This is a genomic window from Pelomicrobium sp. G1, assembly GCF_051905455.1.
GTDB lineage: Bacteria > Pseudomonadota > Gammaproteobacteria > Burkholderiales > UBA6910 > Pelomicrobium.
In genome coordinates, this window is the sequence record NZ_JBQACR010000009.1 from 55,786 (window position 1) to 109,712 (window position 53,927).

Sequence of the window (53,927 nt, forward strand, 5' to 3'; positions counted from 1 at the left end):
GATCAAGTCCGCTTGAGGCGCGAGGGGAAGGGGCTCCACGTTCTCGTCCACGATGGTCACTTTCCAGTGGGCGGGCGTGAGGGCGGCGAGGGTGGCGAGTCCCAGGGGCGGATTGACGGCGCGCTTTCCGGGCAGCACCCGGTCCACCGCCCAGCGGAAGCTCCAGAAGCTTTCTGGGTAGCGGGGATTGATGAGCAGCAATCGCATGGGACGCAGAGGCTAGCCAAAGGGATGTGGAAGGGCAATACGGTTCGGGCCCGCAGGCGCCGGAATCTCACACTTTTTTGATCTCGATCAAAAGATCGTTACAGGAGGGAGCCGGCACGGGGCGACAGCGGATAGAATGAGACCGATTCTTGGAGTTGTTCCGTTGCCTCGCCCATGGCTAGGCTGCATCTCACCGCCGCGCCCCACCGCACCTGGTTCTTCGCCGGGGCGGTGCAGCTCATCGCCACCATGGGGTGGTGGATGGGGGAACTGGGCGCGCGCTACGGGGGCTGGTTTTCGCCCCCCGCCTGGACCATGCCGCCGGGATGGCTACACGCCTATGTCATGCTCTACGGCGTGTTCCCTTTCTTCATCTTTGGCTTTCTGATGACCGCGGTGCCCAACTGGCTGGGGGAGGGGAGCATTCCCAAGGCGTGCTATGTCCCGGCCGCCGGATTGATGCTGGCGGGGGCGCTCGCGACTTATGCCGGGACGACGGCGGGGTCCGCTTTCCTGCTCTTGGGAACGGGACTCGCCCTGGCCGGCTGGGCGCTGGCCTGGAGCGGGCTCTTCGATCTGGTGCGGCGGACGACTCGCCCCGACCGGCGCTATCCCATAGTTGTACTCACCCTGACTGCCGTCGGGTTCATCCTACATGCTTGCGTTTTCGCCTGGCTTGCCAGCGGAAAGACGTTTCTCTTCCAGCTTGCCCGCACGGGGGCAGTGTGGTTCTTCCTCCTGCCCCTGTTCTTCAACGTGAGCCACCGCATGATTCCGTTCTTCTCCAGCCGGGCGCTGCCGGATTATCCGGTCGTGCGGCCGTCCTGGAGCGTGCCCCTCTTCACCGCCGCCTCGCTGGCCCACGGGGTGCTGGAGCTCTCGGGGCTCGCGGCCTGGACTTGGATCCCGGACGGCGCCATGCTGGCGGTGGTCTTGTACCTGCTGGCGGCCTGGCAGGGCTGGCGCAGCCTCCCCGTGCCGCTGCTCTCCATGCTGCACATCGCCTTCGCCGTGCTGGCCCTGGCCATGGCGCTACACGTGCTTCAGAGCCTGGCCTGGCTCGGTGGGCGGGCGGTGCTGGGGCTCGCGCCGCTGCACCTGCTCGCCATCGGCTACTTCTCGGCCACGCTGCTCGCTATGGTGTCCCGCGTCTCCCTCGGCCATTCAGGACGGCCCCTGGTGGCGGACCGGCTCACCTTCGCCTGCTTCCTGGGCGTGCTGGCGTCCGCTGCCGTGCGGGTGGCGGCGGACCTGGCGCCCGGGGCCCCCTGGCTCATGCCAGCGGCGGCCCTGCTCTGGCTCGTCGCCTTCGGGGCGTGGGCCTGGCGCTACGTTCCGTTCTACTTTCTCCCCCGGGCGGACGGGCGGCCGGGATGAGCGTCGAATCCTTGGCCACCGCGCGGGTGCTCCACGTCCTCGGGGTTGTGCTCTGGATTGGCGGCGTCGCCATGGTGACCACCGTACTGCTGCCGGCGGTGCGGCGCCTGAAGCGGCCGGAGGAGCGCGTGGAGTTCTTCGAGCGGATCGAGCGGCGCTTCGCCGCCCAGGCCCGGGTTACCACCTTGATCACCGGCCTGAGCGGCTTTTATCTCGTGCATGCCCTGGGGGCGTGGAGCCGCTTCGGCGCGGCCGCGTTCTGGTGGATGCACGCCATGGTGGCGGTGTGGGCGCTCTTCACCCTGATGCTGTTCGTGCTGGAGCCCCTGTGGCTGCACCGGTGGTTTCTCGAGCGGGCGAAGCGCGATCCGGAGGGCACCTTCCGGCGGGTCCAGCGGCTGCACTGGGTGCTGCTGGCACTGAGCCTCGTCACCATCGCCGGCGCCGTGGCGGGAAGCCACGGGTGGCTGGTGTTCGGCTGAAGGGGGCGCTGCGCCGGGCCGCGGGCGGCCCGTCAGGCCTTTTTCAGGATTTCCATCGCCTTCTCGGCGTCTTCCAGCGAATCCACCCCCACGTAGGCGACGAACTGGGTGCCGATCACGGAGGCGGAGAATCCGTGGAGATTGATCCCCGCGTCGGCGAGCTTCTGGGTCAGCTCCGCGGCGATTCCCGGCCGGTCCTGGCCCATCACTCGAACGGAATGGAGACGCTGGGTCACGTTGAAACCCACTGTCGCGGCGGCGCGGACTTCCCTGTCGCCCTGCAGCGGCGTGACGAACACCACCGCGGTCCCGGGTTTCTCCGGAGCGCGCCGCGAGATGATGAATTGCAGGTTCGCCCCCGCTTGGCTCAGGATGGCGAGCACTCCCGCCAGCGCGCCCGGCTTGTCCGGCATGCTGGCCGCCCATACGTCGACAAGCTCGACAAGAAGATCCATGGCATTTCTCCTCCTGCGGCCTATAGCCTATTTAAATTTAGGCCACGGTCGCGCGGGAGGCAAATTCCAGGTGGGGCAGCCCCCTTGCACTTTCACCTCATTTCAGGGGTGTCCTCGTGGCATATCCGGGTTATTGATCCGGCAATCAAATGTTTTCACGCGGCATAGCGCACGGGTTCATGTTCGAAGTATTTGCGAACACGTTGCGGTGACTGCTGGAGTTTGCGCAGATGGCTGATGGCCGCCTTTTTCGGCTGAGCTTGACTGCGTGCCGGCGCGCGCCGCGTTACGCCGTCCTTGAGGTCGGCATTTAGGCATTCGTCCGGGTCAAGCTCCGGGTTGTGGCTCGGCAGGTAGAACACTTCGATCTGCTCCTCGTGGTTGGCCAGCCAGTCTTTCACCTTACGGGCACGATGCACCTTGAGGTTGTCGAGGATGGGGAACACCTTGCGGTCGGTATCCTTGACCAGCCGCCTGCCAAGTACGCCCGGTGTGCCGCCATCACCGTCGGCACCGAAAGCTCCACCTGTGCGGCAACCTCACGCAGCAGCAACCCGCGCTCCCGAAGTTTGACTGCGCGCCGACGGCGCTCGTTGAGCACCGCCAACGGCAGTTTTCGTGCGCCTGTCTTGTCCATGCCCCTTTGGCAACCACAAACCAGAAAGGTCCAAACTTCATGTTGCCGGGTCAATAATCAGCTTTGGAACTTGAGGTGGCTGCCGCATCGCGCGTGGCAGTCGCCGGCGCCGAAGCCCGGAATGATGACGCGGCCCGGCATGGAACGATTCACTGGGCATTCCGCGGCGTCGAAGCAGCGGATCCCCACGACCCGTGCCTCGGGCGCCGCCAGCAGATAATCGATATGCCAGTGCAACCGCTTGTTGCGGGACAGGTGGCGCCTTAGCCGGGCCGCCGGATGGCGCCCGGCGCTGCCCGTGTAAGCGTAGCGGCCGGCGGGAAAATCGAACGTACCCAGCCGGCCCACCCGAATCCGGGCGGGCCGGACGAGCACGATTAGGAGCTGGTAGGTCCGGCAGGACGAGTCGCGGATCAAAACGGAACGTGGTATCCCCAACCGAGGTCCCGGGTATCCAGCTTCACCCATCGCTCCTTGAGCCGCAGCTCGCCGCCTTCCACGGCCACCGTATCCACGTATTTCCCCACCGCGAACAGGCTGGTCGCGCCGCCGTCCAGATTGGTCTTGAAGACCTGGAGGGCCGAGGTGACCTTGGCGGTGCCGCCGTTCATTTCCACCTTGTACACGGTGGCGTTGCGGGTGAGGGGCGAACGGTCGCTGTTGTGCTTGGGCAGCATCTTGAGCAGGAATTCCTCGAACTCCTTCCGGTCCCGGTCCAGCCAGGTCATTTCCTTCTGGATCTCCGGGCTGTAGGCGGAGAGCCGGTAGCGGAACTCGGGATCGCACAGCGCCATGAAGCCGGCGAAGTCCTTGTCGTCCATGAGCATGCAGGTGGAGTAAATGAACTCCTCGATATGGGAGCGTTCAACGGTCATGGTTTGCCTCCTATTGAGCCTTCGGTCTTCAAGCTACCCGGGCGGTCGCCTCGTCCTTGAGCATCGGCTGGGCGGGACTGCGGCCCATGCGCCGCCCCCATTCGGCGATGTAGTGGCGCATGCCGATCTCGTCGTGGATGGTAGCGTTCTCTTCGCGCGCCTGCAGCACGTACATGGGTTGAGAGTCTCTGGCCATGGCGACGCCCTGGCCGGAGGAGGCCAGCAGGTCCTCGTGCAGGTTGCGGCCGAACGGTCCCCAGATGGTGGCGGCGTCCCGCTCCCGCTGCCGGCGCTCTTCTGGCGTGTCCCGCTTCAAGCCCAGGGCGCGGAACTCCAGGAGCACCCGGTCCGGGGCGAGGGGAATGTAGCTGTCGATGCGCAGTACCGAAGTGCGCAGGTTGAGGGTGATCGCCGGGAAGAGATCGACGAGCTTCCAGCCCTTGGGCGGCAGATGGGGCCATCCCAGGTCCGTAGAGTGACTGCTGCCGGCATAGGCACCATAGTTCACGTTCATGGAGCCCACCGTGGCGTGTCCATTGGGGTAGGCGGTGTACTTGCGCTGGAAGTAGCCGGACTTGGGGTCCAGCATGCCGGTAATACGGTTATAGATGTGCAGATAATCGTGATAGAACTCGCTGTTAGTGTCGTGAATCAGCTTGTAGTTGGTGTTGAGCGTCGCCTGGTAATACCAAAAGGTCTCCATCGGTTCGGCGGTGAGCTCAGGCAGCATGTAGTCCAGGGCTTCGCCGATAAAACTGGACAAGGGTTCGCAGTTGTCGTCCAGGTTGACCCATACGAAACCGCCATAGGCAACCTCGGTGCGCACTTCCTTGAGCGCTACGTCTGCCTTGCACACCCGGTCCTGGTAGCCCTCCTTCTCCCGGGGAATGTCGACGCAGTCCCCATGGCCGTTGAATGCCCACTGGTGGAAGATGCAGGTCAAGTACTTGGAGCTGCCGGACGGCTCGTAGACGATCAGGTTCCCCCTGTGGGGGCAGATGTTGTAGAAGGTCCGGACCTTTCCGTCTTCGCCCCGCACGATCACCAGGGGTGTGCCGCCGGGATGGCGGTAGGTGCGGAAGTCGTAGGGGTTGGGCAGCTCGCTTTCGTGGCACGCGAGATGCCACACCTTCTTGAAGATCTTCTCCTTCTCTTCCTCGAAGATCTCCTCGCTCGAATAGATGATGGGATCCACGTAATGGGTGGGGGGAAGCTTGGGTCGCTTTAGCCATTCCGAGGTGGTACGTGCCATGGGTCGCCTCCTTTGTAGTGAGAACGGAACTTAATAACCACAACAGGAGTGTGGTTAAACGCGACTCACGCATAGCCCGTGCCAGCTCGCGGCTTACGAGCTTATGGCTATGATGTAATTAAACATTTACCGTCCGGAGGCGGAAGAAAAGCGGCGAGCGTGTTTCCGCCGGAAACATCCTCGCGAAACGGTGCTGCGAATGGATAAAAGGAAGGGGGAGCGTGGGGACGGCAAGGGTCCCCCCGGATGCTTCATCCGGTCGGGGGGAACGCGGGAACCCCGCCCCCGGGAGCGCTGCGCTTCATGCAGGGGTTTTTCCATCCCTTTGCCTTGGGACATAATCAGCGCTGCCCAACCAGCCTATCCGCCGCATCGTGAAGCCTCTCGATACCCGCGCCTTCCTGATGAACCTGCCCCTGTTCCGCGAGCTGGAAGCGGAGGAGATCGAGCGCGTCGCCCAGTCCACCCAGCAGGTCCGCGCCCTGCGGGGGGAGATTCTCTTCAAGCGGGGCGATCCCTGCACCGGCATCCATGCCCTGGTGTACGGGCAGGTCAAGCTCTCGTTCACTTCCCCCCAAGGCGACGAGAAGGTAGTGGACATCATCGGGCCCGGCGAGACCTTCGGCGAGGCGCTGATGTTCATGGACAAGCCCTACATCGTCTCGGCCCAGGCGCTGGCCGATTCCCTGCTCCTGCACGTCTCGAAGGCGGCGATCTTCGAGGAGCTGGAGCGGGACCCGGCTTTCGCCCGCAGGATGCTGGCGGGCTTGAGCTGGCGCCTGCACAGGCTGGTGCGGGACGTGGAGGCCTACTCCCTGCGCTCCGGCACCCAGCGGGTCATTGGCTACCTGCTGCGGGACGAGCAGGAACAGCCCGAAGCGGGACCTTTCCGGGTCACCCTGCCGGCGAGCAAGGGGATCATCGCCTCCCGCCTGAACCTCACGCCCGAGCACTTCTCCCGCATCCTCCACGATCTCGCCGCGGCCGGGCTGATCGAGGTGGAAGGCCGCACCATCACCATCAAGGAAGTGGAGAAGCTGCGCGCCTACGACCGGTAGTCTCTTGGGGCGCGTGAAGCGAAGCGAAACGCATCGAATAACGCCGGCCACCGGCGCGCCGAGGCTCACCTTATAGTGGGAGCGATTTCGAGTCGGGCTCGGTCAATGGGAGGTTCCTGCCGAGCGGGTGATTTTGTTGTACACGTTGTATTTTCCCGAGGGCTTGTTCATCGGGATGCGCTTGACCTCCTGCAGGTGCTCGGCGTCGTACACCACCAGGGCGCCGTCGTTTTCCCACACGCTCACCAGGGCGTAGCGGCCGTCCCGGGTAAACTCCACGTGGGCGGCGGTTTTGCCGGGGGCGGGACGCAGGGTGGCGACGATTTCCAGTCGCTCCTTGTCGATCACGTGCAGCGCGTCTCGGTGCGGCCCGAAGAACACGTCGACCCAGGCGTAGCGCGTCCCCTCGTGGCTGCGCAGGAAGAAGCCCGGGCCCAGGGTCTCGATCTGCTTGACGATCTTCCAGCTCCCCATGTCGATCACGCTCACCAGGCCCTGCTTGAGATTGGGGGTGGCGAGCACCGGCCGGCCTTCCCGGGTCCAGGCGATGCCGGAGCCGAGGTGGGGCAGCCCCGGCAGGTCCAGGTCCGCGATCTTGCGGCGCACGTCCAGGTTGACCACCCGGGCACCCGACCCGTCCCGGGAGGCGCCGATGACATAAGCATAGCTCGGATCGAAGAAGAAATCGTCCAGGTAGTCGTCCAGCTCGGTGACCCGCACCGGGAACGGTTCCCGCTCGGCGAGCGCCTCGCCCATGCGGTAGTCGTGCACGTAGCCGCGGTAGACCGGAGGGGCGTTCTCGGCGTAGGGAATCTCCCAGATCTGCTTGAGGTCCTTGAGGGCGGCGACGAAGCTGCCCCGCGGCGCGGCGTCGTAGACGGCGGAGACGCGGGAGCTCACGCCTTTTCCGTCCTCCACCGGGATCACCTTGAGCAGACGGAGATCGTGTGCATCGAGGGCCACCAGCGTGTGGGGCAGGTAGTTCGCCACCATCACGTAGCGCCCGTCGCCGGAAACCGCCAGATTGCGGGTGTTGATCCCGGCGCGGACCTCCGCCACGGTGGCGAGGGCGTAGAGGTCGTACTTGGAGATCCAGCCGTCCCGGGAGGCGAAATACACGAAGCGGCCGTCGGGGGAGAACTTGGGACCGCCGTGCAGGGCGAAGCGGGTGGGAAAGCGGGCAATCGGCTCGAAGCGGTCGCCGTCCAGAATGGTGGCGTGGTGGTCCCCGGCCTCCACCACCACGAACAGGTTCAAGGGATCGGCGCCATGGACCGGGCGGGGTGGGAGCGTTTCCGGCGCGCGATGGACGACCCGCGAGGCGCGGATCTCTGTCTCGCCCCACACCGGCCGCGTCCGGGGCGGCGCGTACACGTAGTCGGCGAGGCGCGCGATTTCCTGGGCGGCGAGGGTGCCGGCGAAACCCGGCATCTGGGTCGCCGCGCGCCCCTGGGCGATGACCCGCTCGGCCTCCGCTTTCTTTAGCCGCGCGAGGTTCTCCGGCAGCAGCGCCGGTCCCATGCCTCCCAGGCGCTCGGCGCCGTGACAGGCGGCGCAGTGCCGCCGGTAGAGCTCGGCGGCGTCGTCTTCCGCACCCCGGGACGGGGCCGTGGAGAGCCCGGCGAGCGCGAAAACGGCGAAAGCAAGGGCCAGCGGCCGGTTCCTGGGAAATGGCAGTGTCATGGTTTGCGGATGTGGGGGCGGCTCAGCGGAGCGCCTGCTGCCGGGCGGTCCGGGAATAAGGCGTGACCTGAAGCCGCCCTGCACCGACCTCGACCCCGATTTCCTCGTCGGTGAGATAGCACGCCGGGTCTTCCTGCCAAGGATCGCCGGTGAGCTGCCAGGCACGCACCCGGGTGTTGCCGCCGCACACGTCCAGATAGGCGCAGGCGCCGCAGCGCCCCTTCACGGGCCGCGGACGGCGCTTGAGCCCGGCCATCAGGGGGTCCGTGGTGTCTCGCCAGATCTGGGAGAAAGGCCGCTCCCGTACGTTGCCGAGGGAATAGTCCCACCAGAATGTGTCCGGGTGCACGTTACCCAGGTTGTCTATGTTGGCAATGTGGAGTCCCGAGGCGTTGCCGCCCCATTGGGCCAGCTTGGCCCGCAGATGGCTTTCCTGCGCCGGGAAGTGGCGCCTCGCCCAGAGCAGGAGATAGACCCCGTCGGCGTCGTTGTTGCCGGTCACGAACTCGCTTTTCAGTCCCTGTTCCAGGTGCCGCCAGGCAGTGTCGAGCAGCAGGTCCATGGCCCAACGGGTGGTGACCAGGCGGGCGTCCACCGCCCGGTTCACGTTGCCTCGGCCCGCGTAATTGAGGTGGGAGAGGTAGAACTTGGGAATGCCTTCCTCTTCCATGAGCCGGAGCAGGGCCGGCAGGTCGGCGGCGTTCTCCTGGGTGAGGGTGAAGCGCAGGCCTACCTTGATCCCCCGGTCGCGGCATAGGCGCAAGGCGGACAGGGACCGGTCGAAGGCCCCCGCCATGCGCCGGAACCGGTTGTGGGTCTCGGGCATCCCGTCCAGGCTGATGCCCACGTAGTCGAAGCCCACCGCCTGCACGGCATCGATCGACCCTTGGTCGATCAGGGTGCCGTTGCTGGACAGGCCCACGTAAAAGCCGAGCGCCTTGGCGCGGTGACCGATGGCGAAGATGTCGGGCCGCAGCAGGGGTTCGCCGCCCGAGAGGATCAATACCGGTACGCCGAAGGCCTTGAGGTCATCCATGACCCGGTACACCTCGGCGGTGGAGAGTTCCCCGGGAAAATCCCGGTCCGCGGAGATGGAGTAGCAATGGCGGCAGGCCAGGTTGCAGCGGCGCACCAGGTTCCAGATCACCACCGGGCCCGGAGGCGAGGCGGGCGGGGAGAGGGGCGTCGGCCGGCGGATCTCCCGCAGGTAATGGGTCAGGCGGAACATGGGGTTTCTCGAGCGGCGTTCAAGTCGATGACGAGCATAGGCGGCCGGTAGGATGCTGATCCAGATCAAAAGCGCAGTCCCGTCTTCTTCAGGATGCGCACGCTGTAGAGCACCTCGTGTCCGCGGCAAGCGTTTCCCAAGAGTCGGGCGATGGCCTCCACCTGGCGCTCCACCTCGTCGCGTCGGCGCCCGTGGACCATGGCGAACAGGTTGTAGGGCCAGTCGGGCGGCCGCCGCGGCCGGCGATAGCAGTGGCTCACGAACTCGAGCCCGCCCACCTGGCGCCCCAGGGCGTCCACCAGGGCGTCGTCCACGTCCCACACCGTCATGCCGTTGGCCCGGTAGCCTAGGGCGTAGTGGTTGGGCACGGCGCCGATGCGGCGGATGGCGCCGCGCTGGAGCATGCGCTCGAGCCGGGCGAGCACTTCGTCCACCGGCACGCCGAGCTGGGCCGCCAGGGCGTGATAGGGCCGGGACACTAAGGGCAGCCCGGCCTGGGTGGCGAGCACCAGCCGGCGGTCCAGCGGGTCGAGGGCCATGACGGGGTTGGCCGGATCGGTCATACGTGGAGCCGCAGGCCGATAAAGTACTCGGCCTCTTTGGGAAGGTTCAGGACCGGATAGCCGGTCAGGGCTTCGATACGCTGCAGGGCCGCCGCGATCTTCTCCGGGGCGTCGGCCGCCAGCACTATCCACAGGTTGAAGCGGTGGTCTCGCTGGTAGTTGTGGGCCACTTCCGGCAGGGCGTTCACCAGGGCTGCGACCCGTTCTAGCTCCTCGGGGGGCACTGCCATGGCGGCCAGGGTGAAGGCGCCTCCCAGGCGCTCGGCGTCGAACAGGGGGCCAAAGCGGGTGAGCGTCCCATCGGCGAGCATGCGGCGCAGCCGCTCCAGCAGCTCGTCCTCGTCGGTGCCGAGGGCCTGGGCTACCTGGGCAAACGGCCGCTCGCAGAGGGGAAGGCCGGATTGTAGTCGGTTGAGGATGGCCCGGTCCAGCTCATCCATCGGTCGTCTCCAGGTCGAGCCGGGGCGCCTCCCGCTGCTTGAACCGGCGCCGGCTGAAAAGCACCTCGTGGGGATAGCGGTCCAGGTCGGACTCGGCCAGGAGCTCCACCCGCTCCAGCACCCGGTTGCGGTCGCGCCCATGGATCATGCAGAACAGGTTGTAGGGCCAGTCGGGCGGCCGCCGGGGCCGACGGTAGCACAGGGTGACAAAGTCCCACGCCAGAAGGGCGTCGACCGCCTGCGGGAGTTCCGCTTCCGGCACGTCCCAGACCACCATGGCGTTGGCCCGGTAGCCCAGCTCGTGGTGATGGACGATGACGCCGAGCCGCTGGATCACGCCCGCGGCGAGCCAGTCCCGGAGGCGGGCGAGGATCGCCTCCTCTTCGATCCCCGCGGCCTCCCCCAGGGCGGCGTAGGGCCGCTCGGTCAGGGGCAATCCCCGCTGTAGCCCCTCCACCAGGACGTGGGCGGGGCCGTCCAGGTCCACGCGCTGGGGACGTGGTGGGAGCGATCGCCGGGACAGGCATCGGCCCGGCGCGCCGTCCGCCGCCAGATCGAACCCCAGGTCGATGTGATAGTCCTCCAGCAGGGGCAGCTCAAGGAGGGGCAACTGGGCGCGAAGCTCAATCTCGTGCACCAACGCCGACAAGCGCGCTTCGTTGGGCGCGGTGGCCACGAACCACAGGTTGTAGCGGTGCTCCCGCTCGTAGTTGTGGGTGATCTCTGGATAGCCGCTCACCATCCCAGCGACGGCCTCCAGCCGGTCCTCAGGAACCGCCAGGGCCCCCAGGACGCTGGCGCCCACGGTGTTCGGGCGGAAGGTGGCGCCGATGCGGCTCACGATCCGCCGCTCCTTCAGCATGGCGAGGGTGCGCAGCACCCGCTCCGGGGAAGTCCCGAGCTCCCGGGCAAGGACGTCGAAGGGCCGAGGCACCAGCGGGAAATTCCGCTGGTAGCAATTCAAGAGGGCGAGCTCCAGATCCAGCATGGTTACATTCCGGTGACGAATGCTCGGGAGGTGAAGAAGATGCCGCTCGGCTTCCGGGCAGGGATGCGGGCGAGCTCGGCGAAGCTCGCGGTGTCGTAGACCAGCACCCGGTCGTCGTCCCGGGCCGAAATCCACACCTCTCCGCCTCGGGGTGTGAACTCCATGTGCAGCACCGCCTTGCCCGGCTTGAGCGTGCGCACGATGCGCCGGGACGGCACGTCGATCACCTGCACCGTGTCGTTGTCTGGATAGGCGAAGTTGACCCATACTTGGCGGCCCCCCGGCTGGGCCATGACGAACACCGGCTGGCCATGGACCGGGATGCGGGCCGTCTCGCGCCAGGTCTCCGTGTCCACCACCAGTACTTCATGGGCGCCTACGGCGGGAAGGAAAGCCTCCCGGCCGGCGATGGCCCAGCCTTCCAGGTGGGGCATCTTGTACACGGGAAGCCGCTGCCGGCCGCGCCCATAGCCGTCCAGCACCCGCCGCACGCCGGCCTCGGGCCGCCACAGGTCCAGCAGCGCGACGCCGTCCTCGCCGAACAATCCGGCCAGGTAGTAGCGACCGTCGGGGGTCACCAGCGCGTCGTAGGGCTCTTTTCCGATCCCGGTGTAGCGGTGCACCCGGGGCGCCGCCGGCTCGCTTAAGTCGGCGAGCCAGATTTCGCCGGTGTCGAACAGGCTGAACACGAACCGGTTGCCCGGCGCGTCTTCCAGCCCCACCACCTTAGCGCGCCTGCCGCCCCCCGTCTCGGTGGCCGGCAGATCGGCGACCTGCTCCAGGGTTTCGCTGGAGAACACCTTGACCCCGCCCGGCTCGTAGTTGGCCACAGCGACGAGGCGCCCATCCTGGGAGATGGCGCCGCCGATGCTGTTGCCCGCCTGCACCACTCGGCGCGCGATGCGCTGCTCCAGCAGATCCACCTTGGTAAGCCCGCCGTCGCGCCCGAAGACGAAAGCATGGCGCCCGTCCCGGGAATACACCACGGACGCGTGGGACAGGTCTCCCAGGCCCTCCACTACGCCGATGGCCCGACGGGCGGTGGTGTCCACGATCAGCACCCGCCCAGAGCCTCGCTCCACGATGAGGCCCAGGTCCCCGGTGCCGCGCAGCGCCGGCGCCGCGCAGCCGGCGAGGGCGAGCGCCAGGAGCCATGGGACGATTCGTGCCTTAACGTTCATCGGGCACTCCTTCGAGCAGCCTGTGGGCGAGCCACGCCGCCTCGTCCTCGGAGAGGAAGCGGGACCAGGGCGGCATGGCGGTCCCGGGGCGGCCGTGGAGGATGGCGGCGGCGAGGCCCTGGGGGTCCTTCCCGGAGAGGGCCGAGGGCAGGAGCGGCGGTCCAAGGCCGCCGCGCAGGGTGAGGCCGTGGCACGATCCGCAGTCATGGCGCAGCAGGGCCAACAGCTCCCCCTGGCGGGCGGGGGAAGGCGCCTCGCCTGCCGCGCTCACCGCGGCCCAGGCGAAGACCGCGGCGAGCAGCCTCCGGCACCAGGAAAAAAAAGCGGGGTTTCCCCCGCCGGCAGAGTGAGGAGGGACTGCCTGAACCTTAATAAACATCGTGCCGCGTGTTGTAGACATTGAACTTGCCGGTGGGCGTGATGAGTTTCGGGTCTTTGATCACTGCCTTGAGCTTGCGGGTCTTGTCGTCCACCACTACGATGGCCGACTCGTGGTTCTTGGCGCTCCACACCGAGAACCACACTTCATCGCCCGCCTTGTTGTACTCCGGCTGCAGAACCCGTTTAGCGCCCTCGCCCAGGCCGGCCCATTCGGCGATAGGCAGCACCTCGTAGCCCTTGTCCAGGTTGTCGATGTCGAATACCGCGACGCTCTGGCTGATCTTCGGATCTGGGTTGAGGGCGGTGTCCACCCACAGGTTGCGGGACTTGGGATGGGTCTTGATGAAGAGGGACCCGCCTCCCTGGCCCTTGAGCATGCGCACCACCTTCCAGGCGTACTGGGGATGCTTCTGCGGGTCGGTGCCGATGATGGCGATGTTCTCGTCCCCCAGGTGCCCGGTGGCCCACACCGGCCCGTACTTGGGATCCACGAAGTTGGCACCCCGGCCCGGGTGGGGAATCTTGCCCACTTCGATGAGGGCCACCCGCTTGCCTTCTTTGGCGTCCACCACCGCGATCTTGTTGGACTGGTTGGCCGCCACCAGGAAGTAGCGCTTGGACGCGTCCCATCCGCCGTCGTGGAGGAAGCGGGCCGCTTCGATCTCCGTGACCTGGAGATTGCGGATGTCCTTGTAGTTCACCAGCAGGATCTTGCCGGTCTCCTTCACGTTCACCACGAACTCGGGCTTGAAATGGGAGGAGACGATGGAGGCGACCCGGGGCTCCGGGTGGAACTCCTGGGTGTCCACGGTCATGCCGCGGGTGGAGACGATCTTGAGCGGCTCCAGGGTGTCCCCCTTCATGATCACGTACTGGGGCGGCCAGTAGGAGCCGGCGATGGCGTACCTGTCTTCCCAGCCCTTGTATTTGGAAGTGTCCACCGAGCGGGCCTCCAGGCCGATCTTGATCTCGGCCACGTTGTCTGGTTTTTCCATCCACAGGTCGATCATGTTGATCTTGGCGTCGCGGCCGATCACGAAGAGATAACGCCCGGAAGCCGAGAGGCGGGAAATGTGGACCGCGTATCCGGTCTTGACGATGTTGACGATCTTCTTGCTGTCGCCGTCGATCAGCGCCACCTCGCCGGTGTCCCGCAGGGTCACCGAGAACAGGTTGTCCAGGTTGAGGTTGTTCATCTTCTTTTTCGGACGCTTCTCGGGCGGCACGATGACCTTCCACGTCTGCTTCATCTCGGGCAAGCCGAACTCGGGCGGCGTGGGCGGCTCGTGCTGGAGGAAACGGGCCATGATGTCCACATCCTTGTCCGTGAGCTCGCCGCTGGTGCCCCAGTTGGGCATCCCCTGGGGGGAGCCATAATTGATGAACACCTTGAGGTACTCGGTGCCCTTGGGCAGGGTGATGTCGGGGGTGAGGGGCTTGCCGGTAGCGCCCTTGCGTAGCACCCCGTGGCAGCCGGCGCAGCGCTCGAAATAGATCTGCTTGGCGCGGGCGAACTCCTCGCTGGTAAGGGGCGGGGCCTTGGGCGTCACCACTTCCGCCGCTTCTTCGGGCTTGATCACCGTGGGGGCGCCCTTGTAGCGCAAATCCTCTTCCGGCGTGCCGGGGTGTACCGGCTGCTTCTGCTGGGCGATCCCGGTCCCGGCGTAAAGTGCCAGCGCCGCAAAGACCGCGGACGCCGCCGCGGTCAAGGTTCCCTTCGCTCCCATGGCCTGCTCTCCCTGAGTGATATGAAGAATCCGATGACGATATAAGTTAGGCGCTCGCCCGGGCGTGCGCTTTGATGTGCATCAAAGAAACCGTGTCACCGGTAGGGCTATGACGGGGGTTGGCGAAGGCGGCCGCCCTCGTGGTCACGCTCCTCGTACCCGGAAGGTTCGGGGCCGTAGGCGCCGATCATGGTCTCCATTCTCTGCACCGCTTCCCGCGCCCGGGGCAGGCGCTCGCGCCGCTTGCGCCGCTCGATGAGGGGCGGGCATTTGCGCTCGTTGTAGTACACCACCTGGCAGTCGAGGCAGTAGTGGCATTCGTTGGCGTTGATCTCGCCGGTGGGCCGGATCGCCCGCACCGGGCATTCCACCGCGCACACCTGGCAGGGCTTGCCGCATTCCCGGCGCCGCCGCAGCCACCAGTCGAAGAGGCGGAACCGGCCGGGGATCGCCAGGGCCGCCCCGAGGGGGCACAGGTACTTGCAGAAGAACTTGCGGTTGACCATCGTGATCCCGATCAAGCCGGCCGCGTAGAGCACGAAGGGCCACTCCCGCTGGAAGCGCATGCCGAAGGTGGTCTTGAACGGTTCCACTTCGGCGAAGACCGCCGCCTCCCCCATGGACTGGAGGGAGATGCCGAACAGCACGACCAGGATCACGTACTTCACCGCCCACAGGCGCTCGTGGACTACGTCGGGCAGCTCGAGCTGGGGCGCGCCCAGGCGCCGGGCGATCTTGTTGATGAGTTCCTGCAGCGCCCCGAAAGGGCACAGCCAGCCGCAGTAGACCCCGCGTCCCCACAGGAGCAGGGTCACGGCCACGAAGGACCAGAGGATGAACAGCATGGGATCGATCAGGAAGTGCTCCCAGCGGAACTCCCGCATCACCGAGTGGGCGAAGGTGAGCACGTTGATCACGGTGAGCTGGGCGAGGGCATACCAGCCGAGGAAGAACAGGGTGTAGGCGAGAAAGGCGTTGCGCACCCAGGCCGTGAGCCGCGGGCGGCGGGCGAGCCAGTCCTGGAACACCAGGATCAGGGTGAGGATCGCAAGGCTCACCGCCAGCACCGCGATCTCGAACGTCCGCTGCCGCCACATGCCGATCCACAGGGGCTCTTCCGGCGCCGCCAAAGACGCGGCGGGCGGCGCGATCGGCGCTCGGGCGGGGGCGGTTTCCTCCGACGCCGCCGGTGGCTTGGCGGGGCGCGGCACGGCGGTCGGGGACGTCTTCCGGGGCAGGGAGGGCTTGATGGGAGCGACGGCGGGAGGGGGCTCGATGGCTGCCGGCGCTTCGGGCTCGGGCGGGGGCGCGGGGGGAGACAGGCCCCGGGATTGGGCCACCGCCCGGGCGGCGCGGGTGACGGTGGCGTTTTCCACCATCACCGTGATGGTGGCGCCGGCGATGGTGTCGATGGCCACGTGGCCTTCCCGCCGGGCGCCGACCGCGATGCGATCGAACACCGATTTGCCTACATACTGGTCGACGAATCGTTTCAGGCGCTCGGGGGTGATGCCGACGGCGAGGATCGGCTCTTCGTGGTGGACGATGGCGATCCCCGTGATCCGCCCGGACCGATCGAAGCCCACCAGGGTGTTGATGGGCTTGCCGGAGTAGGCGGGAATGCGCAGGACGTCGGCGGTGAGGAAGGCGTAGCCGATCACCTCTTCCCCCTGGTAGACCGCCGCCGCCGGCGGGTCGCCCTCCAGGTTCCCGAACCGGTCCGCCTGGGGGAAGAATTCCTTGACCTGGGGATAGCGCTCGGCGATGTCCGCGGCGGCCGGCGCGGCCAAAAGGATAAGGGCGAGCCACGCGAACGCCGCCCAACCCCGCCGCCGTCGGGCGGCGAGTCGCGGCCGGCCGCAGGCGAGGTGCGAAGAGAGCGGCCGCATCGGGGGCATCGGTTTCATTCGGGCGCCGATTGAAAAAAATCATTCTAGAGATCGAGGGCCGCGGATGGTTTTGACGTGCATCAAGGAATGCGCGCTGAAGCCTGGGCGACGGCACCGCCACCGGCTTTGACTTAAATCAAGGTTCGCCGGGAGGCATGTCCTTAGAGTCCTTGTCAGGCTATGGGTCTTTCGACCCGGCCATCCTTCGACTGCACGAGCCCATGGGCATGGACCGGCCAACCGCCACCTTCGGCGTCGACGCGCCTCCCGCCGGGGGGCGCGGCGAGGTCTATCTGGTAGGGGCCGGGCCGGGCGATCCCGAGCTGCTGACGCTGCGGGCCTTGAAGCTTATGCAGCGGGCGGACGTGGTGCTCTATGATCGCCTAGTGTCCTCCGAGATCCTGGCGCTGGTGCGCCCCGGCGCAGAGCGGATTTGCGTGGGCAAGGAGCCGGGGCGCCACAGCGTGCCCCAGGCGGAGATCTGCAAGCGGCTCGTGGGCCTGGCGCGGGAAGGCAAGCGGGTGCTGCGCTTGAAGGGCGGCGATCCCCTGATCTTCGGGCGCGGCGCCGAGGAGCTGGAGGTCCTGGCGGCCCACGGCATTCCCTTCGAGATCGTCCCCGGCATCACCGCCGCCACCGGAATGGCGGCCTACGCCGGCATTCCCCTCACCCATCGGGACCACGCCCACGCTTGCGTGTTCGTCACCGGCCATCTCCAGGACGGCAGCATGGACCTGGATTGGGAGGCCCTGGCACGTCCTCGTCAGACGGTGGTGGTGTACATGGGGCTCGGCGGGCTGGCGTTCCTGTGCCGCTCCCTGGTGGCCCACGGCCTGGCGCCCGCCACGCCCGCCGCCGTGGTGGAGCGGGCCACCACCCCCGGGCAGCGGGTCGCCGTGGGAACCCTGGAGAGCCTTCCGGAACTCGCCCGCGCTGGGGGTTTCCAGCCGCCGGCGCTGGTGGTGGTGGGCGAGGTGGTGCGGCTGCACGGCGTGCTGGGATGGTTCGCGCCCCGATCCGGCGCCCTGCCGGATCCGGTTCCTTCAGCCGTGCCCACGTGAAAGATCCTGCTTCGCCCTGCGGTAGAGGCGGACCGACCCCAGCAGGTTGAGCCCCAGCCACAGGGCGGAGATCCCGAAGCCGACGCCGGCGGCGGAGGCGAGGGCGGGCCGATCCACCGCGGCGACGAGGAGTGCCAGCGCCGCGGCGTGGGCCCACACGTGGGCAAGGCACGAACCCTGGGGCGCGAGCTGCCTGGCGCTGGGAAGCGGCCGGGCGTGGCTCGCAAGCCCCTGCAGGTCGATCCAGGCGAGAAACGGCACGATCCGGTACAGCATGCCGGCGATCATCCAGAAGGCGAAGCCGAAGAGGAATGCCACCGCCGCCATGACGGCGATGGGGCGGCCGTGGGTCGCGTCGGTCGCCAGGCTCACGCCCGCGCCGAGCAGGCTTGCGCCGAGGGCCAGCATCGCCAGGCGCCAGGCGGCAGCTGTGGCACCGTCCCCACGGCGACGACCGCCCGACTGGATCTTCAAGGTCACGAGAAGGAAGGCAGCGAACGCGGTCAAGATTCCGGCACCCGCTAGCCCGTAAAAGAAGCGCCCCACCGCCGCGCCCCCGGCGAGGGCCGCCGCGGACATGGATACCAGGGCGCCCACCACCGCCGGCGCCAGGCCCCGGTGCACGAGCTTGGGGTAAGGCTTCGTCAGCCCGAACATGGGCACCACCTGGTAAGCGACCCCGGCCACCAGCAAGCCGATCCAGCCGGCGAATCCCCACGCCAGGTGAAGATCCACCAGCGCGGGCCGGGGAACGGCGGCGAAGGGGACCGGGACGACGGCCAGGGTGGCGCCCATCAGGACGGTGACCGCGAGCGAGGCCAGGGCGAAGCCCACGGTGACGCCGGTGGGCGTGGCCACCGGCGCCCGGAGGATCGCTTGCGCCGCGGCTGCGACGTAAACGCCGAGGCCCGCCAGCAGCGCCGCCGCGCCGAAGGGCGCGAGCAGGGGGACGCCGCCCAGGAAGGTCCAGGCCAGCAGGAGGGTGCCGACGGTCAATGCCCCGTGGGCCACCTCCGCCACCAGGCGCCCTCGCGCCACCGGGGCGCCCGCCGCCACGGGCAGGATCTGGAGCAGGGCGCCGGCGGCGGTCATGGTGACGAAGCCCAGGGTCATCAAATGGGTGGCGGCGAGGGCGGCGGGCGTCCAGCGGCTCGCCGCGGCCGCCGGGCCCTTCGTGGCGATGACGACGGCGGCAAGCAGGGCGAAGGTGGGCGCGGTGAGGAAGAAGCGCAGCAGAACGGACAGAGGCAGCACGCCGTCCGCGGTCCTCGGCGGCAGCATTACGCGCGAGCCCAGATTTCGATGCAAAACGTGCCCTCGTCGTTCACGCGAGTCGAGTGCTCGTAGCCATTGCGCTCCAGGATGCGGTAGAGGGGAAAGGGCTCCCGCTCGAGCAGCAGCAGCATCCGCTGTCCCGGTTTGAGCCGGCACAAGGCCTCGAGCGCCCGCTCCAGGGGCTCGGGCGGCTCGAGACCCCGGGCGTCCACGATCAGGTCGTCGTTTGCCACCCTTATGTCCCGATCTCCTGCGCTAGCGCTTCCAGGAGCTGGGCCCGCTGGCCGGCGAGGACCCGGTCGCACAGGGGGTACAACACCTGCTCCTCCTTGAGATTATGTTGTTGCATGAAGAGGAGCAGAGTCTCGAAGGCATCGCGGAAAGCCCTGGGGTCGGCATCCGCCGCCGCCCCGGCGAGGGCGGCGATGAGGGGACGCATCTGGGCGTGCTCGTGCCGCATGACCGCGGTCGGTCCGCCGGGCGCACCGGTGGCGCTTTCGTAGGCAGGAAACAGGATCGTCTCCTCCAGCCGGAAGTGCCTTTCCATGGCTTCGCTGAAGCGGCGCATCGCCTGGCGGCAGCGGTTCCAATCCCCCAGGAGCATGGCCGCCTCTCCCTCGGCGAACAGTTGATCGCAGGCCCGATGGTCGGTGGAGAACCACTCGGTGAAGGTATCCGCAGTCATGGGGGTCGGCAAACGAGCAGCGTAGCGGTCGAGGATGGGAGGCATTGTGGAGACCCGGGTAGCGGGCGCGCCTTGATGTGAATCAAGCGAGCGGTGCAGCACGCCCGCGCCGGGCGGCGCGCACCGCGAGCTCCACGGCGACGAGGAGCAGAGCCGCGGCCAGGGCGTTGTGGACCAGGGCGAGGGGCAGGGGAAAGGCGAGCTTCACCATCGCCGCGCCGAGCGCGGCCTGGAGCAGGGCCAGCAGGGCGGCTGCGGCCGCCGGGAGGCGCAGTCCCGGATAGGCTCGGGCGCCGAGGGCCACGGCACCGAGCCAGCCGAGGGTCAGGAGGGCCCCGAGGCGATGGGCCAGATGGAGGGCGGCGCCCTGGTCGCGGGGAAGGGGGGCGGGGGAGGAGGCGAACGGGTCGAAGGCGGCCAGCCCCTCGCTGGGGGAAAAGTCCCCTTCGCACCCGGGCAGGGTGGGGCAGGCGGCTGCGGCCAGCTTGACGCTGAGGAGGCCCCCGAGCCCGATCTGGACCGCGATCAGCACCACCGCGGCAACCGCGGCGAATCGCAGGCTCGGCGCGTGCCTGGGGTCGGAGACGCCGAGCCGCGGCGGATGCGCCTGGCGCGCCCGCAGCATCCAGGCGCAGGCTAGCAGCGCGAGGCCGCCCAGCAGGTTGCCGAGGGCCACCGTCGGCGCCATACCGGTGGAAGAAGAGATCCCCAGCAAGGCGAGAAAGGCGGTGAGCGCCGCCATAGCCAAGGCCAGTACCACGTCGCCATGGCGGCGCGGCTGCCGCAGGCTCGCCACCAGAATCGCGAAGACGAGGAGCAGCATGGCGCTCGCGGCGAGGCGGTGGCCCAGTCGCGCCAGAAACTGGAGCGGCGAGGAGGCGCCGCCCCTCGGGTGGGCGCCGGGCATCGACGGCGCGCCGTAGCACTCGGGCCAGGGCTCGCAGCCGAGACCCGCGGCGGCGAGCCGCAGGTAGGCGCTCGATACCACCACGAACAGCATGACCGCGCTAGCGGCCAGGGCGAGGCGCGCCAGGAGGGGCGAGGGCGGATCGGGGGGATCCATGGACTCCACGATGGGGACGGGGTTTCGCTACGCAGCTTACCTCTGGACGCCCTCCTTCGCCCCGCGAGGTGGAAATTTCTTGATGCGTATCAAGGAGCCCTCCCTCTCCGCTGCGGATCATCAAGGCCTGAAAGCGACAGGAGGAGCCCATGGCTGGAGCGCGATGGCGCAAGACCCCATGGACGACGGTGGCTGTGGCGGCTGCGATCCTCGCCCTGAGCGGTTTCGGCGCCGCCCTTTCTGACGGGGCGCGGCTGTGCAGCCCGGTCAATGACAAATGGGTTGGCGGCGGCTGGTACTCGTCCCCCGGTTTGCTGCGGGCTCTGGCCGTCGCCGATCGCTTGTGCGGCCGCTCGGAGCAGGAGCGGCGCGAAGGTTGATGGCTTCCAGCACGGAGGAAGAAAAATGGCCGAACCATCCAAAATCCAGGACCCGGAAGAGCTCAGCGACGAGCCCATCCCCTTCATGCAGCAGCTTTTGGACAACCCGTTCGCCCTGCTGTTCCTGGGAATCGCCTCGCCCATGGTGCTTTACGTGGTGTGGGGCGTGATGGAGATCCTGAGCATCCCGGTCGCCAAGTAGGCAAGCGGCGAGCGCTGCCGGTACACGGAACCGACAGAAGGGGAGTTTACGCCATGCCCACTGCCATCGACCCACCGAAGAACCGCGTCTGGTGGAAGGATCCGGTCGACAAGGTCGAGATCACCTGGATCGTGCTCGCCCTGATCTGGGGTCTCATCATGTTCTTCATGATGCCCTACTGGCATGTGTACGGAAAACAGAACCTGTCCAACGAAGCGTACCGCTCCACCCCCGAGCTCTTCAGCCGGAAGACCCAGGAGATGGTGGACAAGTACACGGTGCGCACCGAGACCGACCAGAAAATTCCCGTGGTGCACCCGCCTGCGGGCAGCGACGTCTATCTGATCGCCCGCCTGTGGCAGTGGTGGCCCCTGGTGGAGTTGGAGGCGGGCAAGAGCTACCGGCTGCACCTCATGTCCATGGACTGGCTGCACGGCTTTTCCCTGCAGCCCGAGAACATCAACATCCAGGTCCATCCCGGCTACGAGCACGTGTTGACGGTGACGCCCACCAAGGAAGGCACCTACTCCATCGTGTGCAACGAATACTGCGGGATCAACCATCACACCATGACCAGCAAGCTGTACGTGGTCAAGTAAGGGGGAGGCCATGGCGATCAACCGGATGTTTCGAACCTGCCCGAGCACAGGGCTGCAGTTCCATCAGCCGGCGGAGGCCCTGATCCGGTGGAACGCGGTGGCCGCGGTGGTGTCGCTGCTGGTGGGCGGGATCCTGGGGCTCCTGGTGGTGCTCACACGCTGGCCCGCAGTGCACCTGCTGCCGGCGGACGCCTTCTACCAGGCGCTCACCGCCCACGGCCTCAACATGCTGGTCTTCTGGATCATCTTCTTCGAGATAGCGGTCCTCTATTTCGCTGCCTCCACCCTGCTCAGGTGCCGCCTTGCCACCCCCCACATGGCGTGGCTCGGATTCTGGCTCATGGTGGCTGGCGCGCTGCTAAACAACTACGCGGTATGGCGCGGAGATTCCAGCGTCATGTTCACCTCCTATGCCCCCATGGGAGCCCACCCTACCTTCTACCTGGGCCTGATCCTGTTCGCGGTGGGGGCGCTGATCGGCTGCTTCGTGTTTCTCGGCACCCTGGCGGTGGCCAAGGCGGAGAAGACCTACGTGGGCTCGGTGCCGCTCGTGACTTTCGGCGCGTTGACCGCGTGCATCATCGCCATTTTCACCATCGCCAGCGGCGCCATCATCCTGATCCCAACCTTCCTGTGGTCGGTGGGGCTGGTGGGCTACATCGACTCCCTCATGTACCGCACGGTGTGGTGGGCGTTCGGGCACTCGTCCCAGCAGATCAACGTCTCCGCCCACGTGGCCGTGTGGTACGCCATCGCCGCCATCGTGTTTGGCGCCCGGCCCATGAACGAAAAAGTCTCCCGCGGGGCGTTTCTGCTCTACATCCTGTTCCTGCAGCTCGCCTCCGCCCACCACCTGCTGGCTGATCCGGGCCTCACGTCCAACTGGAAGATCTTCAACACCAGCTACGCGTTCTACCTGGCGGTGCTGGCCTCCATGGTCCACGGCTTCACCGTGCCCGGGGCCATCGAGCTGGCGCAGCGGGAGAAGGGCTACACCAAGGGGCTGTTCGAATGGCTGAGAAAGGCGCCGTGGGGCAACCCAGTCTTCTCCGGGATGTTCATCTCCCTGGTGGGATTCGGCTTCCTCGGCGGTATTTCTGGCGTTGTCCTGGGTACTGAGCAATTAAACTTGCTCATGCACAACACCTTCTACGTGCCGGGCCACTTCCACGCCACGGTGGTGGTGGGCACCACGCTCGCGTTCATGGCCCTCACCTATTTCCTGATCCCGGTACTTTTCCGGCGCGAGCTGGCTTTTCCCAAGCTGGCCCAGTGGCAGCCCTACGTTTTCGGCATCGGCATGAGCGTGTTCTCCCTGTTCATGATGGGCGCCGGGACCCTGGGGGTGCCCCGGCGCCACTGGGATATGACCATGGCGGGCAACCTGCTGCCCCACGAGTGGCCCGGGACTGCCTACCTGATGGTGGGCCTCATGGCCCTCGCCGGGATCCTCGCCGTCGTGGGTGGGGCCATTTACATCCTGGTGACCGTGTGGTCGGTGTTCTTCGGCAAGCGCATCGAGACCCCGGACTTCAAGCGCGTGAGCGCCCGGGAGGGCGCTGCCCCGGCGCCGCAACCGGTGGCCGTGTCGCTGACCGGCCATGGAAGCGCGGGCCATATGGCGGCCCCCGGCACCTTCGTCCTGGCGATGGTGCTGCTGGTGTCGTTCGTGCTGTACTACTTCGTCAACTGGAGGTACCTGTCCTCGGTGTGGCCGCTGAGCTGACGGACGGGAATGGCCATGCGTGACGGGGCGAGACTGTTCTTCGATCTCTTCAAGCTGCGCATCGGGCTACCGATCGGGCTCACGGCCCTGGCCGGCCTGGCGGTGACGCCGGGACCGCCCCTCGCCGGGTGGCAGGTGGCGGTGCTGGCCCTGGCGGTGGTGATGGCTTCCGCCAGCGCCGGCGCGTTCAACCAGTTCGTGGAGCGGGACATGGACGCGCGCATGGGACGCACGCGGCGCCGCCCCTTCGTCACTGGGCGGCTCCAGCACGGGCCGGCGTGGCTCGTCCTCATCGCCGCCATGGCGATCGCCGCCGTGGGCGCCGCGGCCCTGGCCCTCAATGCCTACGCCGCGCTCTACGTCTTCCTAGGCGCGTTCTTCTACGCCGTGGTGTACACCGTGTGGCTCAAGCGCCGCACCTGGCTCAACATCGTGATCGGCGGGCTGGCCGGAAGCTTCGCGGTGCTGGCGGGCTCCGCCGCGGCGGCGCCGGGGGAGCTGCCCGCGGCGCCCTTCCTGCTGGCGACGGTGCTGTTCCTGTGGACGCCGCCCCACTTCTGGAGCCTGGCGATCGCCTACCGCAGCGACTATGAGGCGGTGGGGGTACCCATGCTGCCCTGCGTGGTGGGGGACGCCCGCTGCGCCCAGATCATTTTCCGCAGCGCCATGGCCCTGGTGGCGGTGTCCCTGCTGCCGGCGTTCTTCGGTCTGGGGTGGGTCTATCTGGCCGGCGCCGCCGCGGGAGGCGCCTGGTTCCTGGCGAAAAGCGCGGCCCTCGCCCGCTCCCCCAGCCGGGCGACGGCCATGGCCAACTTCCACGCCTCCCTCCTGCAACTGGGTCTGCTCCTCGGCGCGGCGCTGCTCGACGGGGCCGTGGCAGGGTAAGGGCCATGGGGCGATCCGCGGCCCGGCTTATCCTCGCGATCGTCTTCGCCGCGCTGGTGGCGAGCGGCGGAGACGGCGCGGCGGAGACGGGCGGGACGCCCGGCCTCGACCCCCAGGAGGCGCTGCGGGCGAGCCAGGCGGCCATCGGCCGGCCCGTCGGCGATTACGCCTTCACCGACCGGCAGGGCCGGCGGGTGACCCTCTCCTCCTACCGGGGCAAGCCCCTGCTGGTGAGCTTCGTGTACACGGGTTGCTACCAGGTCTGTCCGGCCACCACCCGGTTCCTCGTCAAGGCCGTGCGGGTGGCCCAGGAGAGCCTGGGCCAGGATAGCTTCGCGGTGGTCACCATCGGCTTCAACTTGCCCTTCGACACGCCGGCGGCCATGGCCGCCTTCGCCCGGCAGCAGGGGGTGGATCTTCCCAACTGGGAGTTCCTGAGCCCCGACGCGGAGACCCTTGAGGCCCTGACCCGGGACTTCGGTTTCCGCTACGTGCAGACGCCCAAGGGCTTCGATCACCTGCTCCAGGCGACGGTGGTGGACCAGGACGGCCGCATCTACGCCCAGGTGTACGGGGACGCGTTCGACATTCCCCAGCTCGTCGAGCCCCTCAGGCACCTCCTCACCGACGGGCCGCGGGCGCCGGCGACCCTCTCCGAGCTGGTGGAGCGGGTGCGGCTCCTGTGCACGATCTACGATCCGGCGTCCGGCACCTACCGCTTGAACTACCAGATCTTCTACGAGCTCTTCGGCGCCCTGTTCGCTACTGCGCTCACCATCGGGTTCATCGTGCACGAGCGGCGCCGGGGCCGCGGCTCCCGGCCGCCGCAGGCTTGACCCACATCAAACGCTCCGCGGCCCCCCGCGGGTAAGCTTTCCAGCATGTTGAGATACGTGCAGCGCGCCGGTCAGTGGGCGTTCCTCCAGGCGGAGCGGGTGTTCAACGCCGCCTTCGGCGACCGCTTGAACCCGCTCTATTACCTCGGGGCCATCAGCTACTTCATGTTCTGGGTGGTGGTGGCGAGCGGCCTTTACGTCTACGCCTTCTTCCAGACCGGCGTGAGCGAGGCCTACCTTTCGGTCCAGTCCCTGAGCGAGGAGCAGTGGTACCTGGGCGGCATCATGCGCTCGATCCACCGCTACGCCTCCGACGCCATGGTGCTCACCATGCTGCTGCACATGCTGCGGCATTTCCTTTTCGACCGCTACCGCAGCTTCCGCTGGTTTTCCTGGGTGAGCGGCGTGATCGTCCTGTGGCTGGTCTACGCCTCCGGGGTGAACGGCTACATGCTGCCCTGGGACCGGCTCGCCCAGTTCGTGGTGACCGCCACCGCCGAGTGGTTCGACTGGCTACCCATCTTCAGGGGCAGCCTGATCCGAAACTTCATCTTTCCCGAGGGAGTCAACGACCGGCTGTTCAGCCTGCTCTCCTTCATCCACATCGGCCTTCCCCTCGCAGTGCTGTTCCTGCTGTGGGTGCACGTGCAGCGGGTGCCTCGGGCCAAGACCAACCCGCCACGGCCCATCGCCGTCACCCTGGTGGTGGCGCTGGTGGCCCTTTCCCTGGTGAAGCCGGTCGAGAGCCAGGCGCCGGCCAACCTTGCCACCGCCATCACCGAGATCGACCTCGACTGGTTCTACCTGGCCGTCTACCCCTTGATCTACCGCTGGTCGCCGGGGGAGGTGTGGCTGCTCGTCGGCGGCGCCACCCTGCTGTTCCTGCTGCTGCCGTGGCTGCCCCCCAAGCGGGGCCGCGGGCCCAAGGAGGGCTATCACGTCATGGTGCATCCCGACAACCGCATCATCCCGGTGCGGGAGGGGGAGAGCCTGCTGGACGCGGCGCTGCGGGAAGGGATGCCGGTGCCCTTCGACTGCCGCAGCGGCGGCTGCGGGCAGTGCAAAGGCACGATCCTGTACGGCGCGGTGGATCACGGCGCCTATCAGCCGTCGGCGTTGACCGAGGAGGAGCGGCGCCTAGGGAAGGCCCTGTTCTGCTGCGCCACGCCGCTCTCCGACCTGGAGATCGAGTACCAGCCGGTGGAGGTGCCGGGCGGGATCGCGCCCCGGGTCTACACCGCCCGGGTGCACAAGCTGCGGCGGCTCGCCGAGGACGTGATGCAGGTGTTCCTCAAGCTGGAAGGAGGGGAGAGAATCCGGTACTACCCGGGGCAGTACATCAACATCCTGCTGCCGGACGGGGAGAAGCGCTCCTTCTCTTTCGCCACCGCGCCCCACGAAGCGGAAAACCTGATCGAGCTGCACATCCGCTGGATCCCCGGCGGCAAGTACACCACCCACGTGTTCACCGAGATGAGGGAGGGAGAGGTGGTGCGCTTCGAGGGGCCCCTGGGCGCCTTTTTCCTGCGGGAGGACTCGGACAAGCCCATCATCTTCGTCGCCGGCGCCACCGGCTTCGCGCCGGTGAAGGCGATGCTGGAGCACGCTTTCCACGTGGGGCTCAAGCGGAAGATGATCCTGTACTGGGGCACCCGGCGCCTGCAGGACATGTACATGAAAGAGTTGCCGGAGCGCTGGGAGCGGGAGCACCCCAACTTCAAGTTCGTGCCCGTGCTCTCGGCCCCCGAACCCGAAGACCAGTGGCAGGGCCGCACCGGGCTCGTGCACGAGGCGATCCTGGAGGACTTTCCCAACCTGGCCGGCCACCAGATCTACGCCTGCGGTTCGGTGGCCATGGTGGAGGCGGCGCACCCGGCGTTCATCGCCCGGGGGCTGCACCCCGACGACTGCTTCTCCGACGCGTTCCGCACCAGCGCCCACCTGCGGGGCGAAGGGGCCGAGCTGGTCAAGCTGGGAGGCGCCGCGTGAACCTCTTGCGCTACGCGGCCCAGGGGCTGCTCTACGTGCCCTTCATGGCCGTGGTCGGTTACTTCTCCACCGACCCGCCGTATCGCCACCTGGAGCCGGATCAAGCTCTGGTGCGCCTGTCCATCCGTCATGCCGGCGAGCGCAGGGAGGAATGCCGCGAGCGCACGCCGGAGGAGCTGGCGAAGCTCCCGCCCAACATGCGGGCCCCCTTGGTCTGCCCGCGGGAGCGGGTGCCCGTCACGGTGGAGCTGGAGATGGACGGCGAGCTCCTGCTGCGCACCACGGCGCCGCCTTCGGGCCTGGCCAAGGATCTCGCCTCCATTGTCTACTGGCGGCAACCGGTGGCGGCCGGCCCTCACCGCTTCGTCGCGCGGCTGAACGACCGGCGCACCGAGGGCTTTAGCCACGTGGCCGAGGCCACGATGACCCTCGAGCCCGGGGACGCGCTGGTGATCGATTTCCAGGCGGAGCAGGGCGGGTTCCTGTTCCACTCCCGTTCAAGCCCGCGCTGAAATGGTGGACGAAAGCCCGCTCCGCCATGAGGCTCGTTCCGGCTCGAGCCTGCGCCTGGCCCTGCTCGCCGGGCTGCAGACCCTCGAGGCCCTGTTCGACCGCGCCTTCACCCCCGCCCATAACCCCTGGCGCCACCTGGGGGCACTCGCCTTTTTCTTCTTCTGGGTAGTGGTGGTCTCCGGCGTCTATCTCTACGCGTCCAGCGAAAGCGGAGTGGAGCGCGCCTATCGCTCGGTGGAGCGTTTGACCCGGGAGCGGTGGTACCTGGGCGGAGTGGCCCGCAGCCTCCACCGCTATGGGTCCGACGCCTTCATGATCGCGATGCTGCTGCATCTGGCGAAGGAATGGATCGCCGGACGCTATCACGGCTTCCGCTGGTTTTCCTGGGTGACGGGAGTGCCACTGCTCCCCCTCGCCCTGGCCTCCGGCGTGATCGGCTTCTGGCTGGTGTGGGACCGGCTCGCGCAGTTCGCGGCCCTGGCCACCGCCGAGTGGCTGGACGTGCTGCCGCTCTTCTCGGAGCCCCTGGCGCGCAACTTCCTCACCCCCGGCGACGTGACCGACCGTTTCTTCACCCTGGCCATGTTCCTCCACCTGGGGCTGCCCCTCGCCCTGCTGCTCCTCGCCTGGATCCACGTCCAGCGCATCAGCCGCCCGGTCGTGCATCCCCCCCGGCCGCTGGCCCTGGGCACCCTCGCTGCGCTGATCGCCCTTGCCCTCCTCAAGCCGGTCACGAGCCACGCGCCGGCGGATCTGGCCATCGTTCCCGCGGAGCTTAGGTTCGACTGGTTCTACCTCTTTCCTTTCCCGGCCGTTTACGCCTGGTCGCCGGCCGGGGTTTGGATCCTCGGCGGCGCGATCGCGCTGCTCCTCCTGTTGCTGCCCCTGCTGCCCCATCCCCCGCGCTCGCCGGTGGCCCAGGTGAGCCTCGCCAACTGCAACGGCTGCGGGCGCTGCCACGAGGATTGCCCGTACGCCGCAGTGGTGCTGCGGCCCCGCAGCGACGGGCGCCGGGCGCCGCGGGAGGCGGTGGTGCTGCCGGAGCTGTGCGCCGGGTGCGGCATCTGCGCCGGAGCGTGCCCCTCCTCCACACCGTTTCGCAGCGCCGCCCCCCTCGTGACCGGCATCGACATGCCCCAGCTTCCCATCGGGGCGTTGCGGGCGCGGCTCGAGCGCGCGGTGGCGGCCCTGGAAGGGCGGCCCAAGATCGTGGTCTTCGGCTGCGATTGGGGCACCGATGTGGAGCGGCTGCGCGGGCCTGGCATTGCTGCCTTCCGCCTGCTGTGTACCGGGATGCTGCCCCCGTCCTTCATCGAATACGCCCTGCGGGGCGGCGCCGACGGCGTGCTGGTGACCGGCTGCCGCGAGGGGGACTGCGCCTTCCGGCTGGGCAACCGGTGGACCGAGGAGCGGCTCCGCGGACAGCGGGAACCCCATCTGCGCCGCAACGTTCCCGCCGAGCGGTTGCGGGTGTTCTGGGCCGGCCCCCGGGACTTCCACCGGCTGGCGGACGAGCTCGAGCGCTTCCGTGCCCATGTCGCGGCCCTTCGGGCGCCGCCCAGGGCCGCGGAGCGGGGGCTCGACCACCGGAGAGACGGGGCTTTGCTCCCATGAGAGCGCTGGCTCAGGCCGCGGTTCGCCGGCTGCCATCTTCGGTGCGTGCCGCGGGAGGGCGATACGCGCTCCCGATTCCCACGGGGGCGCGGCGCATCCTGGCGATGGTCTGGCTCGGGCTCGGGCTCGTGTCGCTCATCCTCTCGGGGCTCTTCTCGGTGCTGCTGGTGCTCTCGCGGGCTCCCTACGTGAAGGACGTCTTCCCTCTGGTGGACTTTTTCCACGTGGCCCTGGTGGTCCACGTGGACCTCTCGGTGCTGGTGTGGTTCATCGCCTTCGCCGGCGTGTTCTGGACCCTGAACAGCACGCCCCGGTGGCTGCCCCTGGGCTGGGTCGCTTTCGTCTTCGCCGTCGCCGGAACGCTCTTCATGTCGGCAGCCCCGTTCCTCGCCCGCGAGCCCGCGGTGATGAGCAACTACGTTCCGGTGCTGGACGGCCCCCTGTTCCTCGCCGGGCTTTCGGTGTTCGGCCTCGGCTTCGCGCTGCTCACCGTGCGCAGCATGGCTGCCGTGCCGCCGGTGGGAAAGCGTCCCGACGGCGCCGCGGCCCTGCGTTTCGGCTTGAATGCCTCGGTGGTGTCGGCGGCGGTGGCCCTGCTCGCCTTCGCCTGGTCATACTTTCTCGTCCCGGCCGGGCTCGAGGGCAAGGCCTATTACGAGCTCCTGTTCTGGAGCGGCGGGCACGTGCTCCAGTTCACCTACACGCTTCTGATGTTTGTCGCGTGGTTGTGGCTCGCCGGCGCCGCGGGCGCCCGGGTACCCCTCACGCCCCGTGTGGTCCTGCTCCTGTTCGGGGTCGGCCTGGTCTCGGTGTTCGGCACGCCCCTGATCCATCTCGCCCACGACATCACGTCGGTGGAATATCACCGCTGGCACACCTGGCTCATGGGATTCGGCGGCGGGCTGGCGATCCTGCCCTTCGCCCTGGCCATGGCGCTCGCCCTGGGGAGCGCGCCTCCCGCGGGCGCCGAAGAGCGCCCGCTGCGGGCGGCCCTCCTCGTCTCCCTGGTCCTCTTCGGAACGGGGGGCGCGATCGGTCTCGCCATCGAGGGCAGCAACGTCAAGATCCCGGCCCATTACCACGGCTGCATCGTGGGGGTGACCCTGGCGTTCATGGGGATCACCTACCATCTGCTGCCGCGGCTGGGCTTCGCCGCGCCCAGGCCGGTGCTCGCCACCTGGCAGTGCTACCTCTACGGCGGGGGCCAGCTCCTCCACATCCTGGGGCTGCTCTGGTCCGGAGGCTACGGGGTGCAGCGGAAGATGGCGGGAAGCGCCGAGGTGCTGGAAGGCTTCGGCCGCACGGCGGGCATGGGCCTCATGGGGTTGGGCGGGCTCGTCGCCGTCGCCGGCGGGCTGCTGTTCATCCTGGTGGTGCTGCTGGCGGTGACCTCCAGGCCGCGCCATCGCCCGCTCACGGGCCGGAGAGGGTGTTGATGAGCCAGAAGGTGAACACGGCTAGGGGCAGGATGATGGCGAAATAAACGAGGCTCCGATTCTCGAACCGGGCGCCGCGGGCGCGCTCGAGGCGATCCAGGATCCAGTCGGCGAGGAAGTACAGCCCGATGGCGACGACGGTGAAGTAGACGATTTCCATGGGGGCCCGGCGGCCTGAAGCAGGGGCCCATTTAAACACGGCCGCCCCGGCGGGGACTTGATGGAAATCAAGGACCCGCTCGCCGGCGTCAGCCTTCGTGCCGGGCCGCTTTGCGGCCCCACAGCCAGACGTAATGGACGCCGGAGAGCACGGTGAACAGGGCCACCAGGGCGAACAGGGGCGCGTGCGCGGGCTCCGCCTCCACGTAGCCGGCGACGTCCGCGAGCAGCAGGAGCAGCAGGGCGAACTGGAAGAAGGTGCAGGTCTTCCCCAAGACGGTGGGCTGCATGTGGTAGGAGCCGATCGCCAGGCGGTAGCTCACCGCGCCCACCACGAGCACAAAGTCCCGGCCCAGCATCAGGGCCGCGAGCCACAGGGGCAGCACCTGGATCCAGGCGAGCCCCAGCACGGTGGCAAAGATCAGCAGCTTGTCGGCCATGGGGTCCAGCACCGCCCCGATGGAGGTGCGCTGGTCGAAGCGGCGCGCCACGAAGCCGTCCAGGGCGTCGCTCGCCGCCGCGACCACGAACGCCCAGAAGGCGAGGGCGTGGTTCCCCTGCAGCAGGAAATAGGCGAGAGCCGGCACCAGGCACAGCCGGAGCAGGGTGATGGCGTTGGCCGCGTTCATGCAAACCGGAGACGAAAAGGGCTCACCCGGATTTTAAGGAACCTGGGCGCGAGCCGCACGGCCCTTGCCATGGTAGACTCGCGGAGAAACTCTCCGCCGTCATGCTCGATCTGGAGCGCGTCTTCGCCGAGGACGGGCCCCTCGCCCGCCGCATTCCCCACTATCGTGCCCGGCCCCAGCAACTGGAGATGGCGAGCGTCATCGCCCGAGCCATTGAGGAGCGCCGGATCCTGGTGGCGGAGGCGGGCACCGGCACGGGTAAGACCTTCGCCTACCTGGTGCCCGCTCTAATCCGCGGCGGCAAGGTGATCCTTTCCACTGGAACCAAAACGCTCCAGGACCAGCTCTACCACCGGGACCTGCCCACGGTGCGGGCCGCCCTGGGGCTTCCGGTGACCGTGGCCCTGCTCAAGGGACGCGCCAACTACGTGTGCCAGCACCATCTGCAGCGCAGCCTAGCGGAAGCTCGCTTCGCCAGCCGGGAAGCGGCGGCCCACCTCGAGCGGGTGCGCCAATTCGCGGCCGTTTCCGGGACCGGGGACCGGGCGGAGCTACCCGATGTGCCCGAGGACTCCCCCGTGTGGCCAGCGGTCACGTCCACCCGGGACAACTGCCTGGGGACCGGCTGCCCGTATTACGACCGCTGTTTCCTCATGCGGGCCCGGCGCGCAGCGCTGGCGGCGGACGTGGTGGTGGTGAACCACCACCTCTTTTTCGCCGACCTGGTGCTGCGGGACGTGGGCGTCGCGGAGCTCCTGCCCGCGTGTAACACGGTGGTGTTCGACGAGGCTCACCAGCTCCCGGAGACCGCCACCCTTTTCTTCGGCGAAAGCGTAGGAAGCGGTCAATTGATCGAGCTGGCCCGGGACGCCCGGGCGGAAGGCGCGGCGGCGGCCCGGGACTTCCAGCGCCTGCCCGAGGCGGCCCAGGCCCTGGACAAGGCCGCCCGGGATCTTCGCCTGGCGGTGGGCGAGGCCCCCGGCCGGTGGCCCGCCCGCCAGGCCATGGAGCGGCCCGGGTTTGGCCCCGCGCTGGACGCAGTGGCCGAGGCCCTCGCACGGCTCGAGCGCCTGCTGGAATCCCAGGTGGCCCGGGCCGAGGGCCTGGCCCATTGCCATGAGCGGGCGGCGCGACTCTCGGCCCTCCTCGTCCGCTGGCGGTCGGAGGAGGCGGACGAGTCGGTGCGCTGGGTGGAGGCCTTTCATCAGGCGCTGCAGCTTCACCGCACGCCCCTTTCGGTGGCCTCCGTCTTCAGCCGGCAGATCGCGAGCCCGCCCCGGGCGTGGATCTTCACCTCGGCCACCTTGTCCGTTGCCGGCCGCTTCGACCATTACTGCCGGGAGCTGGGGCTCGACGGGGCGGCCACGGCGAGCTGGGAAAGCCCCTTCGATTACCCGAACCACGCCCTCCTATACCTGCCCGAGGGACTGCCGGAGCCGGCCCATTCGGACCACACCGAGGCGGTGACCCGGGCGGCGCTGCCGGTGCTCAAAGCGAGCCGGGGACGGGCGTTTCTCCTGTTCACCTCCCTCAAGGCCATGCAGCGGGCCCACGGGCTGCTCAAGGAAGCCCTGGCGCGGGAGGGCCTGGACTATCCCGTGCTGCTCCAGGGGGAGGGATCCCGCTCGGCCATGCTGGATCGTTTCCGCAACGCGAACCACGCCATCCTGCTCGGGAGCCAGTCGTTCTGGGAGGGCGTGGACGTGCCAGGGGAGCAGTTGTCCGTGGTGGTGATCGACAAGCTGCCCTTCGCGCCGCCCGACGATCCCGTGTTCGCCGCCCGGCTCGAGCATTTGCGGGCGGCGGGGGGCGACCCGTTCAACGACTATCAGCTCCCGGAGGCGGTGATCACCCTGAAGCAGGGCGCGGGACGCCTCATCCGCAGCGAGACCGACCGGGGGGTGCTCATGATCTGCGATCCGAGGCTCCTCACCCGCTCCTACGGCCGCCGCATCCTGGCGAGCCTGCCCCCCATGGGACGCACCCGCCGCCTCGAGGAGGTGCTGGCCTTCCTCACCTCCCCGGGCCATACTCGTAGAGAATGAAAGCCGATGAGGAGACGCCGATGGAACAGCTTCCGGAAAACGTCCAGACCCTGCTCAAGGACCTGCGCGTCTATCTCGCCAACAGCAACGACCCGTGGGAATCCCGGCGGGCCCTCATGTACCGCATCAACGAGGTGATCGGCGGTGGGGAATCGGAGGTGTTCGTGGCCAACGTGCGGGAGCTGTCCCGCATCGGCGCGAGCTACGCCGAGATGATGCAGACCTTTCAGCGCCTCTTGACGTCCTACCCAGCTGGCGGCGCCACCGCTGACCTTTTCGCCCGGGCGTTCGCTCCCAACCCTTTTGCCGCCGCCCCGTTGAACGAGTTCCTGCGCCAGCTCACCGAGCTCTTCAACGCCCAGTCGGCGGCGCTGCGGGGAGGGGAGACGGGGAAGAAAGGCTAGCCCGGATGGACACGGATTTTCACGGACAAAGGCGGCGTTACCCGCTCATCCTTGGTTGATTCCGAGACGGGTGTCAGCCTGCTGCCGTCCGCGCGACCTGCTGCGGCGCCCGTCCAACGGGGATGGCGCGCAGATCGTGGGTGTCCGAGCCGGTGATGGTCACTTCCACCAGGTCTCCCGGTTTGAGCCCAGACGCTCCCTCCACCCGCACGACGCCGTCGATCTCCGGCGCATCGCCGGGGCCGCGGCCCAGGGCGTGGCGCGGGGTCACCTGGTCGATCAGGACAGGCATCCTGGCGCCCACCTTGCGGGCCAGCCGCTTGCGGCTCACCCGCGCCTGGACCTCCATGAGACGCGAGCGCCGCGCTTCTTTCACCTCTTCCGGCACGGGATCGGGCAGGGCGTTGGCGGCGGCGCCCTCCACCGGCGAGTAGGCGAAGCAGCCCACCCGGTCCAGCTCGGCTTCTTCCAGGAACCGGAGCAGCGCCTCAAACTCCGCCTCCGTCTCCCCCGGAAAGCCCACGATGAAGGTGCTGCGGATCGTGAGCCCCGGCACCTGGGTCCGCCAGGCGCGGATGCGCTGGAGGTTGTCCTCGCCGCTGGCGGGGCGCTTCATGAGCTTCAAGATGCGCGGGCTCGCGTGCTGGAACGGCACGTCCAGGTACGGCAGGACCTTGCCTTCCGCCATCAGGGGGAGCACCTCGTCCACATGGGGATAGGGATAGACGTAGTGTAGCCGGACCCAGACCCCCAGCCCGGAGAGAGCCCGAACGAGGTCGGCGAAGCGGGTCTTCACCGGCCGGCCGTTCCAGAAGCCGGTGCGGTACCTCACGTCCACCCCGTAGGCGCTCGTGTCCTGGGCGATGACCAGCAGCTCCTTCACGCCCGATTCCACCAGCGCCTCCGCCTCCCGCATCACCTCGCCGACGGGCCTGCTCACCAGGTCGCCCCGCAGGGACGGAATGATGCAGAAGGTGCAGCGGTGGTTGCACCCCTCCGAAATCTTGAGATACGCGTAATGGCGGGGCGTGAGCCGCAGTCCCTGGGGCGGCACCAGATCGAGGAAGGGATCGTGGGGCTTGGGGAGATGGCGATGCACCGCCGCCATCACTTCGTCCAGGGCCTCAGGGCCGGTCACCGCCAGCACCCGGGGGTGGGTTCGTTGCACCAGCGTCCCCTTGGCGCCCAGGCAGCCGGTCACGATCACCCGCCCGTTCTCTGCCAAGGCTTCGCCGATGGCCGCCAGGGATTCCTCCACCGCGGCTTCGATGAAGCCGCAGGTGTTGACCACCACCAGGTCCGCGCCGTCGTAAGTGGGCGCGATGTCGTACCCCTCCGCGCGCAGTTGGGTCAAGATGCGCTCGGAATCCACCAGGGCCTTGGGACAGCCCAGGGAGACGAAACCGACCCGGGGCGCGCGGCGGCGAAGGCGGCGGGCAGGAGACATCGTGCTGCGAGCCAGGGGACGGCGCTTTAAGGGTTCTTCTTGCCCTGCTCCGTGGATTCACCCGCGCTCGAGGTGTCAGGCGCGGATGACGGCTTGGACTCGGGCTCGCTGGGCGTTTGGAAGCCGGGGAATGGGAAGCCGCCGAAGAGGTTGCGGGTCTGCTTCTGCAACTGCTGCTGCATTTCGAGGAACAGGTTGGCGCTTTGCTCCAGATAATTGGAGAGCAATCCCTGGATGGCGGGACCCTGGATCTTGAGGAACTGGGCCCAGGCGTCGGAGTTGAAAAGGGGATTCTCCCCGTACATGGCCTTGGATTGCTCCTGCAGCCGCTTCTGCATGTCGATGAAGGTCTGGATGTTCTTTTCCAGGTAACTGCCCATCATCCCCTGCATCGCATGGCCGTAGAAGCGGATGATCTGGGACAGCATGTCCCGGGAGAACATGGGCACGCCCCCGCTTTCCTCCTCCAGGATGATCTGCAGCAGGATGCTGCGCGTCAAATCCTCGTTGGTCTTGGCGTCCACCACCCGGAATTCCACGTGGTCCAGAACGAGCTGCTTGACGTCGGCCAGGGTGATGTAGCTGCTGGCCGCCGTGTCGTACAGGCGGCGATTCGGGTACTTCTTGATGAGACGGACCCCTTCGCTCATGGCGGCACCCGCAACAAAAGACAAATCAATATATTACAGAAAGCCTGCTATAAATACAGCAAGCCCGCGGACGCTCGGAACCGCCCGGGAGAACCGGGGCCGGGCAGCCTTTTTGCTGCACTGCGCAATAATCCTTGACAGCAGCCTTTCCAGCAGCCTACAATGGAATTGTGCAATGCAGCAACAAGGTTTTTTCGAGCATCCGCCGAAGGAGCGATGGAGGTTATCATGGTCAAGATTCCTGAGCAGTTTTCCGATCTGGGCAAAGGCAACGTGGAAGCGGCCCTGAAGTTCGCCAAGCTGTCCATGGACAGCGCCGAGAAGCTGGTCCGCCTGCAATTGGAGGCGGCTCGCGCCGCGATGGAAGAGTACGCGAAAACCGCCCGCGCCCTGGCCGAGGCCAAGGACGTGCAGAGCGCGGCGAGCCTCAGGCTCAAGATCGCCGAGTCGAACATCGAGAACGCGCTCAAGTACGCCCGCAGCGTCTACGAAGTGGCCTCCCAAGCCCAGGGCGAGCTGGCGAAGCTGTTCGAGCAGCAGATGCAGAGCGTGGGCAAGGAAATGCAGGGCGCCCTGGAAAAAGCCAGCGCGGGCGCGCCGCCGGGCAGCGAGATCGCGGTCACGGCCCTCAAGACCACCATCGCCGCCGCTCAAACCGCCCTGGATACCATGACCAAGGCGGCCAAGCAGATGGCAGAACTGGCGGACGCCGGCGTCAAGGCCGCCACCGCCGCCACCGGCGAGGCGGTCAAGAAAGCGACCGGCAGCGCCAAGAAGGACTGAAACGGCTCCTCCTCCTCCTTTATCCTGGGGACTCTCTCCTCAGATAAAGGAACTGACGCCCCGGTGGGCAACCACCGGGGCTTTTTTTTGGATGGCGAAAGGAGAGACCGCGGGCGTGGAGAACGCCCGTTTCCCTCAGTACATGTGCTGTCCGCCGTTGATGGCGAAGTTGGCCCCCGTCACGTAGGCTGCTTCGTCCGAAGCGAGGTAGGCCACCAGGCCGGCCACTTCCTCCGGCTTGCCCAGGCGTCCCACCGGGATCTGGGGCAGGATCTTGCTCTCCAGCACATCTTGGGGGATCGCCAGGACCATCTTGGTACCGATATAGCCCGGCGAGATGGTGTTGACCGTCACCCCCTTTTTCGCCACTTCCAGGGCTAGCGCCTTGGTGAAGCCGTGCATGCCGGCCTTGGCGGCCGAGTAATTGGTCTGGCCGAAGGCGCCCTTCTGGCCGTTCACCGAGGAGATGTTGATGATGCGGCCCCAGCCCCGCTCCACCATGCCGTCGCACACCTGCTTGGTCATGTTGAAGCAGGAATCCAGGTTGGTGCGGATCACCGCATCCCAATCGGCCTTGGTCATCTTCCTGAAGGTCATGTCCCGGGTGATGCCGGCGTTGTTGACCAGGATGTCCACCGGCCCCACGTCTTTCTGCACCTGCTGCATGGCGGCCGCGCACGACTCGTAGTCCGCCACGTCCACCCCCACGGTGTAGAACGTGTAGCCCTTGGCCTTCATTTCGGCGGTCCATTCGGCCACTTTCTTGTTGCCCGGAGAGTGGGTGGCGACCACCTTGCAGCCCTGGTCGGCAAGCCGCATGCAGATGTATTCGCCCAGCCCGCCCATCCCGCCGGTGACCACTGCGACTCTTTGTGCCATGGTATGTCCTCCTGTGGTTGCTCCGGTACTGCGAGAAATCGGCTTGGGACGACCTCGCTCATTCGAACCGCGCTTTGACGTAGCTCCCGGGCGCCGGCTCGATGGGGGGATAAGCTGCGCTGCCGACTCCCGCGGGCGCCAGCACCGTGGGGCCGCTGCGCCGCTTGATCCAGCGGATCCAGTGCTTCCACCAGCTTCCGGGCACGGAGCGGGCGCCTTCCAGCCAGCCCTCGGGAGTGGCCGCCCGGAACTTGTTGATCCAGTAGTTGCGCCGGTTCTTCGACGCCGGGTTCACCACCCCAGCGATGTGGCCGCTCGCCGTCAGGATGAAGTCAATTTTGCCAGAAAGCAGCCGCGCGCTGGCATAGGCGGCGCGCCACGGCACGATGTGGTCCTCCTTGGCCGCCAGGAAGTAGGTAGGAACGCGTATCTTTCCCAGGTCTACGGGCACGCCGCAGAGGGTGAGGGCGCCTGGTGTCTTCAGCTCGTTCTGCAGGTACATGTGGCGCACGTACCAGCAATAGAGGGCCCCCGGCAGGTTGGCCCCGTCGCTATTCCAATAGAGGAGGTCGAAGGGGGGCGGCGTCTCCCCCAGCAGGTAGTTGTGGACCACGTAGTGCCAGATGAGATCCTGGGGACGCAGGCTGGCGAAGGCGGCGGCCAGCTCCGCGCCCCGCATGACCCCGCCTTCCCGGTACTCGGCTTCCTTCCTCGCCACGTAGGCTTCGTCGATGTACACCGAGATCTCCCCCGGGTCCTCGAAGTCCAGCATGGTGGTGAGGAAGGTGGCGCACTTCACCCGCTCGTCCCCCCGGGCGGCCAGCACCGCCAGGGCGGTGGCGAGCAGCGTGCCGCCGACGCAAAAGCCCAGCAGGTTCATCTGGGGCGCGCCGGCCACGGCGCCCACCACTTCCATGGCCTGGAACACGGCCCGCTCCAGGTAGTCCTCCCAGGTGAGATGTCCCAGCTCGGGGGGGATGTTGCGCCAGGAGATGAGAAACACCGTGAGCCCGTTTTCCACCGCGAAGCGCACGAAGGAATCCTCGGGTTGTAGGTCCAGGATGTAGTACTTGTTGATGAAGGGGGGCACGATGAGCAGGGGCAGGGCGTGCACCCGGGGCGTCGACGGTGCGTACTGGATGAGCTGCATGACCTCGTTCTGGTAGATCACTCCGCCCGGCGTGATGGCCAGGTTGCGGCCCACCTCGAAGGCCGATTCGTCGGTCATGGAGAGGCGCCCTTTCTCCAGGTCCGCGAGGAGATTCCTCAGGCCCCGCAGCAGGCTCTCCCCTTCGGTTTCCACGGCCCGCTTCAAGGCTTCCGGATTGGTGGCGGGGAAGTTGGCGGGGGAGAGGGCCTCGATCCACTGGCGGGTGAAGAACTGCACCTTGCGCTTGGCTACCTCATCCAGGGGAAGCTGGGCCGCGGCGGCGTTCAACCATTCCGCGTTGAGCAGGTAGGCGCGCCGCAAATAGTCGAAAAGGGGTTCCCGGCGCCATTCTGGGCTGCGGAAGCGCCGGTCGGGCTTGGCTTCTTCTTTGTCGCTTTCGGCGCCCAGTTGCCCCGCCAGCAGGCGCATCCACAGCGCCAGGTGGCGCTGGCCGTAGCGGTTTTGCAGGTCGAGCCACCGTTCCAGCTCGTGGGCGAGCCCGGCCGTCACGGCGCTCAGGATCTCCCCGCCGGCCAGGGGCGGGCGGTGGAGGGCCTTGAGCAAAACGGCGGGATCCAGCGCCACCTTCAGCGCCGGGGAAGCCTCCGGGACGGGAGCGCCAGCACCCTTTGCGGCCTGCGCCTGGGGTTCGTTCTTGCGGGGGGCGGGGCCTTTCGCTGGTCGGCCCGCGTCCATCGTCCCTCCGGAAGAAGAGGCCGGCGCAGCGGGCCCAGCCGAATGATCGGGCGCAGCCATGGGGTGAATGTGCGGTGAAAGCGCGGGGACGCAGCCCCAGCTATTCTTGGCGCCGCCTCTTTAGCCTGTCAATGGGCGTGGCCGCCCACCAGCGCCCCGACTGCCCAGATCGATCCCACGCCCAGGGCGATCAGCAGCACCTGGATGGCGCCGGCCTTGAGCGCCGGCGTACGGTGCAGGTCCGGGATCAGGTCCGCCACCGCTACGTAGATCATGCTGGCGGCGGCAAACCCGAGGAGCGGCGGCACCAGCTCCCGCATGCTCTCCAGCCCCGCGTAGCCGATCAGCGCCCCCAGGAGCATGGCCATGCTGGAGAGCAGGTTGAAGAGCAGGGCCTTGGCCTTGCTGAAACCGGAATGGAGCAGGACCAGGAAGTCGCCGGCTTCCTGGGGAATCTCGTGGGCGATGATGGCCAGCGCCGTGACGATGCCCAGGTGCAGGTTGGTGAGGAAGGCGGCGGCGATCAGCATCCCGTCGACGAAGTTATGGATGGTGTCGCCGATGAGGATGAGGATGCCGCTGCGGATGCGGGCCCCGGGCAGGAGCGCCGGGTCGTGGCCGTCCGAATGGTGGGTGTGGTGGTGGCGCCACAGCACCAGCTTCTCCAGCACGAAGAACACCACGATGCCGAGGAGCACGATGCCGCTCGTCTGCTCGATGCTCCTGCCATGGGCCATGGCTTCCGGCAGCATCTCCAGGAACGCTGCGCCGAGGAGCGCCCCGATGGCGTAGCTCACCAGCCAGGGAATCCAGGCGGCGCGGGCGGCGAGGGTGAGGGCTCCCGCCACCAGCACGCTCAAGAGGCCGCCCGTGAGGCTGGCGGCGATGATCCAGGCAAAAGGGGACATGGAAAGGACGCAGCGGCGAAACGGCGCATTATAGCCGCACCGCAGGCTCAATCGGTGAGCCACACCAGCGCCACCGTGCGCCCGGTGACCCGGTCTCGCCGGTAGGAATAGAAGCGTTGCGGTTGGCTGAAGGTGCAGTCCTCCTCCCCGTAGACCGCCCGCACCCCGCAGCCGTCCAGGCGCTGGCGGGCGAGCAGCGGCAGGTTGGCGAGCCACTTGCCGTTGTCCCGGGGCAGGAAGGCGAAGGCGGCCCGGGTCTCGTGGCGCAGGAACGCCTGCCGTACCTCGTCGCCCACCTCGAAGCTGTCGGGGCCGATGCAGGGCCCCAGCCAGGCCAGGAGCCGGGCGGGATCCGCCTCCATCGCCTCCACCGTGCGCTCGATCACGCCGGAGGCCAATCCCCGCCATCCGGCGTGGGCGATGCCTACCACGGTGGCATCCCGGTCGCATAGGAGGACCGGCAGGCAGTCGGCCACCTGCACCGCGCACACCACGCCGGGCGTGCGGGTCACGGCGGCATCGGCCTCTTTCTCCTCGGGCGTGCCGCGGGCTGCGGCCGGGTCGAGGCGGGCGACCGTGGCGCCGTGGACCTGCTTGAGCCAGCGGGGCTCGGCGGGCAGCCACCGCCGCAGCCGGCGCCGGTTCTCCGCGACGCACCGGGGGTCGTCCCCCACGTGCTCGCTCAGGTTGAGGGACGCGTAGGGGCCGCGGCTCACGCCCCCGGTGCGGGTAGTCGCGAGCGCCCGCACCCGGTCCGGCGCGGGCCAGTCGGGTAGGATGGGCTGAAGCGAATCGTCCGTCATGGTGAGCGCCGCAGCCTCTCCAGCAAGGCCGCCATGTCGGCGGGCAGCGGCGACTCCAGCTCCAGCTCGCGCCCGCCGGCCGGGTGGGGGACGACCAGCCGGGCAGCGTGGAGGGCCTGCCGCGGGAAAGCGGCGAGGAGGGCCGCGGCGGGGCCCTTGGGCGTCCCCCGGTACACGGGATCGCCCACCAGGGGATGGCCGATGGAATGGAGATGGACCCGGATCTGATGGGTGCGACCGGTTTCCAGGCGGCACAGGATCAGGGTGCATCCGGGAAGCCGTTCCAGGGCCCGGACGTGGGTGAGGGCGGGCTTGCCCGGCTCCACCACAGCCATGCGGGTGCGGTGCACCGGATGGCGGCCGATGGGCGCTTCGATCGTACGGCTGCCTGGTAGGGTCCCCAGGGCGAGGGCCAGGTACTCCCGCCGGATGCGGCGCTCGGCCAGGGCCCGCTGGAGGTGGGCGTGAGCCGCCAGGGTCTTCGCCACCACCAGCAGCCCGCTGGTCTCCTTGTCCAGGCGATGGACGATGCCCGCTCGGGGAAGCCCAGCCAGGGCGGGGGCGTGGTGGAGCAGGGCGTTGAGCAGGGTGCCCCCCCAGTTTCCGCTGCCGGGGTGGACCACCAGGCCGGCGGGCTTGTCGATGACGATGATCTCCTCGTCCTCGTAGACGATGGCGAGGGGCCGTCCCTCGGGGGCGTAGGCCGCCTCCCAGGGATCCGGCTGGAGCGCCACTTCCACCGTCTCTCCACCCCATACCCGGTCCTTGGCCGCCCGGGGCGTCCCGTTCACCCGCACGGCGCCGTCGCGGATCCAACGGGTCAAGCGGCTCCGGGAATATTCCGGCAGGAGCCGGGCGAGGGCCTGGTCGAGGCGCAAGCCGGCGCAGTTCTCTCCCACCCGCAGGCGCCGCAGGGGCGGGGAGGGCGCTGCGCTATAATCCGCCGGAGAAAGCGAGGAATCCGCCATGGCCGATAGTGTACTTGCAAGCCGCGCCCGCCGATCCCGGCGGGCTTGCGCCCGTGGAATTGCGGCCGCCGCGCTGCTTGCCCTCCTTTCGGGTTGCGGGCTCTTGCCCGCGGAAGGGGACCCCACCGAGGGCTGGTCCGCGAGCCGGCTCTATTCCGAGGCGAAGGAGGAGCTCAACAGCGGCAATTACCAGAACGCCGTCAAACTGTACGAGAAGCTGGAAGCGCGCTATCCCTACGGCCGCTACGCCTTGCAGGCCCAGTTGGAGATCGCCTACGCCTATTACAAGGACGGGGAGACGGCCTCCGCCATCAACGCCGCCGACCGCTTCATCAAGCTGCACCCCAACCACCCGAACGTGGACTACGCCTATTACCTCAAGGGATTGGTCAACTTCCAGTCGGACCTGGGCATTTTCTCCGCCCTGGGGGGCGACGACTTCAGCGACCGGGATCCCAAGGCGGCGCGGGAGGCCTTCGAGGCCTTCCGGGAGCTGGTGACGCGCTTTCCCGAAAGCCGCTACGCCGCCGACGCCCGGGCGCGCATGAACTACCTGGTGAACGCCCTGGCCTCCCACGAGATGCACGTAGCCCGCTATTACCTACGCCGGGGAGCCTACGTTGCAGCGGCCAACCGGGCGAAGTACGTGCTGGAGAACTATCCCCAGGCCCCGGCCCTGGAGGAGGCGCTAGCCATCATGGTGCGCGCCTACGACGCCTTGGGGATGCCCAAGCTGCGGGACGACGCGCGCCGGGTGCTGGAGCAGAATTTCCCCGGCAGCGTCTACCTGGCGGGCGGCCCGTCGCGCAAGCCCTGGTGGAAGCTCTGGTGAGATCAGCGGGCGAACTTGCGCACCACTTCCATCAGCTCGGCGATGGCCGCTTCCCCGTCTCCTGAGCGGATGGCGGTCTTCACGCACCCCTGGGTGTGGTCCTCCAGGAGCTGCATCGCCACAGCATCCAGCGCCGAGCGCAGCGCGGAGATCTGGATGAGGATGTCCACGCAGTAGCGGTCCTCCTCGATCATCCGCGCCACGCCCCGCACCTGGCCTTCGATCCGGTTGAGGCGCTTCATCAGGGCCTCCTTGCGGGGCTGCACCACCCGCTTCGGCGGGTGGGGAGGCTCGGATCGGCTACGCGGCGGCGACCTCATATCCCGCCCCCTCGATCGCCGCGCGCAGCGCCTCGTCGTTGGTGCGCATCGGGTCGTACTCGACCCGGGCCTCGCCTTTTTCCAGGGACACCTCGGCGCTCCCGACGCCGTCGATCCCCTCGAGCACGCTTTTCACGCTCTTCACGCAACCCTGGCAGCTCATGCCTTTCACTTTCAGGGTGACCGTTTGCATGGTTTTCTCCCTTTATCGAAAAAAACGCTAACCGGTGATGGAGGACGTGGGCACCGGCCGGCTGGCTTCCCTTGATCCGCGGCTTCGCTCCTCGGGGCCGGCGCCGGGCCGCCAGCGCCGGAGCAGCAGGGCGTTGCTCACCACCGACACGGAACTCATGGCCATGGCGGCGCCCGCGATCACCGGGTTGAGGAGCCCCAGGGCCGCCAGGGGGATGCCCAGCACGTTGTAGAAAAAGGCGAAGAACAGGTTCTGGCGGATCTTGGCCAGGGTCGCGCGGGAGAGGGAGAGGGCGTCCGCCACCCCATTCAGGTCGTTGCGCATGAGGGTGATGTCGGCGGTCTCCATGGCGACATCGGTGCCGGCCCCCATGGCGAAGCTCACGTCTGCGGCGGCGAGGGCCGGCGCGTCGTTGATGCCGTCGCCCACCATACCCACCGTTTCGCCCGCTTCCTTGAGGCGCAGCACCTCGATCCGCTTCTCCTCCGGCGAGAGGCCGGCGTGGAACCGGTCGATGCCCGCCTGCCGGGCCACGGCCCGGGCGGTGGCCTGGTTGTCCCCGGTGAGCATCACCACCTGGATTCCCATGGCCTTGAGCCGCGCCACGGCCCGAGGGGAGGTGGGACGCAGCCGGTCGGCGACGGCGATGGCGCCGAGAAGCCGCCCGTCCCAAGCCACTGCCACCACGCTCTTGCCCTCGGCTTCCAGGGGCGCCACCAGGGCCTCGTCCACCTTCACCCCCTGGCTTTCCAAGTGGGCGAGGGAGCCCAGCATCGCGGGCTTCCCCGCGACGCGCCCGCCCACGCCCCGGCCGGGCACCGCGGTGAAGTCGGCGAGGGGGAGCGGCGCGACCCCCGCTTCCTTCGCCCGCTCCGCGATGGCCCGGGCGAGGGGGTGCTCGGAGGCCTGCTCCAGGGCTGCCGCCACGGCGAGGAGCTCGCTCTTGGCGACCCCTGGCAGGGGGACCAGGTCGGTGACCGCCGGGCGCCCTTCGGTGAGGGTGCCGGTCTTGTCCACCACCAGGGTGGTGATGCGCTCGGCCCGCTCTAGGGCGGCGGCGTTCTTCACCAGCACGCCCGCCTGGGCGCCCCGGCCGGTGCCCACCATGATGGCGGTGGGAGTGGCGAGCCCCAGAGCACAGGGACAGGCGATCACCAGCACCGCCACGGCGTTGATCAGGGCGCCGGCGAAGTCGCCGCTCCCGACCCACCAGCCGGCCAGGGTCAGGGCGGCGATAATCACCACGATGGGGACGAAGATGCCGGAGATGCGGTCCGCCAGGCGCTGGATGGGCGCCTTGGAGCCTTGGGCTTCCTCCACCATGCGCACGATGGCAGCAAGCTGGGTCTCGGCCCCAACGCCGGTGGCGCGCAGCCGCAGGAACCCCTGCTGGTTCACGGTGCCGGCGTAGACCGGGCTGCCCGGCTGCTTGTTGACGGGCAGGCTCTCGCCGGTCAGCATGGATTCGTCCACGCTGGACGCGCCTTCCATCACCACCCCATCCACCGGGAAGCGCTCCCCGGGCCGCACCAGGAACACGTCTCCGGGCTTGAGGCTGGCGGCGTCCACTTCCAGGACCCGGCCGTCCCGCTCCACCCGGGCGGTCTTGGGCTGTAGCCGCATCAGCGCCTCGATGGCGGCCGAGGTCTTGCCCTTGGCGCGGGCTTCCAGGAGCTTGCCCAGCATCACCAGAGTGATGATGGCGGCGCTCGCTTCGAAATACACGTGCTGGCCCAGGGAGAAGGCGGTCACCACCGCGCTGAAGAAATAGGCGGCCGAGGTGCCCAGGGCGATGAGCACGTCCATGTTGGCCCCGCCTCCCCGCAGGGCGTGCCAGGCGCCTATGTAGAAACGGCGGCCGATCCAGAACTGCACCGGCGTGGCGAGCAGCCACTGGAGGGATCGCGGCAGAAGCTCCTCGTGGACGCCGCTCGCCATCTGCACCATCTGGGCGAGGAGCGGCGCGGTGAGGGCGGCGGAGATCCAGAAGCGCCTGAGCTCCCGGCGATAAGCCTGCTCGCGCTCGGCTTTCTCCCGGGCGCGGGTCTCCTCGGTGAGCTCGGCGGCGCCGTAGCCGGCGCGCTCCACCGCCGCGATCAGCGCGGGCACGTCGGCTAGGGCGGGCGAGTAGGTGACCCGCGCCCGCTCGGCGGCGAAGTTGACCGTCGCCTGCACCCCGGGCAGGCGGTTCAGCACCTTTTCGATGCGGGCGGCGCAAGCCGCGCAGGTCATGCCGGAGAGCTTGAGCTCCACGGTACGGGCGGGCACCTGGTAGCCCGCCCGCTCGATGGCTTCCTCGAGGGCTTCGGGTGGGATCAGTGCCGGGTCGAACTCCACCCGCGCCTTCTCCGCGTTGAAGTTGACCGCGGCCTGCACCCCGGGTAGGCGGTTCAGCACCTTCTCGATCCGGGCGGCGCAGGCCGCGCAGGTCATGCCCGCGACGGGAAGCTCCAGCGATTTGCGGTACGGCGCGTTCAAGGGTATTCCTCCCTGCCTGGCCCGGGCGGCCTCCGGCGAGCGCAGTCATCTTATACCCCACCAGGGTATAAGTCAACGGCGGGGCGTGCTTCAATCCCGCAGCTCGGGCCGGTTGCGGAACTGCTCCAGGGCCTCGGGGTTGGCGAGCGCCTCCAGGTTCTTCACCGGCCGGCCGTGCACCACGTTGCGCACGGCGAGCTCCACGATCTTGCCCGATTTGGTGCGGGGGATGTCGGTCACCTGCACGATCCTGGCGGGGACGTGGCGGGGCGTGGTGTTTTCCCGGATCTGGCGCTTGATTATGTCGATGAGCGCCTGATCCAGGGTGAGGCCCTCCTTGAGGCGCACGAACAGCACTACCCGCACATCGGTAGGGTGATCGGGCGGCCAGTCCTGGCCGATCACCAGGCTCTCTACCACCTCGGGCAACTGCTCCACCTGGCGATAGATCTCGGCGGTGCCGATGCGTACGCCCCCCGGGTTGAGCACCGCGTCCGAGCGCCCGTAGATGACGACCCCGTCATGCTCCGTGAGGGCCGCGTAATCCCCGTGGTGCCACACGCCGGGAAAGCGCTCGAAGTAGGCGGCGCGGTACTTGACCCCATCAGGGTCGTTCCAGAAGCCGACCGGCATGGAGGGGAAGGGGGCGGTGCACACCAGCTCCCCTTTCTCGCCCGGGGGAAGCGGGCGGCCTTCCTCGTCGAACACCTCCACCTTCATGCCGAGGCCCCGGCACTGGATCTCTCCGCGCCACACCGGCAGCAGGGGGCAGCCCAGGACGAAGCAGGAGACGATATCGGTGCCGCCGGAGATGGAAGAAAGGAGCAGGTCCTTTTTCACCTTGTCGTACACGTAATCGAAGGACTCGGGCAGAAGCGGCGAGCCGGTGGAGAGGATCGTTTTGAGAGAGGCGAGGCGATGGGTCTCTATGGGCGTTAGCCCAGCCTTTTTCACCGCGTCGAGGTACTTGGCGGAGGTGCCGAACACGGTGATGTCCTCGGCGTCGATGTAATCGAACAAAGCGGTGGGGCCAGGATGAAAGGGGGAGCCGTCGTAGAGCATGAGCGTCGCTTCCGAGGCCAGGCCCGAGGCGAGCCAGTTCCACATCATCCAGCCGCAGGTGGTGAAATAAAAAAGCCGGTCGCCGGGCTTGAGGTCGGTGTGTAGCTGGTGCTCCTTCAGGTGCTGGAGCAGAGTGCCGCCGGCGCCGTGGACGATGCACTTGGGCACGCCGGTGGTGCCGGAAGAGTAGAGGATGTAGAGGGGGTGGTGGAAGGGCAGGCGGGCGAATGGGATATCCTGGGGCGAATACGGGGCGATAAACTCGGCGAGGTGGATTCCCTTGGGCACCCGGCCCGCGTCCGGGCGCTCGCTCATGTAGGGCACCACCACCACCCGCTCTACGCTGGGCAACCGCGGGACGAACTCCGCCGCCCGAGCGAGGGAATCGAAGGCTTTCCCGCCGTAGTGATAGCCGTCGGCGGTGAAGAGCACCTTGGGCTCGATCTGGCCGAAGCGGTCCAGCACCCCTTGCACGCCGAAGTCTGGGGAGCAGGAAGACCACACGGCCCCCAGGCTCGCGGCCGCGAGCATGGCGATCACCGTCTCGGGCAGGTTGGGCAAGAAGCCCGCGACCCGGTCGCCGGGGCGCACCCCCGCGGCGGCGAGGGCTTGTGCCAGGCGCGAGACCTCGTCGTAGAGCTTGGCGTGGGTGAGGCGGCGCCTGCGCCCCGCCTCGTCCCGGAAGACGAGGGCCAGCGCCTCGTCCCGTCGGCGCAAGCAGTTTTCGGCGAAGTTAAGCCGCGCGTCCGGAAAGAAGCGGGCTCCGGGCATTTTGTCCCCGTCCACCAGCACCCGCTCGCCCCGGGTTTCAGCGACGACGCCGCAGAAATCCCACACCGAGACCCAGAACCGCTCAGGCTGTTCGATGGACCACCGATAGAAGCCCCCGTAGTCCTGGGCCTCCACGCCCCATCGGGCGCCCACGTGGGCCATGAAGGCAGTCAGGTTGGCTCTAGCGATGCGTTGCGGCGATGGGGTCCAGAGGGGTCGTTCCACACTCCACCTCCAAGGGCTTTGAGCTCCGAGGGCTGAATCCAGCCGCTCTCGTCATCCGTACTAAGAAAATTGTATGCCAAAGGACGAGCCTGCAGCGCTGCCGGCCGCAAGCGGGCATTATCTTAACTATATATACTGCTGGCGAAGGCCGGGCCCGATTCGGCCTTCGTCGACGGGAGAAGCTATGGTCCGATCCCGCCAAAAGGCTTCTACGGCGCTCGATGCCGAGGACACGCCCGCCCGGTTGCTCGCGCGCTGTGCGCTGCGGGACGAGAGGGCTCTGGAGCGGCTTTATCGCTTGACCTCGCCTCGGCTGTTTGCCCTGGCGCTGCGCATGCTCAGGCGCCGGGATTGGGCCGAAGACGTCCTCCAGGACTGTTTCCTAGCGGTATGGCGCCATGCCGCGGATTATCGGCCGGAGCGAGGCGAGGCCCTCGCCTGGATGGCTGCGATTTTGCGTAACCGGGCGCTGGATTGGCTGCGGCGGGTCGATCCAGAGACTCCCTTGGAAGGTGAAGCGTTCTCGGAGCTGGCCGTGGAGGACGAGCATGCGGATCCGCCGGATCGAATGCTTTCCTCCACCGCGGCACGGGTGCTGCAGGAGTGCCTGGCGCGGCTCCAATCGCGCCAACGCCAGGCGATTGCCCTCGCCTACTACCAGGGCCTAACCCATGAAGAGCTGGCACAGCACATGGGCGAGCCCCTGGGCACGGTCAAGACATGGATCCGGCGAGGTCTCGAGCAGTTGCGCAGGTGCCTGGGGCGATGAGATACGACAATCCACGGTTGAGGCAGCTGCTGGCGGGCGAATATGTGCTCGGCACCCTTCGGGGTCGCGCTCGGCGGCGCTTCGAACACCTGCTGCTCGACGACCCGGCACTGCGCCGGCTCGTGGAGGATTGGGAAATGAAACTCAACACGCTGGCTGAATCGGTGCCTCCGGTCAAACCTCCCGAGCGGGTATGGCGGGCGATCCGAGCCCGCATCGCCCCAGCACGGCCAGCGCCTGAAGCCTGGTGGAACCGGCTAGTGCTGTGGCGCGCCTTCGCAGCGGCCGCGGCCTTGGTTGCCGTGATGCTGGGCATCCAGCTCGGGCGGGAGCCGGCGGTAGAGCCCGCCCGTCCTGCGGTGGCGGTGTTGACCGGCGCCCAGAATCAGCCTGCCTGGCTCGTGATCCTGGGGGCCCAGCCCGGCGCAGCCCCTTCCCTGCGCTTTACCGCGCTTCAGCCCCAGGCCCTGAGCCCCGATCGGTCTTTCGAACTATGGCTGATTCCCCAGGGCGAGGGGGCCCCTGTCTCGGCGGGCCTGCTCCCGCCCAGTGGCAGCGGAGCGCTGGCCCTTTCTCCGGCTGCCCAACGCGCTCTTTACCAGGCCAAGGCCGTGGCGGTCAGCCTGGAGCCGAAAGGAGGGTCTCCCACTGGAGCGCCCACGGGTCCGGTGCTCTATCAGGCGACCCTGATGGCCATGGAGTGAATCTGTAATCGCGCTTCTTGCGTATTAGCCAGTGCGGGATGTCCCGTACGATGCAATCTAAAAAGGAGCGCCATCATGAAAACTCGTTTCCGCCGTTCGTTCTTGGTCTTCGGTCTGGTGGCCGTGTTGACCGCCTGTACCGCGGCCCAGAGCGCCGCGACCGGGAAGTCCGGGAAGTCTCTCTACGAGCGTCTTGGCGGCAAGCCCGCGATTCAGGCGGTGGTGGATGACTTCATCGGCAATGTGGCCGCCGATGCCCGCATCAACGGCTTTTTTGCCAACGCCGATATTCCCCGGCTGAAGAGAATGCTCGTGGACCAAATCTGCGAAGCTAGCGGTGGGCCTTGTAAATACACGGGTAAGAGTATGAAGGAAGCCCATGCCGGGATGGGAATCACGGAGGCCCATTTCAACGCCTTGGTGGAGGATCTGGTCAAAAGCCTCGACAAGTTCCGCGTCCCCGAGAAAGAGAAAAACGAGCTCCTGGCGGCTTTGGCGGCGATGAAACCGGACATCGTCGGTAAATAAAGCTCCGAGCCCTCGCTTCCCTGCCAGGGGCAGAAAGACCGCGCCGGATCAAGGCATAGAGATCTTCTTTACAACCTCATCCCCCCGCAGACCCGCGTTTTCTCTGGCCGTCGCGGGGGTTTTGGGAGGAAGGCCTAAATGCGCAAGGCTCTATTTCTATTTTGTGGATGGCTATCGTCAAGTCTGTTTTTTGCGGACGTGGCGTTCCCCAACGAGTCGCGGCGGGACGGAGAGCTTGAACTGCCCGTCGGCTACCGAGCCTGGCCTGTGAAGCTGCTCGCTGTGGAGCGACCCGACCTTAAACAAGTGCGGGACATCTATATCAATAGCCAGGGAAGCCGTTCCACCCGGCCTTTCCCCTATGGCACGGTGCTCGTGATGGAGCTTTATTCGGTGCGGGTGGGATCGGATGGAAAACCCGTACGGGACGCCGCTGGCAAACTCGAAAAGGGCGCCTTGACCAAGATCTTCGTCATGGGCAAGGGTTTTGGCTGGGGCGAGCAAGTGCCGCCCGAGCTGCGTACGGGGGAGTGGGTCTATGCGAACTATGAGCCGGACGGAAGACCCGCGGCAGGAGATTTGAGTGCCTGTCGCAGCTGCCACGCTCGCTTCAAGGATAGGGATTTCGTCGCTCGTGCCGATGAATACGAGGCAAGGCGCAACGCCCGCTGACGGTATAGGGCAAGATTTACGCGCGTCGGGAGAATCGTCGAGGCTACTGGGGTTTGAGTTGGGGAAAGAGAATCACGTCCCGGATGCTGGGGCGATCGGTGAAGAGCATCACTAGGCGGTCGACCCCGATGCCCTCGCCCGCCGTGGGCGGAAGCCCATATTCCAGGGCGCGGATATAGTCGGCGTCGAAGTGCATGGCCTCCAGGTCCCCCGCCGCCTTGGCCCGCGCCTGGGCGAGAAAGCGCTCGGCCTGGTCTTCCGGATCGTTCAGCTCCGAGAAGCCGTTGGCGATCTCGCGGCCCGCGATGTAGAGCTCGAAGCGCTCGGCCACCTCCGGGTTGGCGTCGCTGCGGCGGGCGAGCGGCGAGACCTCCGCGGGATAGTCCAGGATGAAGGTGGGCTCGAACAGCAGGCGCTCGGTGGTTTCCTCGAACAGGCTGAGCTGCAGCCCTTCGAGGCCGTCCTGGGGCTTGTAGGGCGCCTGGAGCCGTTCGAGCTCCTTGACGAGGAAGGCCCGGTCGGCGAGCCGGGCATCGGTGTACTCGGGGTGGAACGCCTGGATCGCCTCCAGGATGGTGTAGCGGGCGAAGGGCCTGGCGAGATCGATTTCCCGGCCCTCGTAGGTGAGCCGCGTGGTTCCCAGCACCTGGAGCGCCACCTCCCGCAGCATCTCCTCGGTGAAGCCCATGAGGAAGCGGTAGTCCTGGTAGGCCTCGTAGAACTCCAGCATGGTGAACTCGGGGTTGTGGCGGGTGGAGATCCCCTCGTTACGGAAGTTGCGGTTGATCTCGTACACCTTCTCGAACCCTCCCACCACCAGCCGCTTGAGGTAGAGCTCGGGGGCGACGCGCAGGTAGAGCTCCATGTCCAGGGCGTTGTGGTGGGTCACGAAGGGGCGGGCCGCGGCCCCGCCGGGGATCGGGTGCATCATGGGCGTTTCCACTTCCAGGTAGCCCCGGGCGTTCAGGAACTCCCGCAGGGCCTGGACCACCCGGGTGCGGGTGACGAACACCTGCCGCGCTTCCGGGTTGGTGATCAGGTCCAGGTAGCGCTGCCGGTACCTCTGTTCCTGGTCGGCGAGACCGTGGAACTTTTCCGGCAGCGGGCGCAGCGCCTTGGCGAGGAGCCTGAGCTCCTGCGCCTTCACCGTGAGCTCCCCGGTCTTGGTCTTGAAGAGGGTACCCCGTGCCCCCAGGATGTCCCCCAGGTCCCAGTGCTTGAACGCTTCCAGTTGCTCGGCGCCCACATCGTTGACGGTGACGTAGATCTGGATCCGGCCGCTCATGTCCTGGAGCGTGGCGAAGGCCGCTTTGCCCATGAGGCGCTTCAACATCATGCGGCCCGCCACTGCCACCTGGACGGCCTGGGGCTCCAGCGCCTCGTTGCTCATCGCGCCGTACTTTCCGTGGAGATCGGCGGCCAGGGCGTCGCGGCGGAAATCGTTGGGAAAGGCCGGGCCCCGGCGGCGCAGCTCGGCGAGCTTGGCCCGGCGCTCGGCGATGATCTGGTTTTCTTCCAGCGGCATGGTTTCGGAAGTGTTGCCGGTCATGGGAGGTGTCCGGTCAGAAAAAGGTCGTCACCCGAAAGCCGAGGGCGCGCGCCGCCTCGGCCTGATTTCTGTCGGAAGTCGCGAAACCGGAGGCGCCCAGGGACTCGGCCAGGGAAAGGTGCAGCACGTCTAGGGTTCGCAGCGGCGTATTCGCGACGCGACCGAGCAGATGGAAGGCATCCGCCACGGAAGCGTCGCTGACGGGATAAAGGACGATGGCGCCATCCTGGATGTCGGTGCGTATTTCCTCCAGGGCGCGCTTTTCCAAGCGCCGGTCGATATGTCCTGCGCGGCGCCGCCGCGCCAGGCCGCAGCGCATCTCCACCAGCGTCAGGCGGCTGGCGGCCACCGGCGCGTGGGCGATGAAGAAGGCGTCGAAAGGCGCGCTCTGGGGCTCTGCGATATAGCGCTTCATGAGCGCGCTGGTGTCCACATAGATCATCGACCGCTTTCTTCGCGATCTTGGCCGATGACGGCCTCGCTCGGCACCTGCTGCATGCGTTGGCCGGCCCGAAATTTCGCGAGCGAGCGCACCTTGCGCTTCGGGGTTGCGGGCAGAATGCGAACGATCGGTTTCCCGCGACGAACGACCAGGACTTCGTCGTGGTCAGCGAACAACCGTTCGGGATGACTCAGAGCTTCCCGGGCCTCGCGGACGGTGAGCGTTTTCATGCGTTCCTCCCGAGGAGTTTGATTGTGACACAAAAGCCAAAACGTGTCGCAAGGCTCCCCCCGTTCGCGCGCTGCGCAATAAGCCCGGGAGTGGGCCTTCCGGATCCGGCCAGGACCTGCCAGTCACACCCCCTGCTTGAGGCTCGCGGTGATGAATTCGTCCAGGTCCCCGTCCAGCACCGCCTGGGTGTTGCCGATCTCCACGCCGGTGCGCAAGTCCTTGATGCGGGACTGGTCGAGGACATAGGAGCGGATCTGGTGGCCCCAGCCGATGTCGGTCTTGGATTCCTCCAGCTTCTGCCGCTCCGCCTCCCGCTTACGCAGCTCCAGCTCGTAGAGCCGGGCCTTCAGCATGGCCATGGCCTCGGCCCGGTTGCGGTGCTGGGAGCGGTCGTTCTGGCACTGGACCACAATGCCGGTGGGGAGATGGGTGATGCGCACCGCCGAGTCGGTGCGGTTCACGTGCTGGCCGCCGGCGCCGCTCGCCCGGTAGGTGTCGATGCGCAGGTCCGCCGGGTTGATCTCCACCTGGATGGAGTCGTCCACCTCCGGGTAGACGAAGACGCTGGCGAAGGAGGTGTGCCGCCGGGCGTTGGCGTCGAAAGGGGACTTTCTCACCAGACGGTGCACTCCCGTCTCGGTGCGCAGCCACCCGTAGGCGTAGTCGCCTGTCACCTTCAGGGTGGCGCTCTTGATGCCCGCTACCTCCCCCGGCGATTCCTCCAGCACTTCCACGTCGAAGCCCTTGCGCTCGCAGTACTTGAGGTACATGCGCTCCAGCATCTGGGCCCAGTCCTGGGCCTCCGTGCCGCCGGAACCGGCCTGGATGTCGATGAAGCAGTTGTTCGGATCCATGGGGTTGGAGAACATGCGGTGAAATTCCATCTCCGCCACCTGCTTCTCCAGGCGCTTCGCGTCGGCGGCGACCGCGGCGAGGGTTGCCT

At 67.6% G+C, this 53,927-nt stretch carries 56 protein-coding genes and 2 pseudogenes (2 of these 58 only partly in view); 22 read left to right on the top strand and 36 right to left on the bottom strand.

Features of this window, described 5'->3' with window-relative positions; all coding sequences use genetic code 11:
* Positions 1–207: the start of a radical SAM protein gene (locus ACTFO6_RS10140; protein ID WP_439934345.1), read on the bottom strand. It extends 1,653 nt beyond the left edge of the window; 207 of the gene's 1,860 nt are visible here — the first part of the coding sequence; its start codon is at positions 205–207; its stop codon lies beyond the left edge, outside the window.
* Positions 208–381: 174 nt separating this feature from the next.
* Between ACTFO6_RS10140 and ACTFO6_RS10145 the strand changes: the two genes are divergently transcribed.
* Both ACTFO6_RS10145 and ACTFO6_RS10150 read left to right on the top strand, forming a co-directional pair.
* Entirely contained in the window at positions 382–1,584 is a 1,203-nt protein-coding gene (locus ACTFO6_RS10145) for an NnrS family protein (protein WP_439934346.1), read from the top strand.
* Positions 1,581–2,066, top strand: coding sequence for a hypothetical protein (locus ACTFO6_RS10150; protein WP_439934347.1), 486 nt, complete (start codon positions 1,581–1,583; stop codon positions 2,064–2,066). Before ACTFO6_RS10145 ends, ACTFO6_RS10150 begins: the two co-directional genes overlap by 4 nt.
* A gap of 32 nt (positions 2,067–2,098) precedes the next feature.
* On the opposite strand, the gene ACTFO6_RS10155 is transcribed toward ACTFO6_RS10150, so the two are convergent.
* From ACTFO6_RS10155 to ACTFO6_RS10175, 5 genes and pseudogenes are all read right to left on the bottom strand, one after another.
* Positions 2,099–2,521, bottom strand: coding sequence for an ACT domain-containing protein (locus tag ACTFO6_RS10155; protein WP_439934348.1), 423 nt, complete (start codon positions 2,519–2,521; stop codon positions 2,099–2,101).
* A gap of 155 nt (positions 2,522–2,676) precedes the next feature.
* Positions 2,677–2,997, bottom strand: a pseudogene (locus tag ACTFO6_RS10160) (transposase); the annotation flags it as partial.
* Positions 2,998–3,215: 218 nt separating this feature from the next.
* The gene (locus ACTFO6_RS10165) at positions 3,216–3,575 is read right to left on the bottom strand and encodes a GIY-YIG nuclease family protein (RefSeq protein ID WP_439934349.1); all 360 of its coding nucleotides are present in this window, start codon (positions 3,573–3,575) and stop codon (positions 3,216–3,218) included.
* Positions 3,572–4,033 carry an aromatic-ring-hydroxylating dioxygenase subunit beta gene (locus ACTFO6_RS10170; protein ID WP_439934350.1) on the bottom strand — a complete coding sequence of 154 codons (462 nt, stop codon included), beginning with the start codon at positions 4,031–4,033 and terminating at the stop codon, positions 3,572–3,574. The genes ACTFO6_RS10165 and ACTFO6_RS10170 overlap by 4 nt, the downstream gene beginning before the upstream one ends.
* Positions 4,034–4,061: 28 nt before the next feature.
* Complete coding sequence (locus tag ACTFO6_RS10175; RefSeq protein WP_439934352.1) at positions 4,062–5,285, bottom strand: aromatic ring-hydroxylating oxygenase subunit alpha; 1,224 nt, start codon at positions 5,283–5,285, stop codon at positions 4,062–4,064.
* 374 nt (positions 5,286–5,659) lie between these two features.
* Here ACTFO6_RS10175 and ACTFO6_RS10180 point away from each other — a divergent pair, with 374 nt between their 5' ends.
* Positions 5,660–6,343 carry a Crp/Fnr family transcriptional regulator gene (locus ACTFO6_RS10180; protein WP_439934353.1) on the top strand — a complete coding sequence of 228 codons (684 nt, stop codon included), beginning with the start codon at positions 5,660–5,662 and terminating at the stop codon, positions 6,341–6,343.
* Positions 6,344–6,445: 102 nt separating this feature from the next.
* Here the strand turns inward: ACTFO6_RS10180 and ACTFO6_RS10185 are convergent, their stop codons facing one another.
* The 9 genes from ACTFO6_RS10185 to ACTFO6_RS10225 form a co-directional block, all read right to left on the bottom strand.
* Complete coding sequence (locus tag ACTFO6_RS10185) at positions 6,446–8,026, bottom strand: cytochrome D1 domain-containing protein (RefSeq protein ID WP_439934354.1); 1,581 nt, start codon at positions 8,024–8,026, stop codon at positions 6,446–6,448.
* A 22-nt stretch (positions 8,027–8,048) separates the two neighbouring features.
* The gene (gene nirJ / locus ACTFO6_RS10190) at positions 8,049–9,254 is read right to left on the bottom strand and encodes a heme d1 biosynthesis radical SAM protein NirJ (RefSeq protein ID WP_439934355.1); all 1,206 of its coding nucleotides are present in this window, start codon (positions 9,252–9,254) and stop codon (positions 8,049–8,051) included.
* A 65-nt stretch (positions 9,255–9,319) separates the two neighbouring features.
* On the bottom strand, positions 9,320–9,793 hold the full coding sequence (gene ahbB, locus ACTFO6_RS10195) for a siroheme decarboxylase subunit beta (protein ID WP_439934447.1): 474 nt from the start codon (positions 9,791–9,793) through the stop codon (positions 9,320–9,322).
* 20 nt (positions 9,794–9,813) lie between these two features.
* Positions 9,814–10,257 (bottom strand): AsnC family transcriptional regulator, encoded by a 444-nt coding sequence (locus ACTFO6_RS10200; protein WP_439934356.1) that lies wholly within the window; start codon positions 10,255–10,257, stop codon positions 9,814–9,816.
* On the bottom strand, positions 10,250–11,245 hold the full coding sequence (gene ahbB, locus ACTFO6_RS10205) for a siroheme decarboxylase subunit beta (RefSeq protein ID WP_439934357.1): 996 nt from the start codon (positions 11,243–11,245) through the stop codon (positions 10,250–10,252). The genes ACTFO6_RS10200 and ahbB (ACTFO6_RS10205) overlap by 8 nt, the downstream gene beginning before the upstream one ends.
* Positions 11,246–11,247: 2 nt before the next feature.
* Positions 11,248–12,426: a cytochrome D1 domain-containing protein gene (locus ACTFO6_RS10210; RefSeq protein ID WP_439934358.1), complete on the bottom strand. Its 1,179-nt coding sequence runs from the start codon at positions 12,424–12,426 to the stop codon at positions 11,248–11,250.
* Complete coding sequence (locus tag ACTFO6_RS10215; protein WP_439934359.1) at positions 12,416–12,805, bottom strand: c-type cytochrome; 390 nt, start codon at positions 12,803–12,805, stop codon at positions 12,416–12,418. Before ACTFO6_RS10215 ends, ACTFO6_RS10210 begins: the two co-directional genes overlap by 11 nt.
* Positions 12,795–14,534: a cytochrome D1 domain-containing protein gene (locus tag ACTFO6_RS10220; RefSeq protein WP_439934360.1), complete on the bottom strand. Its 1,740-nt coding sequence runs from the start codon at positions 14,532–14,534 to the stop codon at positions 12,795–12,797. The genes ACTFO6_RS10215 and ACTFO6_RS10220 overlap by 11 nt, the downstream gene beginning before the upstream one ends.
* A gap of 107 nt (positions 14,535–14,641) precedes the next feature.
* Complete coding sequence (locus tag ACTFO6_RS10225; RefSeq protein WP_439934361.1) at positions 14,642–16,441, bottom strand: 4Fe-4S binding protein; 1,800 nt, start codon at positions 16,439–16,441, stop codon at positions 14,642–14,644.
* A gap of 233 nt (positions 16,442–16,674) precedes the next feature.
* Here ACTFO6_RS10225 and cobA point away from each other — a divergent pair.
* Positions 16,675–17,484 (top strand): annotated as a pseudogene (cobA, locus tag ACTFO6_RS10230) (uroporphyrinogen-III C-methyltransferase); the annotation flags it as partial.
* Here cobA and ACTFO6_RS10235 read toward each other — a convergent pair.
* From ACTFO6_RS10235 to ACTFO6_RS10250, 4 genes are all read right to left on the bottom strand, one after another.
* Entirely contained in the window at positions 17,467–18,765 is a 1,299-nt protein-coding gene (locus ACTFO6_RS10235; protein WP_439934362.1) for a hypothetical protein, read from the bottom strand. The pseudogene cobA and the gene ACTFO6_RS10235 overlap by 18 nt on opposite strands.
* On the bottom strand, positions 18,765–18,992 hold the full coding sequence (locus ACTFO6_RS10240) for a DUF2249 domain-containing protein (RefSeq protein ID WP_439934363.1): 228 nt from the start codon (positions 18,990–18,992) through the stop codon (positions 18,765–18,767). Before ACTFO6_RS10240 ends, ACTFO6_RS10235 begins: the two co-directional genes overlap by 1 nt.
* A 2-nt stretch (positions 18,993–18,994) precedes the next feature.
* Positions 18,995–19,444: a hemerythrin domain-containing protein gene (locus ACTFO6_RS10245; RefSeq protein WP_439934364.1), complete on the bottom strand. Its 450-nt coding sequence runs from the start codon at positions 19,442–19,444 to the stop codon at positions 18,995–18,997.
* An 82-nt stretch (positions 19,445–19,526) separates the two neighbouring features.
* Positions 19,527–20,507, bottom strand: coding sequence for a COX15/CtaA family protein (locus ACTFO6_RS10250; RefSeq protein ID WP_439934365.1), 981 nt, complete (start codon positions 20,505–20,507; stop codon positions 19,527–19,529).
* A 149-nt stretch (positions 20,508–20,656) separates the two neighbouring features.
* Here ACTFO6_RS10250 and ACTFO6_RS10255 point away from each other — a divergent pair, with 149 nt between their 5' ends.
* The 10 genes from ACTFO6_RS10255 to ACTFO6_RS10300 are packed head-to-tail and all read left to right on the top strand — an operon-like array spanning position 20,657 to position 30,687.
* The gene (locus ACTFO6_RS10255; protein ID WP_439934366.1) at positions 20,657–20,887 is read left to right on the top strand and encodes a hypothetical protein; all 231 of its coding nucleotides are present in this window, start codon (positions 20,657–20,659) and stop codon (positions 20,885–20,887) included.
* Positions 20,888–20,912: 25 nt separating this feature from the next.
* Positions 20,913–21,089 (top strand): hypothetical protein, encoded by a 177-nt coding sequence (locus ACTFO6_RS10260; protein ID WP_439934367.1) that lies wholly within the window; start codon positions 20,913–20,915, stop codon positions 21,087–21,089.
* 53 nt (positions 21,090–21,142) lie between these two features.
* Positions 21,143–21,688, top strand: a complete 546-nt coding sequence (locus ACTFO6_RS10265; RefSeq protein WP_439934368.1) for a cytochrome C oxidase subunit II — start codon at positions 21,143–21,145, stop codon at positions 21,686–21,688.
* 10 nt (positions 21,689–21,698) lie between these two features.
* Positions 21,699–23,414 (top strand): cbb3-type cytochrome c oxidase subunit I, encoded by a 1,716-nt coding sequence (locus tag ACTFO6_RS10270; protein WP_439934369.1) that lies wholly within the window; start codon positions 21,699–21,701, stop codon positions 23,412–23,414.
* A gap of 15 nt (positions 23,415–23,429) precedes the next feature.
* Entirely contained in the window at positions 23,430–24,299 is an 870-nt protein-coding gene (gene cyoE / locus ACTFO6_RS10275) for a heme o synthase (RefSeq protein ID WP_439934370.1), read from the top strand.
* A gap of 5 nt (positions 24,300–24,304) precedes the next feature.
* Positions 24,305–25,135: an SCO family protein gene (locus tag ACTFO6_RS10280; protein WP_439934371.1), complete on the top strand. Its 831-nt coding sequence runs from the start codon at positions 24,305–24,307 to the stop codon at positions 25,133–25,135.
* A 45-nt stretch (positions 25,136–25,180) separates the two neighbouring features.
* Positions 25,181–27,124 carry a cytochrome b N-terminal domain-containing protein gene (locus ACTFO6_RS10285; protein ID WP_439934372.1) on the top strand — a complete coding sequence of 648 codons (1,944 nt, stop codon included), beginning with the start codon at positions 25,181–25,183 and terminating at the stop codon, positions 27,122–27,124.
* The gene (locus ACTFO6_RS10290; protein ID WP_439934373.1) at positions 27,121–27,636 is read left to right on the top strand and encodes a hypothetical protein; all 516 of its coding nucleotides are present in this window, start codon (positions 27,121–27,123) and stop codon (positions 27,634–27,636) included. Before ACTFO6_RS10285 ends, ACTFO6_RS10290 begins: the two co-directional genes overlap by 4 nt.
* Before the next feature lies 1 nt (position 27,637).
* Positions 27,638–29,251, top strand: a complete 1,614-nt coding sequence (locus tag ACTFO6_RS10295; protein ID WP_439934374.1) for a hydrogenase iron-sulfur subunit — start codon at positions 27,638–27,640, stop codon at positions 29,249–29,251.
* Positions 29,248–30,687 carry a cbb3-type cytochrome c oxidase subunit I gene (locus ACTFO6_RS10300; RefSeq protein WP_439934375.1) on the top strand — a complete coding sequence of 480 codons (1,440 nt, stop codon included), beginning with the start codon at positions 29,248–29,250 and terminating at the stop codon, positions 30,685–30,687. The genes ACTFO6_RS10295 and ACTFO6_RS10300 overlap by 4 nt, the downstream gene beginning before the upstream one ends.
* Here ACTFO6_RS10300 and ACTFO6_RS10305 read toward each other — a convergent pair.
* Together ACTFO6_RS10305 and ACTFO6_RS10310 are read right to left on the bottom strand one after the other, a co-directional pair.
* On the bottom strand, positions 30,665–30,847 hold the full coding sequence (locus ACTFO6_RS10305; protein WP_439934376.1) for a hypothetical protein: 183 nt from the start codon (positions 30,845–30,847) through the stop codon (positions 30,665–30,667). The genes ACTFO6_RS10300 and ACTFO6_RS10305 overlap by 23 nt on opposite strands.
* An 88-nt stretch (positions 30,848–30,935) precedes the next feature.
* Positions 30,936–31,475 carry a CDP-alcohol phosphatidyltransferase family protein gene (locus ACTFO6_RS10310; protein ID WP_439934377.1) on the bottom strand — a complete coding sequence of 180 codons (540 nt, stop codon included), beginning with the start codon at positions 31,473–31,475 and terminating at the stop codon, positions 30,936–30,938.
* 101 nt (positions 31,476–31,576) lie between these two features.
* On the opposite strand from ACTFO6_RS10310, the gene ACTFO6_RS10315 reads away from it, so the two are divergent.
* The gene (locus ACTFO6_RS10315) at positions 31,577–33,520 is read left to right on the top strand and encodes an ATP-dependent DNA helicase (RefSeq protein ID WP_439934378.1); all 1,944 of its coding nucleotides are present in this window, start codon (positions 31,577–31,579) and stop codon (positions 33,518–33,520) included.
* A 20-nt stretch (positions 33,521–33,540) separates the two neighbouring features.
* Entirely contained in the window at positions 33,541–33,924 is a 384-nt protein-coding gene (locus ACTFO6_RS10320) for a hypothetical protein (RefSeq protein WP_439934379.1), read from the top strand.
* 73 nt (positions 33,925–33,997) lie between these two features.
* On the opposite strand, the gene rimO is transcribed toward ACTFO6_RS10320, so the two are convergent.
* Together rimO and phaR are read right to left on the bottom strand one after the other, a co-directional pair.
* A complete protein-coding gene (gene rimO, locus ACTFO6_RS10325) occupies positions 33,998–35,371 on the bottom strand; it encodes a 30S ribosomal protein S12 methylthiotransferase RimO (RefSeq protein ID WP_439934380.1) in 1,374 nt (457 codons plus the stop codon).
* Between the two features lie 26 nt (positions 35,372–35,397).
* On the bottom strand, positions 35,398–36,021 hold the full coding sequence (gene phaR / locus ACTFO6_RS10330; protein ID WP_439934381.1) for a polyhydroxyalkanoate synthesis repressor PhaR: 624 nt from the start codon (positions 36,019–36,021) through the stop codon (positions 35,398–35,400).
* 228 nt (positions 36,022–36,249) lie between these two features.
* On the opposite strand from phaR, the gene ACTFO6_RS10335 reads away from it, so the two are divergent.
* Positions 36,250–36,804, top strand: a complete 555-nt coding sequence (locus ACTFO6_RS10335; RefSeq protein WP_439934382.1) for a phasin family protein — start codon at positions 36,250–36,252, stop codon at positions 36,802–36,804.
* A 135-nt stretch (positions 36,805–36,939) separates the two neighbouring features.
* Here ACTFO6_RS10335 and ACTFO6_RS10340 read toward each other — a convergent pair whose 3' ends face one another.
* The 5 genes from ACTFO6_RS10340 to rluD form a co-directional block, all read right to left on the bottom strand.
* The gene (locus tag ACTFO6_RS10340) at positions 36,940–37,683 is read right to left on the bottom strand and encodes a beta-ketoacyl-ACP reductase (protein WP_439934383.1); all 744 of its coding nucleotides are present in this window, start codon (positions 37,681–37,683) and stop codon (positions 36,940–36,942) included.
* A gap of 58 nt (positions 37,684–37,741) precedes the next feature.
* On the bottom strand, positions 37,742–39,529 hold the full coding sequence (locus ACTFO6_RS10345; RefSeq protein ID WP_439934384.1) for a PHA/PHB synthase family protein: 1,788 nt from the start codon (positions 39,527–39,529) through the stop codon (positions 37,742–37,744).
* 128 nt (positions 39,530–39,657) lie between these two features.
* Positions 39,658–40,437, bottom strand: a complete 780-nt coding sequence (locus tag ACTFO6_RS10350; RefSeq protein ID WP_439934385.1) for a ZIP family metal transporter — start codon at positions 40,435–40,437, stop codon at positions 39,658–39,660.
* 47 nt (positions 40,438–40,484) lie between these two features.
* Positions 40,485–41,240 (bottom strand): peptidoglycan editing factor PgeF, encoded by a 756-nt coding sequence (pgeF, locus tag ACTFO6_RS10355; protein ID WP_439934386.1) that lies wholly within the window; start codon positions 41,238–41,240, stop codon positions 40,485–40,487.
* On the bottom strand, positions 41,237–42,208 hold the full coding sequence (gene rluD, locus ACTFO6_RS10360) for a 23S rRNA pseudouridine(1911/1915/1917) synthase RluD (protein ID WP_439934387.1): 972 nt from the start codon (positions 42,206–42,208) through the stop codon (positions 41,237–41,239). The genes pgeF and rluD overlap by 4 nt, the downstream gene beginning before the upstream one ends.
* On the opposite strand from rluD, the gene ACTFO6_RS10365 reads away from it, so the two are divergent.
* Positions 42,207–43,040: an outer membrane protein assembly factor BamD gene (locus tag ACTFO6_RS10365; RefSeq protein WP_439934388.1), complete on the top strand. Its 834-nt coding sequence runs from the start codon at positions 42,207–42,209 to the stop codon at positions 43,038–43,040. The two genes, rluD and ACTFO6_RS10365, sit on opposite strands and share 2 nt — an antisense overlap.
* A gap of 2 nt (positions 43,041–43,042) precedes the next feature.
* Here ACTFO6_RS10365 and ACTFO6_RS10370 read toward each other — a convergent pair whose 3' ends face one another.
* The 4 genes from ACTFO6_RS10370 to ACTFO6_RS10385 all read right to left on the bottom strand — a co-directional run bounded on the left by ACTFO6_RS10370 (position 43,043) and on the right by ACTFO6_RS10385 (position 48,026).
* Positions 43,043–43,282, bottom strand: a complete 240-nt coding sequence (locus ACTFO6_RS10370) for a metal-sensitive transcriptional regulator (RefSeq protein WP_439934389.1) — start codon at positions 43,280–43,282, stop codon at positions 43,043–43,045.
* A 58-nt stretch (positions 43,283–43,340) separates the two neighbouring features.
* Positions 43,341–43,553 (bottom strand): heavy-metal-associated domain-containing protein, encoded by a 213-nt coding sequence (locus tag ACTFO6_RS10375; protein WP_439934390.1) that lies wholly within the window; start codon positions 43,551–43,553, stop codon positions 43,341–43,343.
* 27 nt (positions 43,554–43,580) lie between these two features.
* Complete coding sequence (locus ACTFO6_RS10380) at positions 43,581–46,031, bottom strand: heavy metal translocating P-type ATPase (protein ID WP_439934391.1); 2,451 nt, start codon at positions 46,029–46,031, stop codon at positions 43,581–43,583.
* Between the two features lie 90 nt (positions 46,032–46,121).
* On the bottom strand, positions 46,122–48,026 hold the full coding sequence (locus tag ACTFO6_RS10385) for an acetoacetate--CoA ligase (RefSeq protein WP_439934448.1): 1,905 nt from the start codon (positions 48,024–48,026) through the stop codon (positions 46,122–46,124).
* A gap of 247 nt (positions 48,027–48,273) precedes the next feature.
* On the opposite strand from ACTFO6_RS10385, the gene ACTFO6_RS10390 reads away from it, so the two are divergent.
* The 4 genes from ACTFO6_RS10390 (at position 48,274) to ACTFO6_RS10405 (ending at position 50,762) form a co-directional block, all read left to right on the top strand.
* Positions 48,274–48,858, top strand: coding sequence for a sigma-70 family RNA polymerase sigma factor (locus ACTFO6_RS10390; RefSeq protein WP_439934392.1), 585 nt, complete (start codon positions 48,274–48,276; stop codon positions 48,856–48,858).
* 17 nt (positions 48,859–48,875) lie between these two features.
* The gene (locus tag ACTFO6_RS10395) at positions 48,876–49,562 is read left to right on the top strand and encodes an anti-sigma factor (RefSeq protein WP_439934393.1); all 687 of its coding nucleotides are present in this window, start codon (positions 48,876–48,878) and stop codon (positions 49,560–49,562) included.
* Positions 49,563–49,664: 102 nt separating this feature from the next.
* Positions 49,665–50,090, top strand: a complete 426-nt coding sequence (locus tag ACTFO6_RS10400; RefSeq protein WP_439934394.1) for a group I truncated hemoglobin — start codon at positions 49,665–49,667, stop codon at positions 50,088–50,090.
* Between the two features lie 138 nt (positions 50,091–50,228).
* Positions 50,229–50,762 (top strand): cytochrome P460 family protein, encoded by a 534-nt coding sequence (locus ACTFO6_RS10405; protein WP_439934395.1) that lies wholly within the window; start codon positions 50,229–50,231, stop codon positions 50,760–50,762.
* 43 nt (positions 50,763–50,805) lie between these two features.
* Here ACTFO6_RS10405 and lysS read toward each other — a convergent pair whose 3' ends face one another.
* The 4 genes from lysS to prfB all read right to left on the bottom strand — a co-directional run.
* Positions 50,806–52,311, bottom strand: coding sequence for a lysine--tRNA ligase (gene lysS / locus ACTFO6_RS10410; protein ID WP_439934396.1), 1,506 nt, complete (start codon positions 52,309–52,311; stop codon positions 50,806–50,808).
* Positions 52,312–52,324: 13 nt separating this feature from the next.
* Positions 52,325–52,753, bottom strand: a complete 429-nt coding sequence (locus tag ACTFO6_RS10415) for a type II toxin-antitoxin system VapC family toxin (protein WP_439934397.1) — start codon at positions 52,751–52,753, stop codon at positions 52,325–52,327.
* Positions 52,750–52,983, bottom strand: a complete 234-nt coding sequence (locus ACTFO6_RS10420) for a type II toxin-antitoxin system Phd/YefM family antitoxin (protein WP_439934398.1) — start codon at positions 52,981–52,983, stop codon at positions 52,750–52,752. Before ACTFO6_RS10420 ends, ACTFO6_RS10415 begins: the two co-directional genes overlap by 4 nt.
* Positions 52,984–53,106: 123 nt before the next feature.
* Positions 53,107–53,927 (bottom strand): peptide chain release factor 2 gene (prfB, locus tag ACTFO6_RS10425; protein ID WP_439934399.1) (it continues 284 nt past the right edge of the window). Within the gene, positions 53,107–53,927 belong to an annotated coding region that runs on past the window's edge; the region does not span the whole gene.

Coding starts and splice junctions, on each gene's coding strand:
- ACTFO6_RS10375 (WP_439934390.1), bottom strand. CDS start 43,553: ATGCAAACGGTCACCCTGAAAGTGAAAGGCATGAGCTGCCAGGGTTGC.
- ACTFO6_RS10280 (WP_439934371.1), top strand. CDS start 24,305: ATGGGGCGATCCGCGGCCCGGCTTATCCTCGCGATCGTCTTCGCCGCG.
- phaR (WP_439934381.1), bottom strand. CDS start 36,021: ATGAGCGAAGGGGTCCGTCTCATCAAGAAGTACCCGAATCGCCGCCTG.
- cyoE (WP_439934370.1), top strand. CDS start 23,430: ATGCGTGACGGGGCGAGACTGTTCTTCGATCTCTTCAAGCTGCGCATC.
- ACTFO6_RS10270 (WP_439934369.1), top strand. CDS start 21,699: ATGGCGATCAACCGGATGTTTCGAACCTGCCCGAGCACAGGGCTGCAG.
- ACTFO6_RS10305 (WP_439934376.1), bottom strand. CDS start 30,847: ATGGAAATCGTCTACTTCACCGTCGTCGCCATCGGGCTGTACTTCCTC.
- ACTFO6_RS10295 (WP_439934374.1), top strand. CDS start 27,638: ATGGTGGACGAAAGCCCGCTCCGCCATGAGGCTCGTTCCGGCTCGAGC.
- ACTFO6_RS10245 (WP_439934364.1), bottom strand. CDS start 19,444: ATGACTGCGGATACCTTCACCGAGTGGTTCTCCACCGACCATCGGGCC.
- ACTFO6_RS10170 (WP_439934350.1), bottom strand. CDS start 4,033: ATGACCGTTGAACGCTCCCATATCGAGGAGTTCATTTACTCCACCTGC.
- rimO (WP_439934380.1), bottom strand. CDS start 35,371: ATGTCTCCTGCCCGCCGCCTTCGCCGCCGCGCGCCCCGGGTCGGTTTC.
- ACTFO6_RS10250 (WP_439934365.1), bottom strand. CDS start 20,507: ATGGATCCCCCCGATCCGCCCTCGCCCCTCCTGGCGCGCCTCGCCCTG.
- ACTFO6_RS10370 (WP_439934389.1), bottom strand. CDS start 43,282: ATGAAGCGCCTCAACCGGATCGAAGGCCAGGTGCGGGGCGTGGCGCGG.
- rluD (WP_439934387.1), bottom strand. CDS start 42,208: ATGGCGGATTCCTCGCTTTCTCCGGCGGATTATAGCGCAGCGCCCTCC.
- ACTFO6_RS10260 (WP_439934367.1), top strand. CDS start 20,913: ATGGCCGAACCATCCAAAATCCAGGACCCGGAAGAGCTCAGCGACGAG.
- ACTFO6_RS10175 (WP_439934352.1), bottom strand. CDS start 5,285: ATGGCACGTACCACCTCGGAATGGCTAAAGCGACCCAAGCTTCCCCCC.
- ACTFO6_RS10300 (WP_439934375.1), top strand. CDS start 29,248: ATGAGAGCGCTGGCTCAGGCCGCGGTTCGCCGGCTGCCATCTTCGGTG.
- lysS (WP_439934396.1), bottom strand. CDS start 52,311: ATGACCGGCAACACTTCCGAAACCATGCCGCTGGAAGAAAACCAGATC.
- ACTFO6_RS10265 (WP_439934368.1), top strand. CDS start 21,143: ATGCCCACTGCCATCGACCCACCGAAGAACCGCGTCTGGTGGAAGGAT.
- ACTFO6_RS10345 (WP_439934384.1), bottom strand. CDS start 39,529: ATGGACGCGGGCCGACCAGCGAAAGGCCCCGCCCCCCGCAAGAACGAA.
- ACTFO6_RS10255 (WP_439934366.1), top strand. CDS start 20,657: ATGGCTGGAGCGCGATGGCGCAAGACCCCATGGACGACGGTGGCTGTG.
- ACTFO6_RS10335 (WP_439934382.1), top strand. CDS start 36,250: ATGGTCAAGATTCCTGAGCAGTTTTCCGATCTGGGCAAAGGCAACGTG.
- ACTFO6_RS10225 (WP_439934361.1), bottom strand. CDS start 16,441: ATGAAACCGATGCCCCCGATGCGGCCGCTCTCTTCGCACCTCGCCTGC.
- ACTFO6_RS10150 (WP_439934347.1), top strand. CDS start 1,581: ATGAGCGTCGAATCCTTGGCCACCGCGCGGGTGCTCCACGTCCTCGGG.
- ahbB (WP_439934357.1), bottom strand. CDS start 11,245: ATGCTGGATCTGGAGCTCGCCCTCTTGAATTGCTACCAGCGGAATTTC.
- ACTFO6_RS10415 (WP_439934397.1), bottom strand. CDS start 52,753: ATGATCTATGTGGACACCAGCGCGCTCATGAAGCGCTATATCGCAGAG.
- ACTFO6_RS10390 (WP_439934392.1), top strand. CDS start 48,274: ATGGTCCGATCCCGCCAAAAGGCTTCTACGGCGCTCGATGCCGAGGAC.
- ACTFO6_RS10220 (WP_439934360.1), bottom strand. CDS start 14,534: ATGGGAGCGAAGGGAACCTTGACCGCGGCGGCGTCCGCGGTCTTTGCG.
- nirJ (WP_439934355.1), bottom strand. CDS start 9,254: ATGTTCCGCCTGACCCATTACCTGCGGGAGATCCGCCGGCCGACGCCC.
- ACTFO6_RS10145 (WP_439934346.1), top strand. CDS start 382: ATGGCTAGGCTGCATCTCACCGCCGCGCCCCACCGCACCTGGTTCTTC.
- ACTFO6_RS10155 (WP_439934348.1), bottom strand. CDS start 2,521: ATGGATCTTCTTGTCGAGCTTGTCGACGTATGGGCGGCCAGCATGCCG.
- ACTFO6_RS10405 (WP_439934395.1), top strand. CDS start 50,229: ATGCGCAAGGCTCTATTTCTATTTTGTGGATGGCTATCGTCAAGTCTG.
- ACTFO6_RS10320 (WP_439934379.1), top strand. CDS start 33,541: ATGGAACAGCTTCCGGAAAACGTCCAGACCCTGCTCAAGGACCTGCGC.
- ACTFO6_RS10210 (WP_439934358.1), bottom strand. CDS start 12,426: ATGAACGTTAAGGCACGAATCGTCCCATGGCTCCTGGCGCTCGCCCTC.
- ACTFO6_RS10420 (WP_439934398.1), bottom strand. CDS start 52,983: ATGAAAACGCTCACCGTCCGCGAGGCCCGGGAAGCTCTGAGTCATCCC.
- ACTFO6_RS10215 (WP_439934359.1), bottom strand. CDS start 12,805: ATGTTTATTAAGGTTCAGGCAGTCCCTCCTCACTCTGCCGGCGGGGGA.
- ACTFO6_RS10285 (WP_439934372.1), top strand. CDS start 25,181: ATGTTGAGATACGTGCAGCGCGCCGGTCAGTGGGCGTTCCTCCAGGCG.
- ACTFO6_RS10235 (WP_439934362.1), bottom strand. CDS start 18,765: ATGCTGCCGCCGAGGACCGCGGACGGCGTGCTGCCTCTGTCCGTTCTG.
- pgeF (WP_439934386.1), bottom strand. CDS start 41,240: ATGACGGACGATTCGCTTCAGCCCATCCTACCCGACTGGCCCGCGCCG.
- ACTFO6_RS10200 (WP_439934356.1), bottom strand. CDS start 10,257: ATGGATGAGCTGGACCGGGCCATCCTCAACCGACTACAATCCGGCCTT.
- ACTFO6_RS10365 (WP_439934388.1), top strand. CDS start 42,207: ATGGCCGATAGTGTACTTGCAAGCCGCGCCCGCCGATCCCGGCGGGCT.
- ACTFO6_RS10315 (WP_439934378.1), top strand. CDS start 31,577: ATGCTCGATCTGGAGCGCGTCTTCGCCGAGGACGGGCCCCTCGCCCGC.
- ACTFO6_RS10185 (WP_439934354.1), bottom strand. CDS start 8,026: ATGACACTGCCATTTCCCAGGAACCGGCCGCTGGCCCTTGCTTTCGCC.
- ACTFO6_RS10385 (WP_439934448.1), bottom strand. CDS start 48,026: ATGGCCCACGTGGGCGCCCGATGGGGCGTGGAGGCCCAGGACTACGGG.
- ahbB (WP_439934447.1), bottom strand. CDS start 9,793: ATGGCCCTCGACCCGCTGGACCGCCGGCTGGTGCTCGCCACCCAGGCC.
- ACTFO6_RS10340 (WP_439934383.1), bottom strand. CDS start 37,683: ATGGCACAAAGAGTCGCAGTGGTCACCGGCGGGATGGGCGGGCTGGGC.
- ACTFO6_RS10350 (WP_439934385.1), bottom strand. CDS start 40,437: ATGTCCCCTTTTGCCTGGATCATCGCCGCCAGCCTCACGGGCGGCCTC.
- ACTFO6_RS10310 (WP_439934377.1), bottom strand. CDS start 31,475: ATGAACGCGGCCAACGCCATCACCCTGCTCCGGCTGTGCCTGGTGCCG.